Source organism: Acinetobacter sp. CS-2, assembly GCF_016599715.1.
GTDB lineage: Bacteria > Pseudomonadota > Gammaproteobacteria > Pseudomonadales > Moraxellaceae > Acinetobacter.
In genome coordinates, this window is sequence record NZ_CP067019.1 from 2,469,035 (window position 1) to 2,526,705 (window position 57,671).

General features: G+C 43.1%; 59 protein-coding genes and 2 pseudogenes (2 of these 61 running past the window's edge). 19 read left to right on the forward strand and 42 right to left on the reverse strand.

All coding sequences use genetic code 11. The annotated features are described in order from the left end of the window. Positions 1 to 626, forward strand: the 3' portion of a protein-coding gene (locus JFY49_RS12115; RefSeq protein WP_180042469.1) for an NAD(P)/FAD-dependent oxidoreductase. It extends 574 nt beyond the left edge of the window; only the last 626 of its 1,200 coding nucleotides appear in the window; its start codon lies beyond the left edge, outside the window; the stop codon is at positions 624 to 626. A gap of 13 nt (positions 627 to 639) precedes the next feature. On the opposite strand, the gene JFY49_RS12120 is transcribed toward JFY49_RS12115, so the two are convergent. The 4 genes from JFY49_RS12120 to JFY49_RS12135 all read right to left on the reverse strand — a co-directional run bounded on the left by JFY49_RS12120 (position 640) and on the right by JFY49_RS12135 (position 3,744). Next, positions 640 to 798 (reverse strand): hypothetical protein, encoded by a 159-nt coding sequence (locus tag JFY49_RS12120; RefSeq protein ID WP_180042470.1) that lies wholly within the window; start codon positions 796 to 798, stop codon positions 640 to 642. Between the two features lie 174 nt (positions 799 to 972). Next, positions 973 to 1,110, reverse strand: a complete 138-nt coding sequence (locus tag JFY49_RS12125) for a hypothetical protein (protein ID WP_180042471.1) — start codon at positions 1,108 to 1,110, stop codon at positions 973 to 975. A gap of 210 nt (positions 1,111 to 1,320) precedes the next feature. After that, positions 1,321 to 3,177: a mechanosensitive ion channel gene (locus tag JFY49_RS12130; RefSeq protein WP_200223092.1), complete on the reverse strand. Its 1,857-nt coding sequence runs from the start codon at positions 3,175 to 3,177 to the stop codon at positions 1,321 to 1,323. Positions 3,178 to 3,411: 234 nt separating this feature from the next. Next, positions 3,412 to 3,744, reverse strand: coding sequence for a hypothetical protein (locus JFY49_RS12135; protein WP_180042473.1), 333 nt, complete (start codon positions 3,742 to 3,744; stop codon positions 3,412 to 3,414). 474 nt (positions 3,745 to 4,218) lie between these two features. Between JFY49_RS12135 and JFY49_RS12140 the strand changes: the two genes are divergently transcribed. Beyond that, positions 4,219 to 4,641, forward strand: coding sequence for a hypothetical protein (locus JFY49_RS12140; protein ID WP_086196104.1), 423 nt, complete (start codon positions 4,219 to 4,221; stop codon positions 4,639 to 4,641). Between the two features lie 161 nt (positions 4,642 to 4,802). Here the strand turns inward: JFY49_RS12140 and JFY49_RS12145 are convergent, their stop codons facing one another. Continuing rightward, positions 4,803 to 5,564, reverse strand: coding sequence for a ferredoxin--NADP reductase (locus JFY49_RS12145; RefSeq protein WP_166167750.1), 762 nt, complete (start codon positions 5,562 to 5,564; stop codon positions 4,803 to 4,805). An 85-nt stretch (positions 5,565 to 5,649) separates the two neighbouring features. On the opposite strand from JFY49_RS12145, the gene gigC reads away from it, so the two are divergent. Continuing rightward, the gene (gigC, locus tag JFY49_RS12150; protein ID WP_166167753.1) at positions 5,650 to 6,528 is read left to right on the forward strand and encodes a LysR family transcriptional regulator GigC; all 879 of its coding nucleotides are present in this window, start codon (positions 5,650 to 5,652) and stop codon (positions 6,526 to 6,528) included. Positions 6,529 to 6,568: 40 nt separating this feature from the next. Here the strand turns inward: gigC and JFY49_RS12155 are convergent, their stop codons facing one another. The 16 genes from JFY49_RS12155 to ndhC all read right to left on the reverse strand — a co-directional run bounded on the left by JFY49_RS12155 (position 6,569) and on the right by ndhC (position 23,614). Further along, entirely contained in the window at positions 6,569 to 7,303 is a 735-nt protein-coding gene (locus JFY49_RS12155) for a cold shock domain-containing protein (protein WP_180042474.1), read from the reverse strand. A gap of 123 nt (positions 7,304 to 7,426) precedes the next feature. Further along, a complete protein-coding gene (locus tag JFY49_RS12160) occupies positions 7,427 to 7,720 on the reverse strand; it encodes a cold shock domain-containing protein (RefSeq protein WP_180042475.1) in 294 nt (97 codons plus the stop codon). An 83-nt stretch (positions 7,721 to 7,803) separates the two neighbouring features. Next, entirely contained in the window at positions 7,804 to 8,439 is a 636-nt protein-coding gene (upp, locus tag JFY49_RS12165; RefSeq protein WP_180042481.1) for a uracil phosphoribosyltransferase, read from the reverse strand. 122 nt (positions 8,440 to 8,561) lie between these two features. Beyond that, positions 8,562 to 10,055: an NADH-quinone oxidoreductase subunit NuoN gene (nuoN, locus tag JFY49_RS12170; protein ID WP_166167762.1), complete on the reverse strand. Its 1,494-nt coding sequence runs from the start codon at positions 10,053 to 10,055 to the stop codon at positions 8,562 to 8,564. A gap of 3 nt (positions 10,056 to 10,058) precedes the next feature. Then, positions 10,059 to 11,663, reverse strand: a complete 1,605-nt coding sequence (gene nuoM, locus JFY49_RS12175; protein ID WP_180082262.1) for an NADH-quinone oxidoreductase subunit M — start codon at positions 11,661 to 11,663, stop codon at positions 10,059 to 10,061. Positions 11,664 to 11,670: 7 nt separating this feature from the next. Continuing rightward, on the reverse strand, positions 11,671 to 13,566 hold the full coding sequence (gene nuoL / locus JFY49_RS12180; RefSeq protein WP_086196030.1) for an NADH-quinone oxidoreductase subunit L: 1,896 nt from the start codon (positions 13,564 to 13,566) through the stop codon (positions 11,671 to 11,673). Next, the gene (nuoK, locus tag JFY49_RS12185; RefSeq protein ID WP_004651041.1) at positions 13,563 to 13,871 is read right to left on the reverse strand and encodes an NADH-quinone oxidoreductase subunit NuoK; all 309 of its coding nucleotides are present in this window, start codon (positions 13,869 to 13,871) and stop codon (positions 13,563 to 13,565) included. The genes nuoL and nuoK overlap by 4 nt, the downstream gene beginning before the upstream one ends. After that, positions 13,871 to 14,389: an NADH-quinone oxidoreductase subunit J gene (gene nuoJ, locus JFY49_RS12190; RefSeq protein ID WP_171521992.1), complete on the reverse strand. Its 519-nt coding sequence runs from the start codon at positions 14,387 to 14,389 to the stop codon at positions 13,871 to 13,873. The genes nuoK and nuoJ overlap by 1 nt, the downstream gene beginning before the upstream one ends. Continuing rightward, on the reverse strand, positions 14,389 to 14,931 hold the full coding sequence (nuoI, locus tag JFY49_RS12195) for an NADH-quinone oxidoreductase subunit NuoI (RefSeq protein ID WP_086196032.1): 543 nt from the start codon (positions 14,929 to 14,931) through the stop codon (positions 14,389 to 14,391). The genes nuoJ and nuoI overlap by 1 nt, the downstream gene beginning before the upstream one ends. Before the next feature lie 18 nt (positions 14,932 to 14,949). Then, positions 14,950 to 15,966 (reverse strand): NADH-quinone oxidoreductase subunit NuoH, encoded by a 1,017-nt coding sequence (gene nuoH / locus JFY49_RS12200; protein WP_180042484.1) that lies wholly within the window; start codon positions 15,964 to 15,966, stop codon positions 14,950 to 14,952. Positions 15,967 to 15,969: 3 nt separating this feature from the next. Then, entirely contained in the window at positions 15,970 to 18,648 is a 2,679-nt protein-coding gene (gene nuoG / locus JFY49_RS12205) for an NADH-quinone oxidoreductase subunit NuoG (protein WP_180082259.1), read from the reverse strand. A gap of 11 nt (positions 18,649 to 18,659) precedes the next feature. Then, positions 18,660 to 19,988, reverse strand: coding sequence for an NADH-quinone oxidoreductase subunit NuoF (gene nuoF / locus JFY49_RS12210; protein ID WP_180082260.1), 1,329 nt, complete (start codon positions 19,986 to 19,988; stop codon positions 18,660 to 18,662). After that, positions 19,985 to 20,494, reverse strand: coding sequence for an NADH-quinone oxidoreductase subunit NuoE (nuoE, locus tag JFY49_RS12215; RefSeq protein WP_086196036.1), 510 nt, complete (start codon positions 20,492 to 20,494; stop codon positions 19,985 to 19,987). Before nuoE ends, nuoF begins: the two co-directional genes overlap by 4 nt. 14 nt (positions 20,495 to 20,508) lie before the next feature. Further along, on the reverse strand, positions 20,509 to 22,296 hold the full coding sequence (nuoC, locus tag JFY49_RS12220; RefSeq protein ID WP_086196037.1) for an NADH-quinone oxidoreductase subunit C/D: 1,788 nt from the start codon (positions 22,294 to 22,296) through the stop codon (positions 20,509 to 20,511). Positions 22,297 to 22,383: 87 nt separating this feature from the next. Then, positions 22,384 to 23,061 (reverse strand): NuoB/complex I 20 kDa subunit family protein, encoded by a 678-nt coding sequence (locus JFY49_RS12225; RefSeq protein ID WP_180082261.1) that lies wholly within the window; start codon positions 23,059 to 23,061, stop codon positions 22,384 to 22,386. A gap of 7 nt (positions 23,062 to 23,068) precedes the next feature. Then, positions 23,069 to 23,614 carry an NADH-quinone oxidoreductase subunit A gene (ndhC, locus tag JFY49_RS12230; protein WP_200223094.1) on the reverse strand — a complete coding sequence of 182 codons (546 nt, stop codon included), beginning with the start codon at positions 23,612 to 23,614 and terminating at the stop codon, positions 23,069 to 23,071. Positions 23,615 to 24,183: 569 nt separating this feature from the next. On the opposite strand from ndhC, the gene JFY49_RS12235 reads away from it, so the two are divergent. Beyond that, positions 24,184 to 24,540, forward strand: coding sequence for a hypothetical protein (locus JFY49_RS12235; protein ID WP_086196040.1), 357 nt, complete (start codon positions 24,184 to 24,186; stop codon positions 24,538 to 24,540). Between the two features lie 45 nt (positions 24,541 to 24,585). Here JFY49_RS12235 and bfmS read toward each other — a convergent pair whose 3' ends face one another. Together bfmS and bfmR are read right to left on the reverse strand one after the other, a co-directional pair. After that, complete coding sequence (gene bfmS / locus JFY49_RS12240) at positions 24,586 to 26,256, reverse strand: sensor histidine kinase BfmS (RefSeq protein WP_200223097.1); 1,671 nt, start codon at positions 26,254 to 26,256, stop codon at positions 24,586 to 24,588. 35 nt (positions 26,257 to 26,291) lie between these two features. Continuing rightward, entirely contained in the window at positions 26,292 to 27,005 is a 714-nt protein-coding gene (bfmR, locus tag JFY49_RS12245; protein WP_086196042.1) for a response regulator transcription factor BfmR, read from the reverse strand. A 586-nt stretch (positions 27,006 to 27,591) separates the two neighbouring features. Between bfmR and JFY49_RS12250 the strand changes: the two genes are divergently transcribed. The 6 genes from JFY49_RS12250 to JFY49_RS12275 all read left to right on the forward strand — a co-directional run bounded on the left by JFY49_RS12250 (position 27,592) and on the right by JFY49_RS12275 (position 33,519). Then, complete coding sequence (locus JFY49_RS12250) at positions 27,592 to 30,411, forward strand: ribonucleoside-diphosphate reductase subunit alpha (protein WP_180082523.1); 2,820 nt, start codon at positions 27,592 to 27,594, stop codon at positions 30,409 to 30,411. Between the two features lie 132 nt (positions 30,412 to 30,543). Further along, positions 30,544 to 30,723, forward strand: a complete 180-nt coding sequence (locus tag JFY49_RS12255) for a hypothetical protein (protein ID WP_166167780.1) — start codon at positions 30,544 to 30,546, stop codon at positions 30,721 to 30,723. Between the two features lie 164 nt (positions 30,724 to 30,887). Next, the gene (locus JFY49_RS12260) at positions 30,888 to 31,019 is read left to right on the forward strand and encodes a preprotein translocase subunit YajC (protein ID WP_180042488.1); all 132 of its coding nucleotides are present in this window, start codon (positions 30,888 to 30,890) and stop codon (positions 31,017 to 31,019) included. Between the two features lie 137 nt (positions 31,020 to 31,156). After that, entirely contained in the window at positions 31,157 to 32,440 is a 1,284-nt protein-coding gene (locus JFY49_RS12265; RefSeq protein ID WP_086196045.1) for a ribonucleotide-diphosphate reductase subunit beta, read from the forward strand. A gap of 68 nt (positions 32,441 to 32,508) precedes the next feature. Further along, the gene (locus JFY49_RS12270) at positions 32,509 to 32,742 is read left to right on the forward strand and encodes a DUF2188 domain-containing protein (protein WP_086196058.1); all 234 of its coding nucleotides are present in this window, start codon (positions 32,509 to 32,511) and stop codon (positions 32,740 to 32,742) included. 171 nt (positions 32,743 to 32,913) lie between these two features. Next, positions 32,914 to 33,519 (forward strand): DUF805 domain-containing protein, encoded by a 606-nt coding sequence (locus JFY49_RS12275; protein WP_180082825.1) that lies wholly within the window; start codon positions 32,914 to 32,916, stop codon positions 33,517 to 33,519. Between the two features lie 40 nt (positions 33,520 to 33,559). On the opposite strand, the gene JFY49_RS12280 is transcribed toward JFY49_RS12275, so the two are convergent. Both JFY49_RS12280 and JFY49_RS12285 read right to left on the reverse strand, forming a co-directional pair. Then, positions 33,560 to 34,361, reverse strand: a protein-coding gene (locus JFY49_RS12280; RefSeq protein WP_180082508.1) for an IS5-like element ISAba37 family transposase whose coding sequence is annotated in 2 segments (ribosomal slippage) — positions 33,560 to 34,096 and positions 34,098 to 34,361 — 801 coding nt in all. Because the reading frame shifts where the segments join, the coding sequence is not laid out codon by codon here. A gap of 80 nt (positions 34,362 to 34,441) precedes the next feature. Continuing rightward, the gene (locus JFY49_RS12285; RefSeq protein ID WP_227609464.1) at positions 34,442 to 34,810 is read right to left on the reverse strand and encodes a TM2 domain-containing protein; all 369 of its coding nucleotides are present in this window, start codon (positions 34,808 to 34,810) and stop codon (positions 34,442 to 34,444) included. Between the two features lie 73 nt (positions 34,811 to 34,883). Here JFY49_RS12285 and JFY49_RS12290 point away from each other — a divergent pair. Then, positions 34,884 to 35,814 (forward strand): annotated as a pseudogene (locus tag JFY49_RS12290) (IS5 family transposase). A gap of 400 nt (positions 35,815 to 36,214) precedes the next feature. Here JFY49_RS12290 and rutD read toward each other — a convergent pair. Beyond that, positions 36,215 to 37,027: a pyrimidine utilization protein D gene (gene rutD / locus JFY49_RS12295; RefSeq protein WP_180082842.1), complete on the reverse strand. Its 813-nt coding sequence runs from the start codon at positions 37,025 to 37,027 to the stop codon at positions 36,215 to 36,217. Positions 37,028 to 37,456: 429 nt separating this feature from the next. Here rutD and JFY49_RS12300 point away from each other — a divergent pair, with 429 nt between their 5' ends. After that, complete coding sequence (locus tag JFY49_RS12300; protein WP_200223098.1) at positions 37,457 to 38,059, forward strand: hypothetical protein; 603 nt, start codon at positions 37,457 to 37,459, stop codon at positions 38,057 to 38,059. Between the two features lie 35 nt (positions 38,060 to 38,094). On the opposite strand, the gene lysM is transcribed toward JFY49_RS12300, so the two are convergent. The 6 genes from lysM to JFY49_RS12330 form a co-directional block, all read right to left on the reverse strand. Beyond that, a complete protein-coding gene (lysM, locus tag JFY49_RS12305; protein ID WP_180042496.1) occupies positions 38,095 to 38,577 on the reverse strand; it encodes a peptidoglycan-binding protein LysM in 483 nt (160 codons plus the stop codon). A 185-nt stretch (positions 38,578 to 38,762) separates the two neighbouring features. Beyond that, positions 38,763 to 38,999: an acyl carrier protein gene (acpP, locus tag JFY49_RS12310; RefSeq protein ID WP_004651013.1), complete on the reverse strand. Its 237-nt coding sequence runs from the start codon at positions 38,997 to 38,999 to the stop codon at positions 38,763 to 38,765. An 83-nt stretch (positions 39,000 to 39,082) separates the two neighbouring features. Next, on the reverse strand, positions 39,083 to 39,817 hold the full coding sequence (gene fabG / locus JFY49_RS12315) for a 3-oxoacyl-ACP reductase FabG (protein ID WP_166171102.1): 735 nt from the start codon (positions 39,815 to 39,817) through the stop codon (positions 39,083 to 39,085). Beyond that, positions 39,814 to 40,800, reverse strand: coding sequence for an ACP S-malonyltransferase (gene fabD / locus JFY49_RS12320; protein WP_180082019.1), 987 nt, complete (start codon positions 40,798 to 40,800; stop codon positions 39,814 to 39,816). The genes fabG and fabD overlap by 4 nt, the downstream gene beginning before the upstream one ends. 205 nt (positions 40,801 to 41,005) lie before the next feature. Next, entirely contained in the window at positions 41,006 to 41,188 is a 183-nt protein-coding gene (rpmF, locus tag JFY49_RS12325; protein ID WP_004279227.1) for a 50S ribosomal protein L32, read from the reverse strand. 77 nt (positions 41,189 to 41,265) lie between these two features. Then, a complete protein-coding gene (locus JFY49_RS12330) occupies positions 41,266 to 41,823 on the reverse strand; it encodes a YceD family protein (RefSeq protein WP_086196070.1) in 558 nt (185 codons plus the stop codon). 97 nt (positions 41,824 to 41,920) lie between these two features. Between JFY49_RS12330 and JFY49_RS12335 the strand changes: the two genes are divergently transcribed. The 3 genes from JFY49_RS12335 (at position 41,921) to JFY49_RS12345 (ending at position 43,624) form a co-directional block, all read left to right on the forward strand. Then, entirely contained in the window at positions 41,921 to 42,583 is a 663-nt protein-coding gene (locus JFY49_RS12335; protein ID WP_180082017.1) for an elongation factor P hydroxylase, read from the forward strand. 86 nt (positions 42,584 to 42,669) lie between these two features. Beyond that, positions 42,670 to 43,287, forward strand: a complete 618-nt coding sequence (locus JFY49_RS12340) for an L-threonylcarbamoyladenylate synthase (protein ID WP_180042499.1) — start codon at positions 42,670 to 42,672, stop codon at positions 43,285 to 43,287. A 49-nt stretch (positions 43,288 to 43,336) separates the two neighbouring features. Further along, positions 43,337 to 43,624 (forward strand): hypothetical protein, encoded by a 288-nt coding sequence (locus JFY49_RS12345; protein ID WP_180082015.1) that lies wholly within the window; start codon positions 43,337 to 43,339, stop codon positions 43,622 to 43,624. An 11-nt stretch (positions 43,625 to 43,635) separates the two neighbouring features. Here the strand turns inward: JFY49_RS12345 and JFY49_RS12350 are convergent, their stop codons facing one another. After that, a complete protein-coding gene (locus JFY49_RS12350; RefSeq protein ID WP_180082013.1) occupies positions 43,636 to 44,352 on the reverse strand; it encodes a GNAT family N-acetyltransferase in 717 nt (238 codons plus the stop codon). A 378-nt stretch (positions 44,353 to 44,730) separates the two neighbouring features. Here JFY49_RS12350 and JFY49_RS12355 point away from each other — a divergent pair, with 378 nt between their 5' ends. From JFY49_RS12355 to rluB, 3 genes and pseudogenes are all read left to right on the forward strand, one after another. Then, positions 44,731 to 45,525, forward strand: coding sequence for a segregation and condensation protein A (locus tag JFY49_RS12355; RefSeq protein ID WP_180042502.1), 795 nt, complete (start codon positions 44,731 to 44,733; stop codon positions 45,523 to 45,525). Continuing rightward, positions 45,525 to 46,112 carry an SMC-Scp complex subunit ScpB gene (scpB, locus tag JFY49_RS12360; protein WP_180042503.1) on the forward strand — a complete coding sequence of 196 codons (588 nt, stop codon included), beginning with the start codon at positions 45,525 to 45,527 and terminating at the stop codon, positions 46,110 to 46,112. Before JFY49_RS12355 ends, scpB begins: the two co-directional genes overlap by 1 nt. 41 nt (positions 46,113 to 46,153) lie before the next feature. Beyond that, a pseudogene (gene rluB, locus JFY49_RS12365) lies at positions 46,154 to 47,008 on the forward strand (23S rRNA pseudouridine(2605) synthase RluB); the annotation flags it as partial. Between the two features lie 399 nt (positions 47,009 to 47,407). Here rluB and bioD read toward each other — a convergent pair. From bioD to JFY49_RS12390, 5 genes are all read right to left on the reverse strand, one after another. Next, positions 47,408 to 48,052, reverse strand: a complete 645-nt coding sequence (gene bioD / locus JFY49_RS12370; RefSeq protein ID WP_180082011.1) for a dethiobiotin synthase — start codon at positions 48,050 to 48,052, stop codon at positions 47,408 to 47,410. Continuing rightward, a complete protein-coding gene (bioC, locus tag JFY49_RS12375; RefSeq protein WP_180082009.1) occupies positions 48,049 to 48,819 on the reverse strand; it encodes a malonyl-ACP O-methyltransferase BioC in 771 nt (256 codons plus the stop codon). The genes bioD and bioC overlap by 4 nt, the downstream gene beginning before the upstream one ends. A gap of 9 nt (positions 48,820 to 48,828) precedes the next feature. Next, positions 48,829 to 50,016, reverse strand: a complete 1,188-nt coding sequence (locus tag JFY49_RS12380) for an 8-amino-7-oxononanoate synthase (protein WP_180082007.1) — start codon at positions 50,014 to 50,016, stop codon at positions 48,829 to 48,831. Then, positions 50,013 to 51,308, reverse strand: coding sequence for an adenosylmethionine--8-amino-7-oxononanoate transaminase (bioA, locus tag JFY49_RS12385; protein ID WP_180082005.1), 1,296 nt, complete (start codon positions 51,306 to 51,308; stop codon positions 50,013 to 50,015). The genes JFY49_RS12380 and bioA overlap by 4 nt, the downstream gene beginning before the upstream one ends. Positions 51,309 to 51,392: 84 nt before the next feature. Beyond that, positions 51,393 to 52,124, reverse strand: a complete 732-nt coding sequence (locus JFY49_RS12390) for a hydrolase (RefSeq protein ID WP_180082003.1) — start codon at positions 52,122 to 52,124, stop codon at positions 51,393 to 51,395. Positions 52,125 to 52,450: 326 nt separating this feature from the next. Here JFY49_RS12390 and JFY49_RS12395 point away from each other — a divergent pair, with 326 nt between their 5' ends. Continuing rightward, on the forward strand, positions 52,451 to 53,020 hold the full coding sequence (locus JFY49_RS12395; RefSeq protein WP_180082002.1) for a peroxiredoxin: 570 nt from the start codon (positions 52,451 to 52,453) through the stop codon (positions 53,018 to 53,020). An 82-nt stretch (positions 53,021 to 53,102) separates the two neighbouring features. On the opposite strand, the gene ftn is transcribed toward JFY49_RS12395, so the two are convergent. From ftn to JFY49_RS12415, 4 genes are all read right to left on the reverse strand, one after another. After that, positions 53,103 to 53,567, reverse strand: coding sequence for a heteropolymeric bacterioferritin subunit Ftn (gene ftn, locus JFY49_RS12400; RefSeq protein ID WP_180042510.1), 465 nt, complete (start codon positions 53,565 to 53,567; stop codon positions 53,103 to 53,105). Between the two features lie 403 nt (positions 53,568 to 53,970). Further along, positions 53,971 to 54,945: a 23S rRNA (adenine(1618)-N(6))-methyltransferase RlmF gene (gene rlmF, locus JFY49_RS12405; RefSeq protein ID WP_166171080.1), complete on the reverse strand. Its 975-nt coding sequence runs from the start codon at positions 54,943 to 54,945 to the stop codon at positions 53,971 to 53,973. Between the two features lie 169 nt (positions 54,946 to 55,114). Continuing rightward, positions 55,115 to 57,154, reverse strand: coding sequence for an NAD-dependent DNA ligase LigA (gene ligA / locus JFY49_RS12410; RefSeq protein ID WP_180042511.1), 2,040 nt, complete (start codon positions 57,152 to 57,154; stop codon positions 55,115 to 55,117). Between the two features lie 91 nt (positions 57,155 to 57,245). Continuing rightward, a protein-coding gene (locus JFY49_RS12415; RefSeq protein ID WP_200223099.1) for a cell division protein ZipA C-terminal FtsZ-binding domain-containing protein crosses the window boundary here: on the reverse strand, positions 57,246 to 57,671 show its final stretch. The gene runs 534 nt beyond the window's last position; 426 of the gene's 960 nt are visible here — the last part of the coding sequence; the start codon falls outside the window, past its right edge; its stop codon occupies positions 57,246 to 57,248.

Below are 57,671 nucleotides of genomic sequence, written 5' to 3' on the forward strand. Positions count from 1 at the left end.
GTGCAGGCTTGGTACCCTTTACTTTTTCCGACCAGTTTAAAGAAGTGACCACCCGTTTAAGCGGTAATGCGGTCGATGCCACCCTATCCAATAATTTAAACAGTTTTACTGAAGCCTTGCTGTTTACCCATCGTGGATTAAGTGGTCCAAGTTCCTTACAGCTTTCTAACTACTGGAATGTCGGTCAAAGCTTTAATATCAATTTTCTGCCTTACCTCGACTTGGTAGAATTTTTTAAAGCTAAAAAATCCAGCCAGCCTAAAGTGCTGCTACGTACCCTGTTGAATGAGCATTTGCCAAAAAGTGTGGTGCTGGAACTGCAAAATCTCATATGGGCAGAACTTGCCGATACAGCGATCGGTAATTTGAGCGACGATAAACTGGAACAGATTGCCAAACATCTACAGCATTTTGAAGTGAAACCGTCTGGAACTGAAGGCTACCGGACTGCGGAAGTGACTTTGGGTGGTGTCGATACTACTGAAGTATCATCAAAGACCATGGAAAGCAAGAAACAGAAAGGCTTGTACTTTGTCGGTGAAGTTCTGGATGTGTCAGGTCATTTAGGTGGTTTTAATTTTCAATGGGCATGGGCGTCTGCCCATGCCGCATCACAATACGTTTAACACGAAGATAATCTTATTCCAGATAATCCGTGCGTAATAAATAAACCTGTTTATTCTGCTGTATACGTGCAATGGCAAGATCCATTTTTGCAATTGTTTCAGTTACATCAGCAGGTTTATTTCCCAGTATTATTTGAGTCGCCAATTTATTTATGACTTTAACTAATAACATTACTTTTCTCCTTTTATTATTAAATTCATACATCCCAGTATGAGCGGCACATATTTCATTAATATGAATCTAAATATTTAAATTTTATGAAATAGTTAATTTATAAATAGCATAAATAAAATTTAAAAACGATTGTTTTTTAACTATTTCTCATTTTTTTATGGATTGAGCTGCTCACTCTGCCTGCTGCATCTGTTCACCTGCCTGCTTGGTTTTGGTAAGGACAAACTTATAGGCACTGATAAAGAATCCTACGGTAATGCCAGCAATGACAATGGGTGCAATAAACTTATTGGCTGATTTTTTAGTCATTTAGATCTCCTGTTACCAATTAGCGGGAAGCATTTATCCAGAATTATGACAACGCATTTTTTAACGGATTTAAAGCTTAAAGTAGAAAATCAGGTCATTTTACTGACTGCTTCTTAATAATAGACTAGCAAAAAGCATGCCCATCTGTTGTGCACAAACAAAGCCCAGCTTTGTTTGTGCATTTGTAGCGGATTTTTCTGCTTCTAGCGATTATTTTTTATCATCACTGGAGCTAGGATTATTTGGACCTTTGTCACTCTTAAGATCGACATCAGACTCTTTTTCCCCTGTGGATCCAAAAGGATTATTTACTGGCGGGTGCTTGGGATCAACACGGACAGAATCTGGAACACTCTGATCTGAATCAATTTTTTGTGCCTCTTGTGGTGCAGTGGTTAATGAGGCCGGAGTTGGGTTGGATAAATCAGGAGTCAAAACATTTTTTTGATCAGCCTCTGGAAAGTCGGGCTCTGTAAGCGGTTTGGACAAATCGGAAGATGGTGCCGCTCCCCCGTCCATTTCCAGTTCAGAAGATTTATCTACCGACGCACCAGAACCTGATCTTGAACTTTCCTGATGCGGATTAGGCTGCTTCGCCTCTTTTTTGCATTTATCAATCAAGTCGGTCAAGACACGTTGTGCTGGATCTCGCCCACCTAAACCAAAAGCCAATGCGAAGGCAACAGCGACGGCTCCCAAGGTTAAACCGAAGGCCAGATTGACGATGGAATCGGCAATACCCATTGCACGCAACCCCATAGCAATCACCAGTCCCATAATCAATATACGAACCAGATTTGCCAGCCAGCGTGAACTGACATATTCACCTCGTCCAATCACTTGGGCGACCAGATTAGCAAGCCAGAAGCCAATCATCAGAATCACTGCACCGAGCAGGATATTGGCACCGAACTGGATAAACATCGAAATCAGTGCACTGATCTGCTCAAAACCAAGCCGGTTCGCTGCTTCAGATACCGCAAACAACATGGTAAAGAACACAATCAGGTAACCAATAATTGAAGATACTTTGGTCTTGCCTAAAAAGCGTTGTGCATCCATTTTGGCAGGAATTTCATCCACGCCCGTTCCAGAGACAATGTCTACCACCAGTTTAGCCACAAAGCGCGATACCACATAAGCCAGAATAAGAATCAGAGCCGCTGCAATAATATGCGGAATGGCATTCATGATTTCGTACAACATGGCTGTGGCCGGTTGTGAAATTGCCTGAATGCCTAAAGCTTCGAAGGCAATAATTAGGGCGGTAATGATAATAATCGCAAAGACAAATGAGCCCAGTACCTGTGACAGATTAGAATTTTTAAACATCCCGATTTTCTGGGCATGTTGCTGGAGATTCAAACTGCCCACCAGACCTTCAACAATACCGCATACAATTTTTGCCAGAATATAACCAACAAATACAATCACAGCAGCAATAAAGATATTCGGCAAGAATGAAACAACTTCATTCACCATGTTCTGTACTGGAACAAGCAAGCCGGTTAAGCCTAAAATAGACAGTACAATTGGCAGGAACAATAACAAAATCAGCCAATACACAATCTCGCTAATGTTTTGGCTAATAGGACTGATGCCCACATCAGCACTTAATTTTTCGTCCAGTTCAGTTCTGTCCAACAGTTTTTGTAGCCCCATCTTGACCAGATTTGCTACAATCCAGCCAATAAAACCGACCGCAATAGCCGCCAAAAGTTGAGGAATAAATAACAGGAATTGCTGAATCATATTGCTAAATGGCCCACTCACGCTGGTGAGATTCAGCACATTAAAAGCACCTATAACGGCAATGATCATCACGATCCAAAAGACAATACGCGAAACAATGCTTTCAATATTGGCGCGATGTCCTGTCGCACCCGAAAGTCTTTGATTTGTTCCAAGCTTTTGTAAAACTTTTTTAATTCCTGCCGCAATAATAAGGGCAACAATCCAACCTATGATTAAAATGGCGATGGCAGCGAGAATAGGATGAAACTGATTCCAATAATACATCGCATCAAATTCACCCCCTCTAGGGCCTCCAGAAAAATACTCATTCATATTGTCATGTCCTCTTGTTATTACTTATTGAATTTCTATAGATGAATACTGGGTTATGTTGGCTCAGTTCACCCTAAAATGATGAAGTTAAGAACACATTAGAATTCGATTATTTTTTATTCAATACAAACCAGCATAAATACAACAAAAGCGCACATTAGATTGCAAAAAAGCCCTAATCCTTTCAAATTAGAGCTTTAAATGAATGATTTGAATCCCTACTGATTTTTGTTACTAATGCCTGTCCCCACCATTATCGGCAGCCTCACCTATTGCACTTTTTTCACCCGGTTCTGTTACAGTATCGGCATCTGTAGCGACTGCCTCATCTGTTGCCGTTGCAGTACCGGTAGTGGCGGTATTATTTGGTGTGGCAGGTTGGGCACTAGGGTCAGGATGTCCTGGAGGAGCATTTGATGATTGCGGTTTAGTATAGGCAAACATGTAAACCAGTACGGCAATGAAGAATACACCCACAAGAAGGAGGATATACACTGGCAAACGTTTTTTCTGAGATCTTTCTTCTTCACTCGTAACATGAGGCGGTTTATTAAAATCATGTGTCATGTTTTTTCCCCTTTTTTTATCTCATTCCATGTATTTATATTAACCATATTTCCTGATGAATTATGTATAAAAGCATAGTGACATGGTGAAGACTTGTAATTTTCACTTAAAAAACAGCAATTCAGAAAACAGCTGTTTAAATATTTTAAGGCAAGAAGATTGTGTCGATTCAATTTTCAGTCAGGCTATCATTCTTTTCTATAGCTCTTTTAATATTACTGCTGCTGTTGCTTTTATCGCAGTAAAGAGGACTTTTATTCCATTTTTATATCTGGAGCAAGACACTATTATTTTACTTTAAGCCCCAGCAAAATTTAACCATGCAAAAGATAGGGGTTTAAGTTGCGGTTTTTAAAATAAGAAAATTAACCGATTTTTAAACCTGTCTAAGCTTTCATGATGAAACATGCTTTAGGTGCTGAAAGGCTTAAAATGAGCTATAATTATGCACCGTTTTTCATGCTGCTTAACTTTATGGCGTATCGTCAGCAATCTGTAACGCTTGATTTGGACACTGACGTCACTCATCAATGTTGTTTGCATTACACTCGTGATGAACATCTCATTGGAATTATTGAATTTAGTAAACCAAGTTATGTGCTTAAATGGGGTGATCTGGAATATTTCCGCCGTCGTACCGAAGAATTTTCTGTGATGCCGTTTCCTGAATGCATCAATGCCATGGTGATCGACATTCGCAATATTGCCCCGTTCATAGACAATGAAGTACCCATTATTCCTTGGCGCTTACTAGAAGAAGAATGTCCGATCCGTCTGGTGGTTCCCCAAGAACGACTTGAACATTATGCCGGTATATTTGAACCTACCTGGCTGACCAGCGATGTGGAAACTGCAATTCAGGAAATCCGCGAATTTATTGATATGTTTGTCCACTAAACTACTTCAATCAAAAACCTCCTGTACGGAGGTTTTTTTATGCCTAAAGAAAGTCCCCCTTAGAAAAAGGGGGATTTAGGGGGATTCAATTTTCACGAGATAAATTATTCCTTTTAATCCCTCCTAACCTCCCTTTAAAAAGGGAGGAACTCTAAATGCGATTACCAATAATTTTCGACCGCAATATTACCTTCACCACGGCGGTTCATTTTCAAGCCACGTGCTTTTAATGCTTCTTTGGTATCTTCCACCATTTGTGGGTTACCGCAAAGCATCACATGACTGGTATCTACATTGAATTGTAGCCCTACCGCTTTTTCCAGTTCACCATTTTCAATCAATACCGGTAAACGGTCATGCAACGTTGCATCGGGATTCCGGGTAATAATCGGGACAAATTTAAAGCCCGTATGACCTTCGCCAAAGGTTTCAGCTATTTCCTGAATACGCTCGACATAAGCCAGTTCGGCTTCCGTACGCACACTATAAACCAGATTGATCTTTTGATATTTCGACCAGGTTTCAAAGTCTTGTAGCATGGAAATAAACGGTGCCAAACCTGTGCCAGTCGCGAGTAGCCACAAGTCATGCGGTAATGGGAGCTGATAACGCGCCAAGGTTAAAAAACCATAAGGAATTTTTTCCAGGTACAGCTCATCACCGATCTGTAAATGTTGCAGGTTAGATGTAAATGCACCATCTGGCACCACAATTGAAAAGAACTCCAGGGTTTCATCAAAGGGAGATGACACCACGGAATAAGCCCGAACCACCAGTTCATCGCCCACTTTTAGGCCAATACGTGCAAACTGCCCTGCAGTAAATTTAAAATGTGCAGGTCGTGTCATGGTAAAACTGAATAAGGTATTGGTCCAGCGATGTACAGATAAAACTTTTTCTAAGCTAAATTTTTCAATTGACATGATTTCAACGTGGCATGAAAGACTGTGCTCATGGTAGCATGACCATATAATTTATTAATATTTTTTAAATGTTAAGGCTCTATTCATGCGCATGACCTTACGCCAGTTGGCTGTTTTTGTAGCAGTTGCACAAGAAGGCACAGTAACCAAAGCCAGCGATGCTGTCAAACTCACGCAAAGTGCTGCAAGTATGGCTTTAGCAGATTTGGAAGATGGCTTGGGTGCACCTCTATTCGACCGTCTTGGTAAGCGTCTGCAACTCAATGATTTAGGTCGTTTTCTACTTCCTCAAGCACTAGAAATTTTAGGTCGCTGCGAAGCTTTTGAACAGGCGGCTAAAGGTGAATTACAAAGTATTGACCTGCGCCTGGGGGCAACCTTAACCATTAGCGATTACCTGATGCCAGACCTGATGGCAGACTTTTTGCAAATTCAGCCGCAAGCACATTTGCAGTTGCAAGTAGGTAACACCCGTCAGATGATTGAAGCAGTCAACCAGTTCCAGCTGGATTTAGCCTTAATTGAAGGGTCCTGTCATTTGCCACAGCTGCAGTGTATACACTGGCGCGATGATGAACTGGCGGTATGCTGTTCACCAGAGCATCCATTGGCAAAACTGGACCGCGCAATTACCGCTAAAGATTTTGACCATGTCGAATGGATTTTACGTGAAGAAGGTTCAGGGACCCGTGAGGTGTTTGACAATGCCATTTTAAAAGACCTGCCAGATGCCAATATCCGCCTCACTTTAGGCCATAATGAAGCGATTTTAAAAATTGTGGCGGGAGGTATCGGGATGTCTTGTATTTCCAAACTCGCCATTGAACCTTTACGTGAAAAAGGTCAGCTGGTCATTTTAGAAACCCCTTTCTGGCAACTGACCCGTCCTTTATTCATGCTAGTACATCGTCAGAAATATCAGGGACCTGGCCTTAAAGCCTTTATGAAATTCTGTGAAGAATAAAAAACGATTTAAAAAAAGCTCCATTTAGGCGCTTTTTTTATTACCAGCGTGAATCATTTTCACACGGTATACCGTCACCATCACCATCCATCTTATGATGTGGACAGTTTTGTACATACCACACAGCTTCTGCTCTTGAATTCATTTGACTGCAATGTTGCCGTTCATCACATTTAAATTGTGCTGTTGCTAATCTCACCCCATTTTGCTGATCAATACTGGCATTAATTTTTTCCGAGCGCGGTTTAGTGGTATTGTAAGTTTCACCTGCCAGATTACGCTGCCCCTGCTCCGACAAAACTGCTTCCGGTAAATCCCCCAGTGCTTCTCGCTGTTCTGACACAATGCGCTGTTGCTCTATAATCAACTGTTGCGCTTTCAGCTGCTCTGCCGTGCGATAATCCTGATATTGACCATAACCGATCACAGCAAGCAGTGCCAGAATGATCAAGGCAATAGCGGACAAGATTCGGCCTTTATATGAAACCTTATTATAACGTGGTGAAGCAGTTTTCTTTTTTGCACCTGCTGGTTTGGTAGCTATACTCTCCGCTGAGGCAGACTGTAGGTCCAGTCGTACAATACGGTCGGCTTTAAACTTGCCGTCATCTTCCACAATAATAAATTTTAGCTTCTCTCCGACTTTAGGTTCGATAGTGCTATTGGGCACATCTTTAATGTGAAAGAAAATATCTTTCACTTCCCCTTCCTCTACTGCAATAAATCCAAAACCGCGCTCTGCGTTATAAGTTTTGACTTTCCCCTGAACAAACATAAAACACTCTTTTTCATTTATATTTTTCATTATTATAATAAAAAAGAGGCCCAAAAGCCTCTTTTCCAATGATTGTCAAAAGCAACCCTGAACATCATCATGCTGCAATCAAAAGCAGAAGCCTCAACCTCGAAAATTCGACAACAAGGCGGATGTAATCGATTTATTATGTTCAGATACTTTCGATTTTTTTGCTTTTGCTGAGTGATCTGCAACACGTTCTATACGAACGGCCTTAAACTTGTCACCATTCTTAACAGCCGCAAATTTTACCCGTTCATTACGTTTCGGTTCGCCTTCTGCCGCAGGGAAATCTGAAATATGAAAGAAAATATCCCCTTCAGCCGAACCAATAAAACCAAAGCCTTTTTCAGGGTCATACTTTTTGATTTTACCCTGATGTAATTCATCTTTCATGCTGCTGCCCTATGCTAAAAAATGTCATGTTTACAGTATATAAAAAAAGAGGCCTGAAGCCTCTTTTAATTTGTCTTCCAGGCTCAGTCTTTTTGCACTGAACCGAAAATTTTATCGCCTGCATCGCCAAGACCCGGAACGATATAACCATTTTCGTTGAGACCGTCATCAATAGCTGCTGTGAAAATAGTCACATCCGGATGTTCTTCTTCTACTTTTTTAATACCTTCGGGTGCAGCCACTAAAACCATGACACGAATATCTTTACAACCACTTGCCTTCAATACATCAATGGCTGCGACCAATGAAGAACCGGTTGCCAACATCGGGTCGATAATCATCGCCAAACGGTTCTGTACATCGGGAACCAGTTTTTTATAGTAAGTACGTGCTTGCAAAGTTTCTTCATCACGCTCAAGACCCAGTACAGATACTTTTGCGCTTGGAATCAGGTTCAGGAAACCATCTAACATGCCAATACCGGCACGTAGAATTGGCACAACGGTAATTTTTTTACCCGCAATACGGTCTACACTCACTTTGCCATTCCAGCCATCAATTTCATGCTCACACATTGGTAAGTCTTTGGTTGCTTCATAAGTCAGAAGCATGGTCACTTCTTGCGCTAGTTCGCGGAAATTTTTTGTACTAATGTCTGCACGACGTAGCAAACCAAGTTTATGTCGAATGAGCGGATGACGGATTTCATGAATAGCCACGGGAGAGCACCTAAAAGATGAGATAAAATTTCAGCTATTATAAATGTTTTTTATATCTCTTATAAACCAAAAAGCCCCCTATGAAAGGAGGCTTTTTCGAAAAAACTTATAGTTTTTTTAGATTACTGTTGAGATAGCATGAAATGCAATGGAGATAAAATCTCCGCTTGAAGCGCCAATTTGATGATTGGATCAGGATAAACACCAATGATCAATACAGCCAATGCCGCAGCAAGCACCATAATACCACCCACTTTCTGACCCCAATGTTTGTCGGCATCAATACGTGGCGTATCTGGCGGAGTCATGTACATCACCACCATCACACGAAGGTAATAGTACAGACCAATACCTGAACCTACTACAATCATGGCAGCAAGGAACCAGTGCTGGGTTGTTACCGCAGCCATCACCACCAGGAACTTACCAATGAAGCCTGCAGTCAATGGAATACCTGCAAGAGACAACATCATGACAGTCAAGGTCGCAGTCAATACTGGACGGCGCCAGAACAAACCACGGTAATCTGCCAGACTTTGTGCTTCATCTGCATTGTTATACGGACTAGACATCAACGCGACAACACCAAATGCACCAATCGTCGTCAATACATAAGTGATTACGTATACAGATACGTTACCCAGGCTTGCATAAGTCATGCTGATTAAACCAATCAGCAAATAACCAAAGTGCGCAATTGAAGAGTAACCCAGAATACGTTTCAGGTTGACTTGACGTACTGCAAGGAAGTTACCCACCAGAATAGAAAGCACCGCAATAATCGTGATGATCGTTACGATTGAATCTACCAGGATTGCGCCTGAAGCAAGTAAATAACGTACAAACAGACCAATGGTTGCCACTTTAGCCACAGTCGCAAGGAATGTTGCGATTGGCGCTGGAGCACCTGCATACACGTCTGGCGTCCATTTATGGAATGGCGCAAGAGACAATTTAAATGCCACGGCAAAAACGATTAAGCCTAGACCTAAAATCACCATTGGCTGTTTGATGGCTTGCATCAAGGCCTGAACATTGTCATAGAAAGACAATGAACCGGTATAAGCATAGATATATGCCATGCCCATCAACAACATTGCAGAAGCAGTTGCTGAAAGAACAAGGTATTTAATACCCGCTTCTAGCGATTGTGAACGTTGGTGTGTATAAGCCAAAAGACCGTATACAGGAATCGACATTAGCTCAAGGCTAATGAAGAAAGATGCATAATGAGAACTTGCCACCATCAGCATTGCGCCCGCTACCGAGCACAGCATCAGGATATACAGTTCTTCACGGTTATCTTGATAGCTTTCAATATAAGCATGTGACAAGGTACAGCAAGCCAGTGCAGCAATCAGAATGACCAATTGGTACAGCAAGGTAAATGGGTCAAGCATAAACATGCCCATCACGTTCGCTGGTGCAAAAGCACCACCGAACATTGCAATCAGGACATAGGCTGCAGCAAGGTTCAAGCCGACTACAGAGGCTGTTGCAATTAAATTATGGTTACGTTTAATTGCAATGAGAAGCATCACTACGATCGCAGTTAAAGCCACGATCATCACAGGAGCTAATGGCATAAGCTCGGAAAATGACATTGTGAAGTTCATGGCTTATTGGATCTCCACATTTTGTTGAGATACGACCTGTTGAGTCGCATCGACAACTTCTTGAACTGGGATATAGCTGTTTGCTAACCACGCCATGCTTGAATTTGAAATATCAAGGAAGCTTTGTGGATAGATACCGAGCCATAGTAGACCAAAAGCACACACTAACAAAATAACAATCTCACGCGCATTCAAGTCTTTCAATGGGCTTGTATAATTTTGTTTTTGCTCTTCATTTGGCGTACCAAACAATGCTTTGTGAATCAGGATCAAGCCATAAAGACCTGCCAATACCAAGCTGGTCGCTGCCACAATGGTAAAGGCTGGGAATTTGTTGAATGAACCCATCAAAATCAGGAATTCACCAATAAAGTTACCTAAACCTGGAATACCGACAAGCGCAGCAATAAAGAACATCAGGAAGAAAGCAAGGTACGGGAATTGACCGCGCATACCACCCATTAAACGTAAGTCGCGCGTATGAACACGCTCGTACACTTGACCACACATAATGAACAAGGCAGCAGATGACAGGCCATGTGCCAGCATCATGATCATTAAGCCTTGGAAAGTCAGGATATTACCTGCGTAAAGTGCAAGTAATACAAAGCCCATGTGCGAAATAGAAGTATACGCCAGCAAACGTTTCATATCGGTTTGCTGGAAAGCACACCAGGCACCGTAGAACACACCGACTAAACCGAAGATGATCGCGATATCTGCAAACTGTGCAGAAGCCGCCGGGAAGAATGGCATAACAAAACGAAGCAGACCGTATGCAGCAGTCTTAATCAGGATACCTGCCAAGTCGACAGAACCGGCTGTCGGTGCTTGAGCATGCGCATCTGGTAACCAGCCGTGCAATGGGAACACTGGAAGTTTTACAGCGAAACCGATGAACATACAGATCATCAAGGCATAAGCCACTGATGGCAACTGTGCATCAAGCGTATTCGCCACACCTAACAGGTAGTTGTAATCGAAGCCGATCATGCCCGTCATCATGTATCCGTAAACCACAAGGCCTAGAATACCGATCAACATGATCAAACCTGCTACCTGGGTATAGATGAAGAACTTGGTCGCAGCATAAACGCGTGACTTACCGTCTGCTCCCTTATGACCCCATAAGGCAATCAGGAAGTAGATTGGTACCAGCATCATCTCCCAGAAGAAGAAGAACAGGAACAAGTCAATCGCAAGGAATACACCGATCACACCACCCAAAGACCATAAAAGGTTTAAGTGGAAGAAACCAACGTTCTTTTGAATCTCACCCCATGAACAGCCCACTGCAAGTACACCCAGTAATGCAGTCAAGCCAACCATAAGAAGTGAAAGACCATCCACCGCAAGGTGAATGTTAATGCCAAGGGTGGAAATCCAAGGCAGCATGAATTCGGCAGACCAAGTTGGAACTTTTGCGCCGAGTTCATAGTGATAAGTACCGGAATTCCAAAGCGCAACGGTTAAGCCCAAAGTAATGAGCATACCGAATAACGCAATGTAACGCGGTAGTTTGTCGTCGAGCTTGTCGACGATCCAGCATACAAAACCTGCAATGAACGGTACGAGGATCAGCGCGGGTAAAATCCAGTTGTTTGTGATTTCCATCTTATTTCCCCACTACCTGAATCACGATCAGGATCATCAGCAATACCACTACACCGAGTGACATACTTGATGCGTATTCACGCAATGAACCTGTTTGACGTGAGCTGGTGAAGCTATGACCACCTTTAACAATGGCAGGAAGCACTAACCACAGGCCGTCAATCGGATCACGACCTAAAATTTTCGCGATAAGCAAATATGGTTGTACAAATACGATGTTATACAACGCATCAAAACCAAGTGCATTACGGCAGATATTGGCAAGACCGGCACCCAATGAAGTACGGGCAAAACCTTTCACTGCATTATAAGCAAAGACAAATAATACAATACCTACTACAAGACCAGCCAATGCAATACCCACAGCGGTATATTCAGCACCATGTACACCTGCTTCAAGCGCTTCAGGAATAACGAAAGCTGGAATATTGGCTTTGGTTAATGCAGCTTCTACTGGTGCTTTCAAGAAGTAAGCCAAGCCAGTTGAAAGTACCGCCAAGATACCCAACGGAGCCCAATAAGTTGCACCTTTGATTTCGTGATAAGGCGTGTTTTCTTTACCAAAGAATACAACCCAGATTAAACGGAATGTATAGATTGATGTTAAGAATGCACCCGCAACACCTGTCCAGTATAAACAATTATATATAGGAAGATTTGCAATGTGGCTTTGTGCCCAAACTGCACCAAGGATGGCATCTTTCGAGAAGAAGCCGATGGTCAAGAATGGAATGGCTGCCAATGCACCACCACCAATTGCGAAGCAGGCAAACAGGAATTTGTTATGTTTGAACAAACCACCCATTTTGAAAATGTTTTGTTCGTGATGGTAAGCCAGAATCACCGCACCAGAAGACAAGAACAATAATGCCTTAAAGAATGCGTGTGAAAGCATGTGGAACAGACCCGCTTGGTATGCTTCAGCACCTACAGCCATAAACATATAACCGAGCTGACTCATGGTTGAGTAAGCCAAGATACGTTTGATGTCAGTTTGAACCAAGGCAGCAAAACCAGCCACAATCAATGTTACCGCACCAGTGATCGAGATAAACATCATCACTTCTGGTGTCATTTCAAACACCGAGAACATACGGCAGCACAGGTAAACACCAGCAGTAACCATTGTTGCAGCATGGATCAACGCAGAAACAGGTGTAGGACCTGCCATTGCATCAGCCAACCATGTTTGTAATGGAATTTGCGCAGATTTACCGGCAGCACCCAGGAACAACATTAAAGATGTCCAGATCGCAAGTGAATGGTCACCCGCTAATACTTGAGGTGCATTGGCAACGATTGTACCGATATGCAAAGTACCGAATTGTTGGAAAATCAGGAACAATGCAATCAGCAAGAATACGTCACCGATACGAGTTACAGTAAATGCCTTGATGGCTGCAAAACCATTTTCCGGGTTTTGATAGTAGTAACCAATTAGCAAGTAAGAGCAAAGACCTACGCCTTCCCAACCCAAGAACAATAACGCCAGGTTATCGCCAAGAACGAGCAGCAACATGCTGGCAACGAACAGGTTGAAGTAAGAGAAGAAACGTGCAAAGTCTTCTTCACCGCGCATGTACCATGAGGCAAAGATGTGAATCAGAAAACCTACACCGGTGATCATGCCGGTCATGAGTAATGACAGGCCGTCTAGGTGCAAGCTCATGCCTGGTGCAAAACCACCGACATTGAACCAGGTCCAAAGATGTTGAACCTGAGCTACTGAACCATTGTCTACAAAGCCCATGCCAGCAATCAGTGCAAATAAAGCAGATAAACCGACTGAACCCACACCAATAATGGCTGCCACATTTTCAGGAAGCTTATTGCGCCCCGCCGCCAAGAGGACAAAACCAATGAGCGGAAATAAAATTGTTAAATATAAATAACTCATCCGCGCATCTCACTAGCAGCATCCACATCCAAATGATGGAAGCGATGGTAGAACTGAAGGACGATCGCAAGACCAATACAAGCCTCTGCAGCTGCAAGGGTCAAGATCAGGATGAACATGATTTGTCCATCTGGCTGTAACCATGCACTACCTGCAAGAACGAACGCAAGCGCCGCTGCGTTCATCATGATTTCAAGGCTCATCAACATAAATAGTAGGTTGCGTCGCACCATTACACCGTAAAAACCCAGTGCAAAAAGAATGGTTGCAACGATTAAACCGTGTTCTAAAGGAATGTTGCCCATTATTCTTTTTCCTCTTTTGCACTTGGTTCACGTTTACCTAAGTGGAATGCTGCAACGAGGGCTGCAAGCAATAACATTGCGGCAACTTCTACCAATAGTAAGTAGTGAGTAAAGAGCGCTGTACCTACAGCTTTAGGTCCCACAACTTTAGTGCCCATCACCGGACCTGCGGTTGTGTAATCCGAACCAAGCATCCAGACAAGCACCAGGCCCATCAGGAAACTCATCAATGCTGGATATGCCCATGCAGATGAAGTCAGCCATTTACGTTCCTGTTCAACCGTATGTTGACCAAGATTTAGCATCATCACCACAAACACGAACAACACCATGATCGCGCCGGCATAAACAATAATTTCTAGTGCGCCAGCGAATGGCGCACCAACGATCATGAACATCCCTGCCACAGCAAGGAGGGACACGATCAGGCTTAATAAAGCATGCACAGGATTCGCGTTAGTCACCACACGAACCGTAGAAACAATGGCCACAAGTGCCATCAAATAAAATGGCCACATCATGGTAATAAGCTCCGTACGTCAACTGGTGCACTTTCACGTTGTGCCTGACCTTTATCTTTACCTGCCACTGCCATACCGGTTACACGGTAGAAGTTGTAGTCAGGATATTTACCAGGACCTGAAATGAGCAGGTTCTCTTTTTCGTAGACCAAGTCTTGACGAACGTATTCACTTAACTCGAAATCTGGTGTCATTTGAATCGCTGTCGTTGGACACGCTTCTTCACACATACCGCAGAAAATACAACGCGAGAAGTTGATACGGAAAAACTCCGGATACCAGCGACCATCTTCTTTTTCTGCTTTCTGTAAAGAAATACAGCCAACCGGACAGGCAACCGCACACAGGTTACATGCCACGCAGCGTTCTTCACCATCTGGGTCACGTGTCAATACAATACGACCACGGAAACGCGGCGGAACAATTTGTTCAGCTGGCACTTCTGGATAAAGAATAGTGTCACGTTTACGTGTCACGTGGCTGAATACCATCCACAATGAACGTACGATTGACCCGAATCCAGCTAGAATTTTATACATTTTGTACTCCCTGCTGTCCTAGGCCTGATTCATCAGAATCACAGCACCAGTCACCAACAAGTTGACCAACGCCAATGGCAAACAAATTTTCCAACCAAAGTTCATCACCTGATCGTAACGTGGACGCATTAACGAACCACGAGCCAAGACAAACATCATCACAAAGAATGCTGTTTTGATAATGAACCAGAATACTGGTGGAATAAATGGAATTTCTAGGTTAAATGGTGCTAACCAACCGCCAAAGAATAAAGTGACGATCAATGCTGAAATAAGAACTACGTTGACATATTCCGCAACGAAGAACATACCCCATTTCATACCGCCGTATTCGACGTGATAACCTTCCGCCAATTCTTGCTCAGCTTCCGGTTGGTCAAATGGATGACGGTGCGTTACCGCAACACCTGCAACAATAAAGATAATGAAACCTAGGAATTGTGGAATCACAAACCATACATCGCGTTGTGCTTCAACAATTTCACGCATGTTGAATGAACCGGCAATTGCCACCACACCCATCAGCGAGATCCCCAGGAACACTTCATAAGAAATGGTTTGAGCTGCAGAACGCAGACCACCCAATAACGCATATTTGTTATTTGAAGACCAGCCACCGAATAGCACGGCATATACTGCGATACCAGCCATTGCCATAAAGAACAACAGGCCGATGCTCATATCTGCTACGCCCATTGTCGGACTTACAGGAATCACCATGAACGAAAGTACCGCAGTTGCCATGGCAACTGCAGGTGCTAAACGGAAAGTCAGCTTATCGGCAAACTTAGGCGTCCAGTCTTCCTTGAACATGATTTTCAGCATGTCGGCAACGATCTGGAACATCCCCCCGGGACCAACACGGTTTGGACCGTAACGGTCTTGCCATAACGCAAGTAAACGGCGTTCGATGAATGACATCAACGCAGCGACAAGCACCACTACAAGCAAGATCACAATCGCTTGAATCACAGAATAAGCGATTGGCCAGTTCTCAGCCCATAGCGGTGTTTGACGTATAATTTCTTGACTCATGAATTACACTCCTACCGCGACGGATACAGGCTCTGCAAGTGAAACCGTTGGTGCAAGACCAACTGGATAACCGATATAACCTGTCGGTAAATATTCGATCACTTGAACTGGAAGGCTAATTGTCGCCTCACCTGCTTGCACAGTAATTTTTTGACCATCTTGAACGTTTAGACGCGCAGCATCCTGTTCACCTACTGCAAACATGGCTTCAGGAATACGTGATTCCATGGCCGGAGTTTTCACCGTAAATTCACCAGAAGCGAAGATATGATGCATTGGCACTAAACGGAAGCTTTCAGCATTTGCAAGTACTGCTGCTGGAGCAACGAAAGTACGTGCAGGGCGTTTAGCCAAACGATCAAATAAACGGATACCCGAATCGCCACCTTTTAGGTGACCACCCACGTGATCCTGGAATTTGTTCCAGGCTTGTGGAGAGTTCCAACCTGCAGACCATGCAAATGGAACCAGTGAAGATGGGGTTTCATTACCCACATAACCTTCCATAGAGAACGTTAATGCAGAATCGACATCGATTGGCTGTTTAGGTTCATGAACAGACAATGGTGCACGCATAGAGGTACGACCAGAGTAACGACGCGGTTCACGCGCAATCTTCAAGCCATGGACACGGTAACCTGCATCTGGTGCTACATCCTGAATGGCTTCAAGTGCCGGAACATTTTTCACTACAGATTCGATCACGTCATCCAGCAAGGTCCAGGAAATCGCTTTGCCTTTTACACCGGTTTCAATGGCATGTAACCAGCGCCAAGATTCTTTGATTGCAAGTTCCGGTTTGTAGTAGCTTGGGTCATACACCTGGTAGAAACGTTGTGCACGGCCTTCTTGAGATACCACAGTACCATCACCTTCCGCGAAGCTTGCAGCAGAAAGCACGATATCTGCTTTCTTCACAGTTTCGGTTTCAGAGTGATCAAGAACAATCACGTCTTTGCCTGCAAGTGCAGCGTTGACTTGAGCAGCAGGTAAACGACGGTAAAGGTCATTTTCCACAATGATAACAGTGTCATAGTCTTGCGCAAATGCTTGCTCAAGGCTGTTACCACCGAAGATTGCAAGACCCATTGAGTTCACTTCAGGAACAGTCAAGGTCAAACCAGCATTACCCAGGTTCTGTGCCACTTGTGCAGCAGCTTCCATGATGGCAGCATCTTGTAAGCTGGTACCAGAGATGATCAATGGTTTCTTCGCCGCTTTTAAAGTGTCAGCAATGGTTTGAGCAAATGCTTTGGCATCGTCATCTAAACCAGTAACCGCTTCACCTGCAACTGCCGCAGCAACCGCAAAGCCTAAACGTGCAATATCGTTTGGAGAAGCAACCACTTCGCCAGTCGCGACGTCAGCTAAACGCGTTTGAGTCGCAGCAAGAATGTAGATTGGGGATTTTGCATCCTGACCAATACGTTGTACCGGTTCAGCCAACCATTCTTGGGTGCGGCGTTCTGCTGCCATTTCTTTGGCTTTGTTTTTCGCAGCTTGGCGAACAGATAAAGCCATACGTGGCGCAGTTTGGGTTAAATCTTCACCCAAGATGAGCACTGCATCATAACTTTCGATTTCACGCATGGTCGGGTTATAAACACCCTCGGTTTGCATGATCGATGCAGCCAATTCAACCAGGTTTTGCTCTTTTTGAGCCATACCAGTTGAGTAGTTGTCTTGACCAACAAGCTCACGCAATGCGAAGTTCGTTTCAAGCGATGCACGTGGTGAACCAATACCCAGAACTTTTTTGCCCTGAATCTTTTCAATCACGGTATCCAGTGCTGTATCCACTGAAACAGTCGTTACGTTTGCACCATCACGGAATTGTGGCTGACGTGGACGGTCTGCACGGTTCACATAACCGGTACCGAAACGGCCTTTGTCACACAGGAAGTATTGGTTTACATCGCCGTTGAAACGGTTTTCAACACGACGAAGTTCGCCATAACGTTCACCCGGAGAGATGTTACAGCCTGAAGAACAGCCTTGGCATACGCTTGGCGCATACTGCATGTCCCACTTACGATTATAACGTTCAGAGTGAGTTTTGTCGGTGAACACACCTGTTGGACATACTTCAGTCAGGTTACCCGAGAATTCAGATTCTAAAGTGCCTGATTCTGGACGACCAAAGTACACACGTGATGCATTGGCATACACGCCAAAGTCAGTACCGCCCGCATAGTCTTTGTAGTAACGTACACAACGGTAACACGCGATACAACGGTTCATCTCGTGTGCAATAAACGAACCAAGTTCCTGGTTGTAATGCGTACGTTTGGTGAAACGGTAACGACGGCGGTCGTGCTGAGTCATCACAGTCATATCTTGTAAATGACAGTGACCACCTTCTTCACAGACTGGACAGTCGTGTGGATGGTTGGTCATCAAGAATTCAACAACAGATGCACGGAAATCTTTTGCTTCTTTGTCTTCAATCGAGATGTAGGTATTGTCAGCTGCTGGCGTCATACATGACATGACTAAACGACCACGCGTATCTTCAGGATTCGCGTATTGAGTCACGGCACATTGACGGCAAGAACCGACAGAACCTAAGGATGGATGCCAACAAAAGTACGGGATATCAATGCCCAAAGATAAACATGCTTGTAGCAGGTTTTCTGAGCCATTGACTTCGTACGATTTGCCATCGACATGAATTGTAGCCATAGTCGAATTCCTTAAGCTTGTTCTACGGAGCTAACTTGAGCGGCAGCATTTACGACTTTCGCTTCAAATTCGCCACGGAAATGTTTGAGTGCGCCCATAAGCGGTTCCATTGCACCTGGAGCATGGGCACAGAAAGTCTTACCAATCCAAAGCTTACGAGTCAGTTCTTGTAAGTGATCGATATCTTCTTTCTTGCCTGTACCATCTTCCAGTGCTTTAAGCGCTTTTACCGCCCAAGGTAAACCGTCACGGCAAGGTGTACACCAGCCACATGATTCACGCGCAAAGAATTCTTCCAAATTACGAGTCGCAGACACCATACATTGAGTTTCGTCTACCACCATCAGCAAACACGTACCTAAACGTGAACCCGCTTTCATGATGCTTTCTGCATCCATCGGCAGGTCAATGTGCTCTGCTGCCAGGAAGTCAGTCGATGCACCACCTGGTAACCACGCTTTCAGTTTAAGACCGTCACGCATACCACCGGCATGCTCTTCAATCACTTCGCGTGCAGTGGTACCGAATGGAAGTTCCCAAAGACCTGGGAATTTCACCTTACCCGATGCACCGTAGATTTTGGTACCTGGATCTTTTGATTTACCTTCAGATAAACCCACATACCATTCTGGACCACGTAACATAATCGCAGGTAAGTTGTTGTAGGTCTCTACGTTGTTGACAATCGTAGGGCGACCCCAAGCACCTGCAACTTGCGGGAATGGCGGTTTGGTACGCGGATTGGCACGGCGACCTTCAAGCGAGTTAATCAATGCAGTTTCTTCACCGCAGATATAACGACCTGCACCGGTATGCACATGCATTTCGAAGTTCCAGCCAGAACCCAGGATATTTTCACCCAGGTAACCTTTGGCACGAATTTGCTCTAATGCTTCATTCAAGTATTGAGCAGCTTCGATGTATTCACCACGGATGAAGATATAACCTTGCGTTGCTTCAAGGGTATAGCCTGCAATCAGCATACCTTCGATCAATTGATGTGGAAGTTTTTCCATCAACAAACGGTCTTTAAAGGTACCCGGTTCCATTTCATCGGCATTACAGATCAGGTAACGAGGGCCGCCATCATTTGGCGCCATCAATGACCATTTAATCCCTGCCGGGAAACCTGCACCACCACGACCTTTTACAGTCGCAGCTTTAATGACTTCAAGCACTTCTTTCGGTTGCATGCCAAGGGCTTTTTTAAAGCCGGCATAACCTTCCAACGCTTCGTAATCATCTGCACTACGAACGTGTTCCTGTTTGCTCAAACGCCATGTTAATGGGTGAGTTTCTGGGTTACCGTCGCCATAAATTGGTTTTGGTTCAGTATTCATACATACTTCTCCAATAACTGTTTAATTGAAGTTACTTCAACCAAACCGTGCGTGTCTTGATCAATCATCAGGGTTGGACCTTTGTCACAGTTACCCAGACAGCAGATTGGCAATAAAGTGAAACGACCATCAGCGGTGGTTTGACCAAACTGAATCCCCAATTCACGCTGGAACGCTTCTGCCAGAGTTTCCGCACCCATCAAGAAACATGCGATTGAATCACATAATAAAATTACGTGACGACCGACCGGTTGACGGTAAATACGGTTATAGAAAGTCGCAACACCTTCAAGATCTGCAACACTCATGCTAAGCATTTGAGCAATTGCATTCATTTGTGCATCGTCTACCCAACCATTACGGCGTTGTACACACTTCAGCGCATCTAAACATGCAGCACGCGGGTACGGGTAGTGACCCATGTGATGTTCAATTTCATGGATTTCTTCCGAAGTTAAAATCCCTTCAACATTCACACGTGGCTTTTTATCAGTCAAAATCATCATAATGCGTTTACCCCTTAGCGATCCACGTCAGCCATTACGACGTCAATTGTCGCTAAATAAATGATCAAGTCAGATACAAGACTGCCATTAATCACGGAAGGCATTTGCTGTAAGTGCGTGAAAGTCGGTGTACGGATACGGGTACGGTAACTCATGGTTGACTTGTCTGAAGTCAAATAATAGTTAGACGCACCTTTTACCACTTCCGCCATTACAGATGCTTCACCTGCAGGCATTACAGGACCCCATGACACGCTTAAGAAGTGCGTAATCAAGGTTTCGATATCTTGTAGTGTCTTGTCTTTCGGTGGTGGAACAGCCAGTGGATGGTCTGCTTTGTACGCACCAGACGGCATGTTATCTAGACATTGCTTGATGATTTTCAGTGACTGTTCGATTTCACGGAAGTGAACCAGAACACGTGCATAAGCATCGCCTTCGTACTCAACCGGCACATCGAAATCATAGTTTTCATAACCGCTATAAGGACGGTATTTACGTACATCGAAGTCAATCCCTGTTGCACGTAGACCTGTACCGGTTACACCCCAAGCCAATGCTGATTTTGCATCGTACTGAGCAACATTACGGGTACGACCGATAAACACCGAGTTTTTCAATGCTGCTGTGTAGTACTCGTTCATACGCTTCGGCATCCAGTCCAGGATTTCGCGAATGAGGTGTTGCCAGTTGTTTGGAAGATCGTGTGCAGTACCGCCAATACGGAACCACGCCGGGTGCATACGGTAACCAGTAATTGCTTCGATGGCGTCATAGATTTTTTGACGGTCAGCGAACATATAGAATACTGGTGTCATACCGCCGGCATCCTGAATTGCAGTACCGATATACAACAAGTGGTTATTGATACGGAACAATTCGGACATCATGACACGGATACATTGCGCACGGTCAGGAACAGTGATTCCCGCCAGTTGCTCCACACCCATTACATAAGGCATGTTTTGCGCACAACCACCCAGGTAGTCAACACGGTCGGTATACGGAATGAATGAATGCCAGGTTTGACGTTCAGCCATCTTTTCCACACCACGGTGGTGATAACCGATATCAGGCACACAGTCTTTTACTTCTTCGCCGTCCAGCTGCAAGATCACACGGAACGCACCGTGCGCAGATGGATGGTTAGGCCCCAGGTTCAGGAACATGAAGTCTTCATCGGCGTTACCGCGTTTTAGACCCCAGTCTTCAGGAACAAAACGAAGGTGCTCCTGTTCAAAGTCCTGCTTGGCCTGGTTCTGCATATACGGTGTATATTCAGTGGCACGTGCAGAATATTCTTTACGCAGCGGGTGACCTTCCCAGTATGTCGGCAACAAGATACGACGGAGCATTGGATGCCCTTCGAAGTTGATACCAAACATATCGTAAGCTTCACGTTCGTACCAGTTGGCATTTGGCCAAATGTTGGTTGCTGTTGGAATATTGAGATCACTCTCATTCAAGGCAACTTTAATACGAATATCCGTATTACGCTCTAGCGACAACAAGTGATAGAACACAGTGAAGTCTGACGCAGGCAAACCGTCACGGTGAGTACGTAAACGCTCATCTACCGCAGACAAATCGAACAGCATCACGTAAGGACGTTCTACTTTCCGCAAGAACATTAAGACTTCTTGCACACGTGCGCGCTCAACCCAGACTGTTGGAAAGTCTTCAAAAGTCGTTTGCACAAAGAAGTTCTCACCAAATTTGGTTTTGAGCTCTTCTATAATTGCAAATGCTGGGCGTGAATCAACAGGCGTTGATTCTGGCATAGCAATGTCAGTTTCAGCCATTGGCTTGGCTTCCTATTCAATACAAATTCAGTCAACCTGAACGACAATTACACCCAGACCGGGTGCATCAATATTTTGTCGCTCGGATTATTTAATTTCATCCATAGAGCGTAAGTTTTTCACGGCAATACGTTCAGCATTCTTACGGTCACGTTCTGGCTGCATCTTTGGCTTATACACTGGCTGAAGATCCTCACCAATAACCGCTGAAAGTGGACGGCGCTCTAATTGAATTTGGTCTTGTAACAACATTAATGCTTGCAATAATGCTTCAGGACGTGGCGGACAGCCCGGGATGTACACATCGACAGGGATGATTTTATCCACACCTTGTACAACCGAATAAATGTCGTACATACCGCCAGAGTTTGCACAAGCACCCATTGAAATCACCCATTTAGGCTCTAACATTTGCTCATATAAACGCTGGATTACAGGTGCCATTTTCACGAAGCAGGTCCCTGCAACGATCATTAAGTCCGCCTGACGTGGTGAAGCACGAATAACCTCGGCACCGAAACGCGACATATCATGCACACCCGTCAAAGTGGTTGCATATTCTACGTAACAGCAAGATGTACCAAAGTTAAAGGGCCATACAGAGTTTTTACGGCCCCAGTTTACAGCTGTATGCATTACATCCTCTAAACGAGTCATGAACACATTTTTATTCACTTCTTCTTCAAGCGGATCAGTAACGATTTGACGCTCTTGAAGTGGATATTGATCAGCATTCGGATTCGCACGGGTTAATGTATATTTCATTCCCGGGTTACTCCTTAGTAGATGATGTAGTCGCAGATTTTTTCACACGACCAGATGATTGAGCTGGAATTTGACCTGTAGGATCAACAACCAACTCTTCAATAGAATTGAAGCGTGTAATATCGGCAAGGTTCATATTTACTGAACCCACTTTCGATTTCATCACTGCCGCTTTGAGACGATCGGTTGGTGCCCAGTTTAATGCGCCTACAGCAATCGCATAAATCAAAGCAATCAATAAATCGACTACAAAAATTACAACAGTGGTAAAACCGAACCAACCTACTTCACGAACTGATGTAGCCCATGCGTAGAGATACAATGCTTCTAGGTCAAATACCACAAAGAAAATAGCAACCAAGTAGAATTTCGCAGATAAGCGGATGCGTGCTCCACCAGCACCTACCACACCTGACTCAAATTGCTCTTGCTTTGCACGGCCCCATGATTTACCCCCAAGGAGTAAAGGAACTGTGAGCATAAAGACACAAAGAAATGTAACGCCGATCACGAAGGCAATAATTGCCCAATCGTATGGAGTAATGGCACTCATGCGGGGATAACTCCTGGCAGGCCTAATTTATTAACAAAGAATGTATGTATTGGCCTTCAAATACACCAAACACAAAATTAATCCCGTCAATTGTACCTGATTTATGATTTCACTTGCTAGCTCATAAGCCTTAGTCTTTTGGATGATTTTTTCAGCATTATCGCTTTTAATTTACATCTATTCCTTTACACAACACCTTCATCGTTTTATTTAATAAAAACAGTTATTTTTATTAAATTTTCTCACATTAAGATTTTATGAGGAAATATTGCTCACTTATTTTGCAATCCAGAAATACAATTATTGTTGAATATTCTTTCGATTCTAAAAGTTCAGTTTATTTTGAGTATTTATTTAAAAAATGACAGGAATCAGAAAAATTGATTAAATTTTCCTTCCTATCATCACGGTATTAAAAATACCGCCTTTCTTTGCTTTAGAAATTACCTCATATCTTTTACATAAGCTGCTTTATTCTTGTGGTTTTTTTGCAACACTTTGACATGCGTTTAACAGTTTGTGATATTGATATTTAAAATTCAAAAAGCGAATAGACAGGAGAAACTATAATGACATTAAAATATGCCCATGAATCTGAATATTTCTTCTTTGCACAACTGTTAGTTCATCATGTGGAAAGATACATCGAGAAACACCCAGATGCTCAGGATGCCATTTTTGACCTGCGTGATATCTATGACCTTTTCCGCCAAGACTTTGCTGCAACCACCACCAATCTCGAAGCTATTTTAAACGTTGCAGATGAATACAAGGTCGAAACATTAAATGGGGACCAGAAATTGATTAGCCATTATGCCATAGATCCCAAAAACAATTCTTTGCTACTAGATCTTAATGCCGATGCACTCGCTAGCTTAAAACAGGGAAAAAGCCTGATTGAACCAGATGCCACCAGTCATGAATAAGACTAAAAAGCACCGCATTCGGTGCTTTTTAGTGTTCCCTATTCTTTAAAATTCTGTCTGTATGACACCATCAGCCTTAAGGACACCGGTTTTCTTTTTTGCTTTATTAAACCGCTGTACCGGCCACGACATGGTGAAACGAGCCCCGCCTAAAATCGGGCTTTGATCCACCTCAATTTTCCCACCAAACCAGTAAGCAATACGGCTCACAATGGACAAACCTAGACCATAGCCCCCTGAAGCACGGGTACGGCTGTCATCCAGACGGGCAAAAGCTTCAAAAATGCGCTGCCGCTCTTCCTCAGGAATACCGGCACCATCATCCTCTACCTGAACATAAGCCTGCCCCGCGTCATTGATACCACCACTGACAAGCACTTTATGATCACAGTAGCGAACCGCATTGCCAACCAGATTTTGTACTACACGATGCAAGTAACGCCGCTCGGCATCGACCACCACACTAATAGGTGGTGCTTTGAGTTCAATTTCTTTTTGAGTTTTAAGTGCCTCGGTTTCAATCACCACCTGATCCAGCACTTCAAACAGCACGATTTTTTCAAAATCTAAAGAAGGTGTGCCCTGCTCCAGTTTTGCATAGGTCATGATTTCATCAATCAAGGTATTGAGCGCTTCAATATCTTTATCAATCTGTTCAACCTGTTGTAGGCGATACTCATAGTCATCTTCTTCGGCCAACATTTCCATACCAAAACGGATACGTGCTACAGGTGTTCGCAGTTCATGCGAAACTGCACGCATCAGCTCACGCTGTGCTTCAATCAAACGCTGAATATGATCGGACATGCTGTTGTAATTGGTCGCCAGACTGGCCATTTCATCGGTACCATCGACTGGTAAACGCAAGGTCATGTCACCCGATTTCATGCGATGCAAGGCGTAATTCACTTCACGTAAACGACGCTGCATCGGCACCAGCAATCCATACACCCCAAGACTTAATACAAACAGACTCAGCAAGGTAATGCCTGCAGCCAACTGGAAAGGCATCCAGTTAAATAAAGGTACAGGCCCTAAAACCAGCACCTCGGAAGGTGAGCTGGGCATAGGAGAAACGATCGAGATGGTGGTACCCCGAACCGAGGCATTGTCACGGTACAAAATAATACTGTGATCCAAGCGAAGCCGGCCGATTTGTTCAGAATCAAGCGGTAGGTTTTGCACTTTTTCAATGGCAATCGGATAAGAAAAATTCGATTGAATTTTGGCGAGATACTCTTTTTCTTGCCCAGGGTAATACACCAGATAATCCAGAATGAAAATAGGTAAGGCTTTCATCTGGCGCTCGCCTATTTTATTCACTTTTACATACAGCAAATGCTGAGGATCATCTTTCAGACCAATAATGATATAAGCAATGGAGTTTTCTGCATCATAACGAACGGCTGCTTTACGCTCTTCAATCCGTTTTCTCTCGGTACGCGATAAATCCACCTTAGCCGCATCAACATAATAGATCGGAAGCTCCAGCAAATCGGAAGCATCAGAAATCCAGTCTTTTTTCTGCTGTTCATTCGGCTGTCGGGCAATCCCTTCACTAATGATATAAGAAATACCATCGGTCAACGACTCACGATATTCTTGCGCACGCTGATAATTGATGATTTGTACCAGTAGATAGCCAAATAAGGCAACCAAGGCCACTAAAATCACTAATCCTGCATAAATGCGCAAGAATATACTGTGTTTAAACACGTAGTTGTCCTATAAAATTAGCGAGCGGGCAGAGATTAAAGACCTGTTTCTTTAACGAACAGATAACCTTTACTGCGTACCGTTTTAATACGTTTTGGATTTTCAGGATCATCGCCAATTTTTGGACGGATACGTGAGATACGTACGTCAATTGAACGATCCTGACCGTCATATTCAATACCGCGCAGACGCTCAAAAATGTCTTCACGGGAAAGAATGCGACCCGCATTTGAAGCCAACAACCATAACAGGTCGTATTCCGCGCTGGTAAAGTCAACCAGCTCACCATTCAAGGTCACTGATCGTCCACCATTATCGATTACCAGATCATCAAATTCTATGCGTTGAGCCACTTCATCTTCAGGAGCCTTGTCGGTACGGCGCAGCAAGGCACGAATACGGGCAAGTAATACACGCGGTTGAACCGGTTTTGCGACATAGTCATCTGCCCCCATTTCCAGGCCTAAAACCTGGTCCATGTCTTCAGTACGTGCTGTCAGCATTAAAATTGGCTGATGATAATGTGGACGTACTTCACGACAAATGGTCAAACCATCCGCACCCGGTAACATGACATCAAGTACCACCAAATCTGGCTGTTCAGCGATGATACGGCGGATTGCACGATTACCGTCAGGTTCTACCCCAACTTCCAATCCGTTACGGATAAGGTATTCTTGAGTCAAACGCGCAAGACGTTCATCGTCTTCAACAATTAAAATTTTAGGTAACTTTTCTTCTTGGCTCATAAAATGCCCCTTTATATGGATTAAGCTATCCTTAAAAATCCGTTGGATAGGCTTTAATATCTTCAGCAATATACACACGTTTACATTGTAAACAAGATGCTGTTCACCAAACTGATACATCAAAGTAGCATTTTGTTATATTTTTTTTAAACATTGAATTTATTGAATTTTTCATATTTTAGTAATTTTCAGGCTATTTATAGAAATATTTAGCGACAAAATGTCTATTTTTTAAACCGTCTGTCTGTTTGCACAGTTTCTGACTAGTTAGATAGCTTCTTTTAAGTTATCCACAATGTTATCTATAAGCACATTTTTTTAGCTTTGTTATGCTATGCCTTGCCTGATAAGGCTTATAGAAAAATCAATAAAAATAGCAATATTTTTACAGAGATTAATGCATGTACTAAGAAAAATATTTAGCAAAATGTCAATATTGATCTACCCTAAATTTTCCCGTATCTTGTGTTCAATTAATTTTAAAACCACTAGGTCTTGTGTTTATTCCTCAAATACTGTGGCATAAAATTTGCCCGGTTCAAATGGTCCATAAACATAAAAATAGATGACAATGGAGCTATGCTAAATGAGCGTAATCACTTCAACTCCTGGTCAACTTCAGGTGATTAAACGCACCGGTGATGTTGCCACTTTTGACGCAGAAAAAATTTCTGTAGCGATTGGTAAAGCTTTTTTGGCTGTAGAAGGCCAGCAAAGTGTAGATTCTAGCCGTATTCATGATCGTATCGAGCAACTGACTGAAATGGTGATGAATACGTTTAACCGTCGTTTACCGTCAGGCGGCACAATTCATATTGAAGAAATTCAAGACCAGGTTGAACTTGCGCTGATGCGTACTGGTGAACAAAAAGTTGCACGTGCGTATGTCATCTACCGCGAACAACGCTCTGAAGCACGCAAACAGACTGGCGCTCATCACCATCCGACTTTACAAGTGACTACTGCGAATGGTCAGCTTAAACCGCTTGACCTGGGCGCACTAGAAGCACATGTGGCAAAAGCAGCTGAAGGCCTGGAAGGTATTGACGTTAAAGCCATTGTCGATGAAACCGTAAAAAACCTCTATAACGGCGTAAAAGAATCTGACATCGCTACAACGATGATGATGGCGACACGTACCCGTATTGAACAAGAACCAAATTATACCTATGTGACTGCACGTTTACTTCGTGACAATCTGGTTGCTACAGGTTTAGAGTTCTTGGGCCTATCTACAGATACCAATGAAGGCGATGCTTTAGAGACTTTCCTTAAGAAAGGGATCGAGCTTGATCTTCTGTCACCAGAATTATTGAATTTTAACCTTGCGAAACTGGCAGCGGCGATTCAACCAGAACGCTCAAACCAGTTCACCTACTTAGGTCTGCAAACCTTATTTGACCGTTACTTCATTCATTCAAATGGCATCCGTTTTGAATTACCGCAATTGTTCTTTATGCGCGTTTCAATGGGGCTGTCGTTAAATGAAGAAAACCGTGAAGAGCGTGCCATCGAATTCTATAACTTATTGTCTAGCTTCGACTACATGGCCTCTACGCCGACCCTGTTCAACTCTGGTACTTTACGTCCACAGTTGTCGAGCTGCTACTTAACCACGATTGCCGATGATCTTTACAACATTTATGGCGCAATGCGTGATAATGCCATGCTGTCTAAATGGGCTGGCGGTTTAGGTAATGACTGGACACCTGTTCGTGCATTGAACTCATATATCAAAGGCACCAACGGTAAATCACAAGGTGTCGTACCTTTCCTTAAAGTGGCCAACGATACTGCCGTTGCGGTAAACCAGGGTGGTAAACGTAAAGGTGCGGTATGTGCATACTTAGAAACCTGGCACCTGGATATCGAAGAGTTCCTTGAACTGCGTAAGAATACCGGTGATGACCGTCGCCGTACCCATGACATGAACACAGCAAACTGGGTTCCGGACCTGTTCATGCAACGTGTATTTGAAGATGCTGAATGGACATTGTTCACGCCATCTGAAACACCAGATCTTCACGATTTAACCGGTCAAGCATTTGCAGAACGCTATGCTTATTACGAAAGCATTGCCAAAGAAACCGACATGCTGCACAAGAAAGTGCGTGCCAAAGACTTGTGGCGCAAAATGCTTTCTATGCTGTTTGAAACAGGTCACCCTTGGATCACATTCAAAGACGTATGTAACTTGCGTTCACCACAGCAACACGTGGGCGTAGTGCATTCATCAAACTTATGTACTGAGATCACTCTGAACACCAACCAGGATGAAATCGCGGTATGTAACCTGGGTTCAATCAACCTGGTACAGCACGTTCAAGGTGGTGTATTAGACCGTGAAAAATTGGCGCGCACTGTAAAAACCGCGGTTCGTATGCTCGATAACGTGATTGACATCAACTACTACGCGGTTCCGCAAGCGAAAAATTCAAACCTGAAACACCGTCCAGTCGGTATGGGTATCATGGGCTTCCAAGATGCTTTATATGAAATGAAACTGGCATATGGTTCTGACGAAGCTGTAGATTTCGCTGACGAATCTATGGAAGTAATCAGCTACTACGCTATTCAAACCTCTAGCGACTTGGCTGTTGAACGTGGTACTTACGAAACATTTAAAGGATCACTTTGGGATCAAGGCATCCTTCCTATTGATTCTTTAGACATCGTGGCGAAATCACGCCCAGAACGCATGTTTGAAGTAGACCGTACACAACGTTTAGACTGGGACACTTTACGTGCCAAAGTTCAAAAAGACGGTATGCGTAACTCGAACGTAATGGCGATTGCACCTACTGCGACTATTTCGAACATCTGTGGCGTATCTCAGTCGATCGAACCGACTTTCCAAAACCTGTATGTGAAATCAAACCTTTCTGGTGAATTCACAGTGATCAACCCGTACCTGGTACGTGCGTTAAAAGATCGCGGTCTTTGGGATTCAGTGATGGTCAACGACCTGAAACACTTTGAAGGTTCGGTACAAAAGATTTCTCGTATTCCTGAAGAGCTTAAAGCGATTTTCGCAACTGCATTTGAAGTTGAGCCACGCTGGATTGTGGATGCTGCATCACGCCGTCAAAAATGGATTGATCAGGCTCAGTCGCTTAACCTTTACATCTCTGGTGCAAACGGTAAGAAACTTGACCTGACTTACAAAATGGCATGGTTACGTGGTCTTAAGACAACTTATTACCTCCGTGCATTAGGTGCAACTTCTGCCGAGAAATCAACTATTAACACTGGCGCATTGAATGCCGTTAAACCGGCCACTGTTGCAGCACCTGTTACTGCTGCGGTAGCGCCTGAAGTGAAAGCTGAAGAAGATGGTTTTGCTCAAGCAGCACCAGTGCCAATGGCATGTTCAATTGACAACCCTGATTGTGAGGCTTGTCAATAAGTTAACTAACTTAGGAATCAACCGAGATTTATCTCTTCATTGCGACTTTAGCAATGGTTGATTCTTATGAGTGGTTAGCATAAGAACTCACTCTTGCTACTTCGTAATGATTGATTCCTTTTAGGAGCGAACATGTCGAAGAAGTTAAAAGATTTTAGAAAGAAAGTACGTGTAGTTTTTGAAGAAGCAGAAAAATTTATTTGTCGCCTATTAGTAATATATTTCTTATTAGGTGGCAGTGCTGGACATTCTTCAGATACTAACCAAGCTAAAGAAAGTGAAATCCAAGCAATTGCTCAGGCAGTTGCCTAACGAGAAGAGTTAAATTAATTGAACTCTTCTCAAAATCCCCCTAAATCCCCCTTTTCCAAAGGGGGACTTCCGTGGAAGCAAAAGAATTCACGGAAAACCCCTCCTTTATTAAAGGAGGGGTTTGGGGAGGATTTAATATTTAACAATAAAGGAAATAAACCACCATGCTCCATATGACCCATAACTACATGTTAGGACTTGCAGTACTGGTGTTTGCCTTTATTTTCTTTTACACGCCTATGGTTTATGCGTTTTTAGCCATTCGTAAACAGCAGCGTAAGCAAAATAAGTCGTGAGGATATCTGTCCTATCGAACAAGATTAGAGCAGTGATCGGCAAAACTTAATTTTGCTTACACAATTTAAGCGTATAGTAGACATCTTCGTTTGTGAGATGTCAGATAACGGATATAAGCAACGAAGAGAGAATTGATATGTCTATCCTAAGTTGGGACGATTTCGAAGATGATTCGCAAAAACCGGCTGCACCTGAACACAAGTCTGCGCCCGTCGAACCGCAAAAAGCGGCTCATACACAGGTGGTATCTGATGCACACAACGCACCGTCGCATGTGGCAACTGCACAACCCCTTAGAGCCACTCAAAACCGAGGATCAAATCCAACCGATTCATTGGCAAGAGCATCTTCTTCCCTAGAGAACCTTGATGTTGCTCCAGGTCTGGAAGAGCTTGAAATGGGCGCTCAGCGTGTACAGGTTGATGATAAAGCCATGATCAACTGTCGTGCTGACCTGAACCAACTGGTTCCATTCAAATACGAATGGGCTTGGCAAAAGTATCTGGACGGTTGTGCCAACCACTGGATGCCGCAAGAAGTCAACATGAACCACGACATCGCGCTTTGGAAGTCTGAAAATGGCTTAACTGAAGATGAGCGTACCATCGTGATGCGTTCACTTGGTTTCTTCTCGACTGCCGATTCACTGGTTGCAAACAACCTGGTACTGGCGATTTACCGTCACATCACCAACCCTGAATGCCGTCAGTACATCTTGCGTCAAGCATTTGAAGAAGCGATTCATACTCACGCTTATCAGTACTGTATCGAGTCATTAGGTATGGATGAAGGCGAAGTCTTCAACATGTACCGCGAAGTACCGTCCGTTGCGCGTAAAGCCGCTTGGGGCCTGAAATATACCCAGTCTTTAAGTGACCCTACGTTCAAAACTGGCACACCTGAAAATGACCAGATTTTGCTTCGCAACCTGATCGCGTTCTACTGTGTTCTTGAAGGTATTTTCTTCTACTGTGGTTTCAGCCAGATTCTGTCTATGGGCCGTCGTAACAAGATGAACGGTGTTGCCGAGCAATTCCAGTACATTTTACGTGATGAGTCTATGCACCTGAACTTCGGTATCGATATGATCAACCAGATCAAGATCGAAAACCCAGGTTTATGGACCACTGAGTTCCAGGAAGAAATCATCCAGATGATTCTTGAAGGCACCATGCTTGAAATCGAATACGCACGTGACACCATGCCACGCGGTGTACTTGGCATGAATGCTGCGATGATGGAAGAATACCTGAAGTTCATCTGTAACCGTCGTTTAGCGCAACTTGGTTTGCCTGAACAATTCGCTGGTGTGAATAACCCATTCCAGTGGATGTCGGAAATGATGGACTTGCGTAAAGAGAAGAATTTCTTCGAGACGCGTGTTACGGACTATCAGACCGGCGGTGCGTTAAGCTGGTAAGAAATATAAAAAGCGGAGTCATTAGGTTCCGCTTTTTTTTATACGAATAAAAATAATGGTGAATAAAAATGAGTAAAGGTAAAAATCAACATGTCGTCCCACATTCTAATGGATGGGCTGTGAAAGGTGCCGGCAATAGCAAAGCAACTAAAGTAACATCTACCCAAGCTGAAGCAATTAAAATTGCTGAAAGCATTGCTCGTAATCAAGGGTCTGACACAAAAATTCATGGTACAAATGGACAAATACGTTCCGGTAACAGTTATGGTAATGATCCTTATCCACCGAAAGATACAAAATAATCCGATTCTAGATCCCGCTTCAATAGCGGGATTTTTTATCAAAAGATAAATATATTATAAAAAACAATATAAATACATAGACTTAATAATAATTAATTAGTTTAATTTTTAAACCATTCTGCTATGATGATACTAAATTTATAACGCATACTACAAAAATAGAGGCTAATAATGAAAGGAACAATTCTGGATTTTTCAATCCAAAGCAATACAGGCATTATCAGTGGTGATGACCAGAACCGCTATAATTTTACTGGTGCGGAATGGCGAGGACAGCGCCCGCCTTCACCTGGTGAACATGTCGATTTTGCGGTTGACAATGCCGGTAATGCCTCGCAGATCTATATTGCCCTCAACCGCAACAGCACCGTTCAGAACCTGTCTGAACAACTGGATAGAATTTCAAACCAGAATCAATCTGAAGAACAATTTAATATGATTGACTGGTTTGTAAAATGTCTGAAAAATTATGTCACCTTTGATGGACGTGCACGCCGTAAGGAATTTTGGTTTTTTATGCTGGTTTCTTTCATTTTGGGCATTATTGTACAAATGATTGATGCCATACTCGGTACCGACAAAATGCTGAATGGACTATTAAATTTGGCATTATTCCTGCCAAGTCTAGCCGTAGGTGCCCGCCGTTTACATGACACAAATCGATCAGGTTGGTGGCAACTTCTTGTGCTGACCATTATTGGTATTATTCCTCTCATTATCTGGTGGGCTTCAGATACAAAACGGGAAAACAATCAGTGGGGACAACCTGCTAAATAAACAGATCAAAAAGGGTGATATCGCCCTTTTCTCTTAGAACCTATCCAGAATATTTTCTATGCAAAAGTAGCCTTAAAAAGGCTAAATTAATGAACTGAAGGCTCGTATTTAGGTGCTTTTCACAGTTTTTCCAGAGCCTTCTGCATTTTTCTAACCAAGCAAATGATCTTTCCACAACCCAGCGTTGTGGAATGACTGCAAATTTATGTAATTCACTTCGTTTAGCAACTTCAACTCGGGCTCTGATTAAATTCTTAACAGCCAAATAAAAGGGTTCGCCTGTATAACCACCATCAACAAGTACAACCTCTACATTTTGTAAGGTATCTCTATGTATAGTTATGGCATCTAATGCACCTTGGCGATCCGTTTTATCTGCTGTCGTAACCAATATTCCATGCGGGAGACCTTGAGTATCAACAATAATATGTCTTTTAATGCCTGAAACTTTTTTACCAGCGTCATAGCCTTTATCACGTGCAGTATCTGTGTTTTTTACACTTTGTGAATCAATGATGATAAAGCTCGTTTGTTCTTTCCGTCCATTGCTGATACGGGCCTCGCCAACCACATTTTTTTAAAGCTTGCTCAAGTATGCTAGGTTCAGTTTCTGATGGTTTTTTATTCCAAATCGAGAAGTAATAATGCACAGTGCTTTTAGCTGGGAAGTCTCGAGGAAGCATACTCCATTGGCATCCACTTTTTAAAATATAGAGTAAGGCGCAAAATATTTCATAGACATCAACGACTCTTGGACGTGTTTGTTTTCTTCCGCTCAATAGTAACGGTTCAATTTCTTTAAAGGCTTCTCGACTAATGTCGCTGGGATATGGTTTTCTCATTGAATAATTTTAACAAATTCTTTTTTTAAGTGCTAAAAAAGAATGAAATTAATACTGGATAGGCTCTTATCTGAAATTCATCAACCATATTTTCGGGCAAAATCTTCATCTGAAGTACACAAATAAATAATGAACTCAATGAAAGCGACAAATGCAGGAATGAAGGTCCAGCAGAAAATCAGATAAACAATGCCCCAGCCAATTTGCGCCAAATAAAATTTATGAATACCAAAGCCACCGAGGAAAAAAGCTAACACTGCAGCCACAATCCTGTTTTTCTCGCCCACCTGATTGGTAAATGTAGAGGCTGAACTCAGGACATAAATGTCGTTGGCCTGACCGGTTCCATCCACAGTAAAATCGACTTTCTGACCTCTGGCAGGTGAAATCTGCCCACGCCAGCTTGCCCCAGTAAAGTGATAGCGGTTTTGGTCATCACCACTAATCACTCCACTATTACTTTGAATAGGCTTTGTTGCACAAACCTATCTGTAAAGGCTTTTTCAGCGATATAATTTTCAAATGAAGAAGCCTACACACAAAATCTACCGCACAACCAATTGGCCCGCATATAACCGAGCACTCATGAGTCGCGGAAATATTGCCCTTTGGTTTGATCCTGCTACGCAATGGTATGCGCCATCAAAAGGCAAACAAGGGCGAAATCAAACCTACTCCGACGCAGCCATCCAATGCTGCTTAATGATTAAATCCTTATTCCGTCTGTCTTTACGTATGGTTACTGGCTTTGTGCAAAGTCTGATTAAACTTTGCGGCTGAGCAGCCCCGAATATCAGTGATATTCGTACACCACGCTTTGTAGAAGACAAAAGCATATTGATATTGTAATCAGCTACCAAAAAAGTAGCGATGGGCTGCATCTACTCATGGACTCTACAGGCATGAAGTTTCTAGGTGAGGGCGAATGGAAACGCAAGAAACATGGACCTGAATATCGTCGCCAATGGCGTAAACTTCATATTGGTATAGATGCTAAAACCCTACAAATACGAGCAGTTCAGCTTACAACCAATAATGTCAGTGATTCACAGGTGCTTGGTGATTTACTTAATCAGATTCCACAAGATGAGCGGATTGACTCTGTTTATACCGATGGGGCTTATGACACCAAGCAATGCCGTCAGGTCATTGCAGATCGGCAAGCGCATGCGGTGATTCCACCTAGAAAAAATGGAAAGATACAAAGAGTAGCTCGCTAGAGCGAAATGAATTACTTCGAACAATTAAACGTTTAGGCAGGACACTATGGAAAAAATGGTCAGGCTATCATCGGCGAAGTTTGGTTGAAACTAAGATGCATTGCATCAAATTATTAGGAGATAAACTCAGTGCAAGGAGTTTTGATAGCCAAGTGAATGAGATCCATGCACGTGTAGCAGTCCTTAACAGATTTACGGAATTAGGTCGACCACTTACCCAAGTTACGCCTTAAATTTGGCTCAATTAGGGGCGCTTTGCATTTCAAATCTTTGTGCAACAAAGCCCATTTGGTTATAAATACACTTCAGGTAATTAACCTGTTTTTTCATAAAAATTATTTAGCAAATGCTATACCAAATAATTTTAATCATTAATTATCAAATATTTATAATTATTTTATTTTAACAAATAGTAAAATAAACAGTTAAATAAATGCACCTTTATTAGCCATCATGGCTCCAAAAAAATGCATGGTTTGAAAAAACCGTCAAATTCAATTTGCCTTATATTCAAGCTGTCTTTAATAAAATGGATAAAAAACCCGTGATTTTAAACAATCACGGTGAGCTAGGAGGATAAGAAATTATCGAGAAATCCGTTGCAAATTTTATTAACAAGCCAGTTTCATTTACTCAAGACGTTACTTGCAAAAAGTGTTTATGCAAAAATTCAAGCATGGTTTTATTCAGTAATTCAGGCTCGGTTTGCGTGGAAGCATGGGCTCCAGTTGCAAGAATACTTAAACATCCATGTCCAAGCCGCTGCTTTAAATCACTCGACTTGTGTACAGGAACCAAAAAGTCATCCTGATTGGCAATCAAATGCAACTGACTGTGTTGCAAGGCCTGTATATGCTGCTCATTAATTTTAAATTGTTGTGCTACCTGAATTCGCTTGAGTACATTTTGCGGCGGCGGAAAATCCGCGAGTTGAATATCCTCCAAAGTCTTTAAATGCTGATGATGTTTTGAAATCCAGCTCGGTGGATATAAAAACAGTCCCTGCGCCCTGACATAAGCATCAGAACCCGCTGACTTTAATAGAAGAGTCCGTGCTTCAAAGCATTTTTGCGTATGTGGGTCGAGTTCGTCCCAGCAATTGATACAGGTCAGGCTGAGCACTCTCAGCTCAGATGAATTGAGCAATAACGCTAGCTCTGCACCAATAAAACTGCCAATTGCATGTCCCACAAAATGAAAATGCCGAATTTTTTCTTGCCTGATAATTTGCAGTAACTGCTGGGCCAGATGGATAATGTTGTAATCATCAGGCAAAATTGCTGAATCCGCATGACAGCCCTCCTGATCATACGTCAAAATATGAAAATATCGCGTGAATGCATCAATTTGAGGGCGCCAGAAACTGCCATGCCCGCCCAAACCGGAAGAAAAAATTAAAAAATCGGCGGCTGAATTTTCTGTGCACAAATGAATTTTATAGTTCATTTTTTACCATTTATTCAAATAATTTAAAAAATAAACAGCAAGTTTTATGCCTGAAAAATCACATCAATTCAGCCTGTCTGATTCTTGGAAACCTTGGCTTGCAAGGCTCATAGAAAAAGTAAAATTTTATGCAAAATAAACAAAAGAATAATTTGGCTCTAAACACTGAATAACAGGATTTACTTTCATACTCAAATCTACAACAAAAATAGATAAACCCAAGAAAACTCAAACACTTAAAATAGATAAACACAAAAATAGATACCAGAAAATAACTTGCTAAAACAAGGATTAAGAATTTAAACACAACTTAATTGGAGGAAAATTTATAGCATTCATAATGCAACACCTGTTTCCCCATACAGCAGTCATTATGAAAAAAATAGCCATCATGGCCCTATCTCTACTTTGCTTGAAAGGTGATGATGAATGGACATACCTACTGAATATCCGCTATTTCAATGCCATTATCTGCCCCGTTATTTAATTGGGTTAATCTTTATTCCTGCTATATTTATTGTTTTAGCGCAGCACTCGCTCAGTAACTTCAATATGATTAAAGATTTCAGTAGCCTGATTCAATACTTATTGCATCAATCCATGCCGGGTTGGTTGATGCTGGCACTCTTCATCATGCTGACATTGATTGCAATCAATATGAAATTGGTCATCACCCGCCAAAGCATATCCATACAAAGTTTTGGCATAAAGTTAAGCAATCTGGTACAGCGCAACAGGCTTTTAAAGACCCAGCTTTATTCCTCTCACAGCTCAAGGTATCGCACATATAAGCCCTTCGCAGCAAAAGCATTCAGCCAAGAACAACAGTGGAAAGTGAGTAGTCTCGGCTTTATTTTAAAACCTGAATTTCGCAAGCAATACAAAATGACACATATTGATCTTAATATGTTCGATAAAGACAACCGAAAAAAACTGATTCAGATTTTGGCGCAACACTATGATTTAGACCCTAAATTTTTTTTAGGTAGAGCACAACTTGCCAGACAGAAATTACAGCACAAGCTTCGATAAAAAAGCGCTCTCGGCGCTCTTTTATCAGGTTCTACTTAAGTCGGGATACGCAGTACCTGCCCGGGAAAAATATCATCAGCATCTTTTAACAAGGGACGGTTAGCCTCAAATATTTTGTTGTATCGATTGGCGTCACCATAATATTCTTTTGAAATCTTGGACAAGGTATCACCCGATTTAACTGTATAGAATTTACTTTCCGGAGCAGGTGTTACCACGGTCATTTGGTCATCTACTTTAGCCACATGATCGACATTCCCTACAGCCAGGACAATTTTTTCGCGGTCGGCCTGATTTTGTACCTGCCCTTTAATGGTCGCCAGATCGCTGCTGCTGTTATAACTCACCGATAAACCGGTCACTGGCAAGCCTAAAGCTTTAATATGCCCCAGAAGCTTGTTTGCGATTTCTTGTGCAGAAGGTTCTGCTGGAGGAGTTGAAGCGACCGGAGCTGGCTGAGGTTCTGCTGGTGCCGTATTTTTTTTACCAATACCTTTTACAAAATCAAAAAGACCCATTGTATTTCTCCATCATTATTATTTATGCAATTTGAAATAGCGTCTTTTTTTATACATAAAATTAATTCAAAGAAAGGTTGTCTTTGGTCCAGCAACAGTAAAGATATGTAATTATCATTTTGATGAGTAAATAAAAAAGCCACCTAAAGGTGGCTTTTTTATATTCAGCAGAGCTGAAACAACAATTAACCTAGTTTCTTAGAAACATAGTCAATAGCTGATTGAACAGTTGTGATTTCGTTAGAATCTTCATCAGGGATAGTGATGTCAAAATCATTTTCGAAAGACATAACAAGCTCAACTAAGTCCAAAGAGTCAGCACCTAAGTCATCCATAAAAGATGCTTCGTTTTTGATTTCTTCAGCTTTAAGACCAAGTTGTTCTGCAACCGCTTGTTTGATACGTAGTTCGATATCGCTCACAGGAATTCTCCTCATTGCTTGTGGCGTTTTTAATGCCGTTAGTTTAATTGAATATCTTATTTTTGCAAAGTTTATACTTGAGCTTAGCTCATGTATAAACCGCCATTTACATGTAAAACAGTACCAGTGATATAGCTTGCTTTATCGCTTGCTAAAAAACTCACGGCATTTGCGATATCTTGTGGATCACCTAAACGGTTTAATGCCACTTGATCACTCATTTTTTTACGAATGTCTTCGCTTAATTGATCCGTCATTTCTGTTGCAATAAAGCCAGGTGCCACAGCATTCACGGTAATTTGGCGGCTGCCCATTTCTTTTGCAAGACTTCGACCAAACGCTTCGATGCCTGCTTTGGCAGCAGAATAGTTGGCCTGCCCCGGGTTTGCAAAGTGTGCTACAACAGAACTGATATTAATAATGCGGCCAAAACGTGCTTTAGTCATGCCCTTTAAGACACGCTTAGACAGACGGTATACTGCCTTCAAATGAATATTGAGAATATCGTCCCAATCATCTTCAGACATACGCAGTAACAAATTATCTTTGGTAATGCCAGCATTATTCACTAATACAAGAACTGGACCATATTTTTGTTCAATATCTGTAACTAGTGCATCAATGGCTGCCGCATCACGTACATCCAGTACTGCACCCGCACCATTTTCAGCAAAACTTGCAGATAATTTTTCTGCGCCCGCTTCTGAAGTGGCGGTTCCCACTACAAAATAACCGTCTTGAATCAATTGCTGAGCGATGGCTGCACCAATCCCTCTGCTCGCGCCTGTCACTAATGCGACTTTGCGTTCCTGTGTCATGCAATTTTTCCTTCAGCCACTAAAATGGCGTTTAGCGCATCTTCCATACGACTGTTACTGTCGACTGGGAATGCTTTTTCGATATTTGGTAAACGCTTCGCAAGATTAGCCAATACATTACCTGGACCACATTCAACCACATACTGCACTCCTTGATCTTGAAGGAACTGCATGGTCTTGGTCCATTGCACAGATTGATACAATTGTGCAGTCAATGCCTGACGTAATCCTGCTACATCTGTCGCGATTTCCGCGTTGACATTTTGTATTACAGGAAGGCTAGGCAGCTCAATGGCAGTATGTTCCAAAGCTTGTGCAAATTTGTCAGCAGCGGGTTTCATCAGTGAACAGTGCGATGGAACAGAAACAGGTAAAGCAATGGCTTTACCGCCATTTTCTTTTGCCAGCTCCATAACCGCTTCGACCAGGGTCTTATCACCTGCAATCACCACTTGGCCCTGAGCATTATAGTTGGCAGCTTCTACTGAACCACGCCCATGAATATTGACCTGCTCGCATAGTTCAATCACTTTGGCATCATCCAGACCCAGAATAGCCGCCATTGCACCTTGACCCTGCGGTACTGCATCTTGCATCAATTTGCCACGCAAATTCACCAGCTTAACCGCATCACCCAGTGACATCGCTCCGGCAGCAACCAATGCGCTGTATTCACCCAGTGAGTGTCCTGCAAGATATTTTGGCGCCACTCCACCCAACTCTAGCCACACACGCCAAAGTGCAATACTTGCGGTGAGCAGTACAGGCTGGGTAAATTCAGTCTGATTTAAACCTTCGCCGCTTTGTGCAATGTGCCAGAGATCAAAACCCACGGCTGCCGATGCTTCTGCAAAAGTTTCTGTCACGCTACTAAACTGTTCAGCCAATTCTGCGAGCATACCGACTTTTTGTGAGCCTTGACCCGGAAATACAAATGCTGTTTTCGTTGCTTGAGCAACTTGCTCGAGTTGTTTAGCAGACATAAAAAAATCCTGTAATGAAGTGATATTGTTATTCAACAATCGGTTAAATAACCAACATACACTTATGTAAGCTTATTTACGGAACGGAATTTAACACTTAATTTTTGTTTTGGTAATTGCCAAATACAACAAAAAGACGCCATAAAAAAAGGGAGCTTAACGCTCCCATTTTTTCTACTAAGCTTGACGCTTAATACATCATCAATTATTCAGCAGATGCTTTAGCGAATAATTGGCGACCACGGTAGATACCATCTTTAGATACGTGGTGACGACGGTGAGTCTCGCCAGTAGCTTGGTCTACAGTTAATGCATTCTCGGTTAAAGCGTCATGTGAACGGCGCATGTCACGGCGAGAGCGACTTTTACGGTTTTGCTGAACGGCCATGATGGCTCCTTACAAAGATCGAAAAAATGGATCAGAACAAATTCAGTTGTCTTATACTTAACAGTATAACACAAAAATTAGTTAAGTTTACCCTTCAAACTTGCCAAAACACCAAACGGGTTATCCCGTTTTTCTTCGACAATGTCATCAATGGCAGGTTGATGCTTATGCTCACAAACGTCATGCTTAGGAGACAAAGGCAACAACAATAACAATTCATCTTCTATCAGAGAAAGTAAATCAGCCGTCGCAGGCGCATCATAGCTGCCTTTTGTCGTTGCTTCACTCTCACCTAAGACGATGAAATCAGCATCCTCATCCAAGCGCTCTATCAGTGATTCATCATCCACAAGCGCTAAATGAAAGTCTGAAACGAGAGAAATTTCAACAGGATTCAGACAACGCTGACATTCCATTGGTACTTTCGTTTCAACATGACCATCTAACCATACGATACGATGATACGCATCCATTGATAGCTTACAGTCTATGTTAATCAATTGATCATCAATTGATCCAACAGCTTCACGGGAAATACGAACAAAGCGAGACAATGGCAGTGTACCTGACCATGTAAAGCCCTGTTCAGCCCATTTAAACGGCTCAATCTGTGCCGGAAAGGTATTTGCTGACATAATTAAGGCGGCAATTCTACAAATTCATCGGTACTCTGTCAAAGATTAAGATACAATTTTGTACTTATTTAGACAGATCAATTGGGTAATACAAGTCATGCATCAGTTGCAGCCGCAACCTGAAGTCACCACTTCATTACAGTTAACTACTTATTCAACCTCAAGTTCTGCTGTTTCTATCGACCCTGTGCAACGCTCACCCTGGGCCAGTTTGCAAACTGAAGTTCAACAAGTTGATTGGCTTATACTACACTTTAATCACTGGTTTTCCCACTTAAATGTGTGTTTGGTCAAAGGCGATTTTGAACCTGAATATTTTCCGGCAACCGAAGATGCGCCTGCCCGCATTCAATTTGCCCATGGTTTCTTTAATAGTGCCTTGCATGAAATCAGTCACTGGACTATTGCGGGTGAGCAAAGACGCTTGCTCCCCGACCTGGGTTACTGGTATGCCCCAGATGGTCGCACGGCAGAACAGCAGGCTTTATTTGAGCAGGTCGAAATCAAGCCTCAAGCGATTGAATGGATGTTTGCACAAGCTTTTGGTCGTAAATTCCGTGTATCTCTGGATAACCTGACTGGTGACGGCGGTGACGGCAGCACCTTTAAAGATAATGTCTTTGCTCAAGTACAACGTTATTTTTCCGGTGAAGCCAAGTTGCCACGTGATGCTGCACATTTTATTGCCTGTATCTGTGCCTGTACCCGGGGTGGCAAAACATTACAAAGTGACGAGTTTCAACGTGACATGCTGGATTAATTTACACAAAATCATCAAAGCCTGATTGCAAGACTTTGTAAATTCAACAGATAATGACTAATAGTAAGTCGGGGGAGAAAATAAATATGCTGCATTTAAGAATACATCCTGATAATCCTCAACCACGTTTGATCAGCCAGGCAGTAGAACGTATTCGTGCCGGTGATGTGGTGGTTTACCCGACCGATGCGGCCTATGCCATTGGCTGCCAGATCGGCAATAAAAATGCCATGGAACGGATTGCGCAGATTCGTGGTCTCGGTCTAAAGCATCAATATGCCATTCTTTGTTGTGACTTATCCGACATTGCCACCTATGCCAAAGTCGACAATGCCATGTATCGTCTGCTGAAAAACAATACCCCGGCAATCACCACTTTTATTCTGCCGGCGACCAGTGAAGTGCCTAAACGCTTGATGCACCCGAAAAAGAAAACCATTGGTTTACGCGTACCAAGCAACCGTGTGTGCCAAATGTTGCTTAAGGAATTGGGTGAGCCATTGTTAACCAGCACCCTGATTCTTCCCGGTCAGGATGAACCTTTAGATGACCCTTATGACATTGAGCAACAACTGGAAAAGCGTATTGATGTATTTATTGATAGCGGATTCGGCACCTTAAGCACCACCAGTGTTGTAGATTTATCCGGTGACAATCCTGAAGTGATCCGTCGTGGTGTAGGTGATGTCAGCGCTTTTGAATAAGCACGGTTAAGATTAAAGGGAATGTTCAGGATCAAGGAGTAGTGCGAGAATGGATCTGTTTTATGTGCTGCTCAACTATCATGATTTTGAGGTAAATAGCCGCATTTATGCGGAAATGCCCTGGACACTTGAGTCTAAAGTGAAAATTATGAAGGCAGATGCTGAGCAACCCCCTTCTGCGATGATCGACAACACCTATGCATTTTTCCTGGAAGTTGCCGTTATTCACAAATTATCCAGCCTCGATCAAACTCAAAATTTATGCATCCGAGACAGTGCGCAACAGATCATCGAATTTGCGCTCAAGTTATCGACATCCACCGCAACAGATCATTAAACACAGTAAAGTTAAAGAACATCACGCAAGCGCATTTTTTGTTGCCCATTCTGATCAAAATTATCTACCCTTAACCAGGCCCGATAGGCTTTTTCCAGTTCAGGCCACTCTTGATCCAGAATTGAAAACCAGGCGGTATTGCGGTTACGACCTTTGGTAATACGGTCTTGGCGAAAAGTACCTTCATAATGAAAGCCAAAGCGCAAAGCTGCGCGTTTAGAGGGCAGATTTAAGTCATCACACTTCCATTCCACACGGCGAAAGCCCTGCTCAAAACAAGCTTTTAATAATAAATAGATGACTTCTGTCGATGCTGTAGACTGTTTCAGTTGATGTGAAAAATAAACATTGCCGATTTCAATAACATGATCGGCAGAACGCTGGTTCAGCAAGCCTACCCATCCTACAATTGCATGATTGGCTTCAACCAGATAATGGATTGAATTTTTGAACTTAAAGTTATTTTCAAGAGCAGTTTGCAATTCCGCTGCATTTTCAAAACCCGAATAAGGTAAATAAGTCCAGCAGCTGCGATCAACCTCACCATTTACACATTGCCAAACTTGCTTCAACTGATCTTCACTAATGGTTGCTGAAGATAAGACATGCAGGGTGGCATATTTGCCATAGAGGGTATCGGCTAAAAAATGGGTCGGCAAAGGATGAGATACGGGAACTCCAATAAACTGCCCATATTCATTTTCTTGTACTTTTTCATGATCTTTCATGACATCGGGGATCTCTTTTTTTATTGGCATTCATATTGCCGAAAATTTTGCTTTATTCTATATTCAGAATCTTCTTTTATTCTATTCACAATATGAGGCCTAATGCTATGCCCCATTTTTTCATAAAAATCTAAAATCTAATCGGTTCGGTCAAAAAAATTAAAACCATACTCCCCTATGCATTTCACATCATCAAGCCAGTTAAAAACCTTACTGAATTTCAGGTTTTTTTGTATTTGTTGACTTAACTAATTTATTTGAAGTCAAATTTCCATTACACTAGCGCTTACTAATTTACGTGCTTTTTCTTTCGATGCGAGATCGAGGCAAAAGCATCATCCTGCATGCCTTTGAAAATTCGCGTGGCCTAAAACTGCAATGAATCAACCTATCCATAATCCTATGGAGCCAAGCTCACATATCCGTGTTATGGATGAGTGGCAAGATACGATTCCAGAGGATTTATATATTCCTCCTGCTGCATTTGAAATTCTGCTAGAGCATTTCGAAGGTCCACTCGACTTCCTGATTTACCTGATTCAAAAAAACGGTTTCGACTTATTACAACTAGATATCGCTCCGATTGCCGCGCAGTATCTATCTTATATGGATGCCATGAAGTCGCTGAATATTGAGCTGACGGCAGATTATATGGTGATGGCTGCCTTGTTGGCCGACTTGAAATCACGACTGCTATTGCCAAAACCGAGCACAAGTGTTGTCGTTGAAAAAGATCCCAAACAGCAACTGATTGACCGGCTGGAAACCTATTTACGGGTCAAACAGGCGGCGGAACGTTTAGGACACATGTCTGTTCTGGAACGCGATACCTTCCCGGCCAATATTAGTCTGGGTCAGGTAGTGCAAATCAATGAAGGCTATGATGTCAGCCAGTTACGTGATGCGCTGTTTTGCGTATTCAATCGCCCAGAACCTGTCACCCATCAAATTCAGCAAGAACCAGTGTTGCTTGAAGAACGCATTGCCTTTATTGAAAGCCGTTTACAGTCCGGTGAAGTGCTGCATTTTGAAGCCCTGCTTAAACCCAGCCAGGGGCGCATGGGCATGGTGGTTACATTTATGGCCATTTTAGAACTCACACGGCAACAAAAAGTAGCTATTATTGCCAGCGGTATTGAAGCACCACTTGCAATTCAAGGAGTAGCTGCATAATGGATCATCAAGCAACATCTCTATCTGTTGCCGAGAATCAACATGAAGTGCTGATGCAACTGGAAGCCATTATTTTTGCAAGTGAAACAGCTGTTTCGCTTGCACGTTTGAAAGAAGCGTTCCAAAATCAATATAATAAACAGGAATTGCGTCAGTTGTTACAACAGCTCGCCATGCTACAACATGGTAGATCGATTGAACTGGTAGAAACCGCACAAGGGTTCCGTTTCCAGGTTCGGGCTAAATATCGCAATATCATTACCCAGGTGTGGCCGGAACGACCAACTCGTTTATCACCCACCCTGCTCGAAACCCTTGCTGTGATTGCTTATCACCAACCAGTAACCCGGGCAGATATTGAACAGATTCGTGGAGTTTCAAACAATAGTCAGATCTTAAGATCATTGTTTGACTGGAACTGGATTAAAGAATCCGGCTTCAGAGAACTACCGGGAAGACCTGCGTTGTTAGTTACAACGCCACAATTTTTAAATGCTTTTGGTCTGACATCTTTAGGCCAATTGCCTCCCCTGCAGGATGCCAAGGAAGCTTTTATGACGCTCGATGCTCACGCAGCGAAGTCGTAGATAGGTGAACTGTTGATGATAATTTCTAAGGTTATGCTGTCATGAGTGAAAAATTACAAAAGGTGCTTGCACGCGTAGGTTTGGGTTCTCGCCGTTATATGGAAGAAGTCATTGCCGCTGGTCGTGTCAGTATCAATGGACGCGTTGCCCAAGTGGGTGAACGCATTGAACCAGGTGATGAGCTTCGCATCGATGGTCGTAAAGTCCAATTCCAGATTGAAGACGAAATCCGTCGTCGCGTTCTGATTTACTACAAACCCGAAGGTGAAATTTGCTCACGCAATGATCCTGAACAACGTCCTACCGTATTTGAACAGTTACCTGCAATTGCCAATGACCGCTGGGTGATGGTCGGCCGTCTGGATATTAACTCAACCGGTCTTTTACTGTTCACAAATGATGGTGAATTAGCCAACCGTTTAATGCATCCATCAAATGAAATTGAACGTGAATATGCGGTTCGTGTGATGGGCGAAGTGACACCACAAATCAAAAACAACATGCTTCAAGGCGTGGTTTTAGATGATGGTCCGGCGAAATTCGAATCCTTCTCTGAAATTGGTGGTGACGGCATCAACCGTTGGTATCAGGTGGTGGTTAAAGAAGGTCGTAACCGCGAAGTGCGTCGTATTTTTGAATCACAAGGTCTAAAAGTCAGCCGCCTGCTGCGTACCCGTTATGGTACCGTGATTTTACCGCGTGAGCTTCGTACCGGCCGCTGGATGGAGCTGGATAAAGCCGATATCGACAACCTGACCAAATCTGTAGAGTTGAAGCCACGTCAAGGTACAGGCCTGTTTGGTATGGCAAAACGCCGTACCGAACGTATGCAAGAAAAACCAATGGCAGCACGTCGTGGCGGTTATTTGCGTCAGCAACGCCGTGATAGCGAAGAAGGTGAAAACCAAAGCCCAATGGGCTATGCACAGCGTGATCGTCGTGAAAACCAGAATGGTCATGCACAACGTCGTGACAATACTGGCAATCTTTATGCACGTCGTGACGGCAATAATGGCAGCGGTTTTGCCCAACGCGGTGAACGTCGTCAAGATGGCAATCCAAACACTTACGCTCAACGTGAACCACGTCAAGGCAACAGCTATGCACAGCGTGAAAACCGCCCTGAAAACTTTGGCAATCAAGCGACATATGGCCAGCGTGAACGTCGTGATGAAAATGCACCACGTAAACCATTTGGCAACAAAAGCTTTAAGAAGTTTTAATTTTTAAAACTTTCCTTTAAAAAGCCACTCAATAGAGTGGCTTTTTTTATATCCTTCTCTTTTAAGCAAGAGTTAGGATAAAACAGGAATATCAATCCACTGTGCATTCGGGAAATGTATCGCCAGATAGCTTTTCAAATAATCCGAAGTATCTCTGGAAATCAGCTGGTCCTGTGATTCGTCATTCAGGTTATAGGCCAAAGCATAAAGTTCCAGACCACGACTTTTCAAGACTTCCAGACTGAGCAAGGTATGATTGATACTACCCAAACGACCAGAACTAACCAGAATGACAGGGAATTTCTGTTCAGCAATATAGTCAATCGTTAACAGTTCTGTGGTTAAGGGCACCATTAAACCGCCTGCACCTTCCAGCAACACTACTTCATATTTTTCAGTTAATTGCCGGGTCGCATCGGCAATTTTCTGGAAGTCGATTTCACGGTCATCAATTTTAGTCGCCAAATGCGGTGAAGCCGGATAAGTAAAAATTTCCGGCATGGTGAGTTTGCTTTCATCTTCCGGAAACCAGCCCATCTGCATCATTTTACGGTGCTGTTCAATATCTTCAGAAATATCAGTATTGCCGGTTTGCACCAGTTTCTGGGTGATGGTTTTCTTGCCCTGCTCATTCCATAACTTCGCCAGATAGCCTGTGGTATAGGTCTTGCCAATACCAGTATCGATGCCACTGATAAAATAAACGGGGGATGTCATGGCTTACTCCGTGCAATGCAATAAATAGGATGATAGCTCAGCTGATAATGGTGCTGACCAGATTGATCCAGCTCCGAAAATTGCTGATAGTCCTGATAAAACTGCTGTAAAGACTGTTTGGTCCAACGATGCTGTGCGGCGGTTGCAGTTACCCCGGTGGCCTTTAAATGCTGCAGCACCGCTTTAGGATGGGAAAAAGTTAAGGTTTCCATGTTTTCGGAAAGATGCAGAATTTCAAAACCCTGTTTAAGCAGCTTGTGCTGAATCTCATCAAGAGTCAGATAATTCAGCCCTTGCCCAGTCAGAGCCTTAATTTCTTGCAAATTCTGCTGACCAAAAGTGGAAAAACACAAATAGCCGTTTTCGATAAGCGCCGCTGCACTTTTTTTAAAGACCGAATCGATATCGCCCACCCATTGCAAAGCCGAACTGGAAGCGATCAGGTCAAGGGACTGCGGAAAATCTAGTTGTTCCACATCGCCAATCAGCCACTCCAAATTTTCCTTAGCTTGAAAATGCTGCTGAACTTCAAGATACAGGTCATTTAAAAACACATGCTTTATTTCCAAATTTTGCATCAGCAAATGGCTTAAATTGCCTGAGCCACAGCCGATTTCAAAAACACGGTTCAAGCTGGTACTGGGCAAATATTGCTGCATCAATTGCAGCAGCTGTTGGCAAATCTGTTTTTGCACGATGGCATGTGCGGCATAGCTTTGTCCTGCCTTGGCAAAACGCTGTGCAACTTGAGACTTATCAATATTCACGGCAACAACTCACAGCAACGCCACCAGCTGCTCAAGGTCAGCCTGATTGACTTGAGAAGTCAGTGAAATACGCAATCTTGAACTGTGTTTCGGTACTGTAGGTGGACGCACCGGCATGATATAAAATCCGGCCTGTTGTAGCTGCCGGGCTTTTTCCACCGTCTTTTGTGACTCGCCAATAATTACCGGCACAATATGTGAAGTCGAAGGACAATCAAAACCTTTGGCCTGTACCGACTGTTGCAGATTTTGACTGATCTGTTGCAGATGCTGACGTTGCTGTTGTAAGCCTAAAACTTTCTGGAAAATAAAATCAGTCCACGCCATACACATGGGTGGCTGTGCGGTACTGAAAATCAGCGGACGCATGGAATTAATCAGATATTCACGAATGATCGGATGGCAAATCAGATAACCACCGACCGATGCCAGTGCTTTCCCGAAAGTCCCAACCAGCAGATCAATCTCATCAATCACCGCATACTGTTCTGCACAGCCCAAGCCTTGCTCGCCGCGCACACCAATGGCATGTGCTTCATCAACATACAGCATCACTTTAGCAAATTGTTGTTTGATACGAACCAGTTCAGCCAGATCGGTTTCGTCGCCATCCATGCTGAAAATGGATTCCGTGACCACAATAATGCGCTCAAAAGCCTCATCTGTATGGTATTGCTGTAAAAGCTGTTGCAGATGATTCAGGTCATTGTGCCGATAACGCACATATTTTGCAGAGGATAAACGGATACCGTCAATCATGCTGGCATGCACCAGTTTGTCGGCCAGAATCAGGGTCTTACTGTCGCTTAAAGCTGGCAGAATCCCGATATTCATGTGATAGCCACTGTTGAATAACAGCGCAGCTCGTCCATGAAAAGCCTGACTTAAACTGGCTTCCAGCTGTTCATATTCAGGAAAATTTCCGGTTAAAAGCCTTGAAGAAGATGAACTCATGACACGAAGTTCATTCGGTGTTTCGTCAAAAAACTGTTCACGCAAAGTTAAGTCTGCTGCCAATCCCAAATAATCATTGGAAGACAGGTTAAGCATCGAATGACACTGGATTTCAATCATTCGGCCTTGCTGGACATTAGAGGTAAATTGCCGCAAATTGCCCTGCTGTTTGAGTTCATCCAGTTTGCTTGCATAATCATTTAACAAAGGGGCATTTAACAGCTGGTTATTTAACAATTTCATGCGGATACCTCTTGCATCTGCTCCACCACATTCACTAATTGTTCCAGCAATATATTCAATTGTTGTTCAGTAATCACATACGGCGGCATCACATAGACCAGTTTACCAAATGGACGTATCCAGATGCCTCGCTTAACAAACTGTTGTTGCAGGCTTTTCATATCCACATTAAATGTCAGCTCCACCACACCAATCGCGCCCAGCACCCGCACATCCTGCACATAATCCAGTGCTGATAGGGGTTGCAGATGGTGTTGCAACTGTTGCTCGATGCGCTGAATATTGGCTTGCCAGTCCTGAGCCAATAAAACCTCGGTACTTTTCACAGCCACCGCACAGGCCAGCGGATTGGCCATAAAGGTCGGGCCATGCATAAATACGCCTGCCTCACCACGGCTAATGGTTTCAGCTACACGCTTGCTGGTTAAGGTAGCCGAAAGTGTCATATAACCACCAGTCAAGCCTTTGCCGATGCACATGATATCCGGCTCAACGCCGGCATGTTCCCAGGCAAACAATTTGCCAGTACGACCAAAACCAGTGGCAATTTCATCAAAAATCAGCAGCACTTTATATTGTTCACACAGCAATTTGGCTTGACGCAAATATTCAGGATGATAAAAACGCATCCCGCCCGCACCCTGCACAATCGGTTCCAGAATTAAAGCAGCAATGCTGGCATGGTGCTGTTTTAAGACCTGTTCCAATTCTGCAATATCATCCTGATTCCATTCATCATCAAAGCCGACCTGTGGGGCTGCAACAAAGAAACGGTTAGGTAAACTGGAACCAAAAATCTGATGCATGCCTGTGACCGGATCACAAACTGACATGGCATTCCAGGTATCGCCATGATAGCCAGAACGCGGGGTGACAAAATTGGTTTTCTGACTTTCACCTTGTGCAGTCCAAAACTGCACCGCCATTTTTAATGCCACTTCTACCGCAACAGATCCAGAGTCAGCATAGAAAATTTTATCCAGACTGGGCGGGGTAATTTTTAACAACAGTCTGCCAAGTTCAATCGCAGGATCATGAGTCAAACCACCAAACATGATATGCGACATCTTGTGTAATTGATCCGTCACGGCCTGATTCAGTTCAGGATGGTTATAGCCATGGATGGCACACCACCAAGAAGACATGCCATCAATCAGTTGCCGTCCATCTTCCAGCTCGATAATGGCACCATGCGCCTGTTTTACCTTAAAGGTCGGCAATGGATCGGTCATGGAGGTATAAGGATGCCAGATATGCGCAAGATCAAAGTCCTGGTCGTTTAATTCGGTCATCCCTTACTCCTGCAGACGCTTGAAAATCAATTTTTCATGATCTTAAACCTGCATGAACTAAAAATAAATTGCGAGATAAACCAGTTATCCGCTTGTTTGTTCTATTTTCTTTAAAAATTGGCAGATTTTGCCAGTTATTAGTTCAGCTTCAAATAAAGGAAAGCCATGTGACCCGCTGATCAGCTCTGTTTCCAGAAACTTTGCATTGAATTTATGAAAATTTCTTTGAACTTTGTAGCTAACTAAAAAATCCTGTTTTGCAAACACATGATATTGATGACCTGGGTAATCCCTCAAGATATCGACATTATTTAAATACTCAAGGCATAATAATCCTTGTCTTAAAGTTTCAATCGATTGTGCCTGAATCAAACTTTGTAAAGTGATGAAGTCAGCTTTGGTGGTTACTGTGCCTTGACACACCATATAGCCAAACTTTTTTAAAGTGGAAATTGCATCTTGTTCAAATGATTGTTTGAACTGCTGAAAGGTCGGCTGATCCATTGCCATTGGCCATGTATCGTTTGCTACGAAACAGGGGTTGGAACCCAAAGTAATCAATACTTTTTCCTGTCCATGCTGCTTTTGAACCTGATCGACCAATACTGTAGCCAACTGCCCCCCCAAAGACCAACCGGCAATCACATCAAACTGATGCGCCAGTTCCACTTTCTGCTGTAGAACCTGTTCATCTAAAGCATTAAAAATGTTGCAAAGTTCAACCTCATATCCTTGCGCCGCCAAAGCCTGTTTTAATGGATCAAGCAGTTGGGTTCCACCGCCCCAGCCCGTGATGAGTAAAATACGTTGATTCAAGGTAAGCTCTAAAAAAACTAAATCATTTGAACAGTATAAAACCTCTGTCTCAATTCTCGCAGCAGCATTTCAAAATTCATTCATAATCCACTATCGTGAATGGCGACAAGGGAGTCGTTGTTGCTGAAGGATGATATGAATCTTACCTTTGACCGACAGCGGGGTTTTGTTACTTTTGATCCATCAAAGGTAAATATGCAAACACAGGTAATTTTTAAAGAATTTCGTTCATAATAAAATTTGAAATCATTACAAACCTACACTGCAACGTCTCATCAGCAAATCTGCTAAGATTAATGCAAACATTAATTATAAAAGTATACGTCATGAAAACTTCAAAACTGCTGCAAATCAGCTTGATATCCATATCAGCATTCAACGCTTTCACGGTTCCTGCCTATGCCGAAAATTCGATCTTCGCTTCTCAGAAAAACACTGAGAAACAATGGGTCGGAAAAGCGGCACCTGCATTTAAATTGCAGGATCAAAATGGTCAATGGCATTCCTTGAACCAGTACAAAGGCAAATGGGTGGTGTTATATTTCTATCCTAAAGACAACTCTCCTGGCTGTACCGAGGAAGCCAATCAATTTAAAGCGCTCTATCCACAATTTTTAAAAAGCAATGCCGTGGTTTTGGGGGTGAGTCTGGATGATGTCAAATCCCATCAAAAATTTTCAGAAAAATTAGGTTTAACTTTTCCTCTTTTGGCAGATCACAAACACCAGTTATCGAATCAATTGGGTATTGTGCGTAATCTGGGCATTATCCAAATTGCCAAACGGGAAAGCTTTCTGATTGATCCTCAAGGCACCATTGTTTACCACTATAGCAGTGTGAATACGCAAACTCATGCGGCTCAGGTCCTGGCGGATATACGGAAATTTTCTCAATAGCACGTCATTGCCCATCTCAATCATAAATTTAAACAAATATAAAGCCCGACTCAGGTCAGGCTTTATATTTCAACATTTAAACTTACATTTGCGATTGAATATAGTTTTGCAAACCAATCAATTCAATCAGACGAATCTGTTTTTCCAACCAGTATGTATGATCTTCTTCCGTATCCGACATTTGCTGACGAAGCATATCACGGCTCACATAATCACCTTTCTCTTCACACAATTTCACGCCTTGTGCCAATTTTTCACGTACATGATATTCGAGTTTTAAATCTGCTTTTAAACAGGTCACCACATCTTCACCGGTTTCGATGTCATCACGGTTCATATTCGGTGTACCTTCCAAAAACAATACACGGCGAATAATGGCATCCGCATGCTGTGCTTCTTCCTGCATTTCATGATCAATACGTTCAAAGATTTTGGTCAGCCCCCAATCTTCATACATACGAGAGTGGATCAGGTATTGGTCGCGAGCAGCCAGTTCGCCACCGATCAACATATTTAAATAATCTACGACTTCTGGATTACCACGCATTTTTATAACTCCCTACCTTTATGGGCTTATTATGGAGAAAATCATCTGTATTTGCAAAATAAAATTTCCATAAATATATGATTTTTAAACAATTAAAATGAGAAGTACTTACATTTACAGTTTTAGTTGAATAAATTCCCATTTATAAAACAATGTCTTGCACTCAGTACTCAGCTTAGATGAACAAGATCAAAGTACTTTTATAATGTATTGGTTTTTTGTAACTAGATTCAAAATCATTGTGGCATATATTCATTGAACTATATGCGTATCAAATCAGAAACGCTGAGTGCATCGGCATCAGGTTATTATATATAAGCAAAATTGAGCTTGTTCATTGGTATAAGCAGGCCAAATCTTAGTCATGCACCGACAAGCTCACTCATCCTCAGCGAAAATAGGCTTAAGCTGAAGTCCAACGTGCATTTCTCCATGCTTGTTGTTGCTTTAAATCTAAAAAAGTCCAAGCGACAAAACGACTTTCTTTTTGCCCCTGCGTCATTTTAATGGTTTTCACATCCACTGCTCCGCTCTTACGCAACGCATTTAAAAGCACAGGCAATGTTGTTTTCTTGGAAACCAGTGTGCTAAACCAAAGACATTGCTCAGCAAACTGTATGCTCTCTTGTACCATTTGGCAGACAAAGCGTTCTTCACCACCGTCACACCAGAGTTCATTTTTTTGACCACCAAAGTTTAACACCACCTTCGTCCGATCAACCGGCTTGCCAAGTTTTCTTAATTTTTGAGTTGCTGTGGCATTTGCTTCATCTTGCGAGGCATGAAATGGCGGGTTACACATCGTCAAATCAAAATGATCTGTGGGTTTAATCACACCTTTGAAAATATTGCTTGAGTTCTTCTGCAATCGAATCTGAATCCCTTTACGCAAATTTGGATTCGCCTCCACAATGAATTGAGCACTTTTAAAGGATGTAGAATGAATGTCTGAGCCGACAAATTTCCAGCCATAGCTACGATGACCAATGATCGGGTAAATACAGTTTGCTCCCACCCCAATATCCAACACTTGAACGGCATGCCCTGTTGGAATCTGACCTTTATTATTGGCACTCAACAAGTCAGCCAAATAGTGGATATAGTCAGCTCTACCCGGAATAGGCGGACAAAGAAAATCTTGAGGAATATCCCAATATTGAATGCCATAAAAATGTTTCAGCAATGCTTTATTGAGCATTTTCACAGCCTGTGGATCAGAAAAATCGACTGAAAGATCGTTATATTTATTTGGGCTAACAAAAGGTGCAAGTTCCGGACAAGTCTGCATTAACTGAGGAAAATCGTAACGACTGCGATGCAGATTTCGTGCATGTAATTGCGATTTTTGTTGCGGAAAAGTTTTCTTTGCTTGCGCCATGTGTATGCCAATAATCAACGGGAGAACAGAATCATCTGATAAGACAGGCTCAATACCTGTCAATAGATCGATATTGTACGTGAATTCAGCTCATCATGACGATCCCAACCCAATCAAGCCATAAAAAAGACATCCGAGGATGTCTTTTTTAATTCATGCTTAAGATCGATTAAGCAGGAAGTTGACCATGCTCTTTCATCAAAGCAATAAACTGCTCTTCGTTGATCACAGCGACACCGAGTTTTTCTGCCTTATCCAGCTTGGAACCGGCTTTCTCACCAGCAACGACACATTTGGTTTTACTGGATACACTGCCGCTGACGCGTGCGCCTAAGGCTTGGAGTAACTGTGTTGCCTCATCCCGTCCCATACTACTGAGCGTACCCGTCACCACCCAGCTTTCGCCATTTAGTGGCTGACGTGTCGGGGCGACTGGAGCATCCCAGTGAATTCCCGCTTCGAGCAAACGCTTGACCACTTCCAGATTATGCGGCGCCTGAAAGAAATCGACAATCCATTCAGCAGTAATATCCCCAACATCCGGGGTTTTCTTCAAGGCTTCAATATCGGCATTTTGCAGTGCTTCAAAAGTCTGGAAAGTATTGGCTAGCATACGTGCAGTGGTTTCTCCCACGCCGCGGATTCCCAAAGCATAAATGAAGGAAGCCAGTGTGGTTTTCTTGCTGTTTTCAATTGCATCAAACAGGTTTTGTACCGATTTTTCACCCATTTTATCAATGTTTAAGAGCTGCTCACGATGTTCGTGCAAGCAGTAAATATCCGCCACATTTTTGAGCAGGTCGAGATGGAGTAAACATTCCACCCAGCGATCGCCTAGACCTTCAATATCCATGGCCTTACGCGAAACAAAGTGGCGAATGGCTTCAATTCGCTGGGCTGCGCAGTACAAACCGCCAGAACAGCGTGCCAATGCCTCACCTTCAGGCATCACCACCGGCGAATCACAAACAGGACAATTTTCCGGTAAATGAACCTCTACTGCCTCATCCGGGCGGAATTCCGGCCAGACTTTTTCCACTTTCGGAATCACGTCACCGCTACGGTATACGCTGACGGTATCGCCAATTCGGACATCCAAACGGTGGATTTCGCCAATATTATGCAGGGTGACATTGGACACTGTGACCCCACCGACAGCGACAGGGTTTAAACGTGCAACCGGGGTTAAAGTTCCGGTACGCCCCACTTGCCAGTCAATATTTTCTACCGTGGTTAAAGCCGCTACCGCCGGGAACTTATAGGCGGTTGCCCAACGGGGTTCCCGGCTTAAAAATCCGAGCTGTCTTTGCTGTTTTAAATCATCGACCTTGATGACCAGACCATCAATTTCAACACTTAAATCGGCACGTTCTGCATTGATTTTTTCATAGGCTTTTTGTACATCCTGAATCGTGTCACAAATAAAATGACTTTCCCCGATGGTAAAACCAAACTGGGTGAGCCACTCCAGACTGGCATACATGGTGGTCTGGCCATGATGAGGTTCGCACTGTGCTATACCATAAGCATAAAAGGCCAGTGGACGTGAGGCTGCAACATTTGGATCGAGCTGGCGCAGACTGCCTGCCGCTGCATTACGCGGGTTGGCAAAGGTCTTTTCACCTTTGGCTTCATTTTCGGCATTCAGCTTTTCAAAACCTGCTTTAGGAATCAGCACTTCACCACGCACTTCAAGCAGTGTCGGTACCTGAGCCTGTGCAGAGCTTAGCACTTTCGGCAGGTTACGGATGGTTTTGACATTATGAGTAATGTCTTCACCGGTTTCACCATCGCCACGAGTGACGCCACGAACCAGCACACCATTTTCATACCACAGGGAAATGGCCAGGCCATCGAACTTTAATTCGACATCGTATTGGATCTTCTGATTGGGTAAACGTTCTTCAATACGGCGGGCAAAGGCAAACAGTTCTTCCTGGTTAAAGACATTACCCAATGACAGCATCGGTACGGCATGGGTCACGCTGGCAAATTTAGTAAGCGCTTTGCCACCCACTTTATTGGTCGGAGTATCCGCCTGTACATATTCGGGATATTGTTCTTCTAAAACCTTGAGCTGATGAAAGAGCTGATCATATTCACTATCTTCAATGCTGGGTTGATCCATTACATAATAGGCATGGTTATGCTTGGCTAAAATTTGAATCAATTGACGCATTTGCGCTTTGATAGTTGAATCTTCGGTCATATCTACCCCATAAAAAAGGGCGGTCTATTTCCGCCCTTCATAACTATTTGATCTACCCGCTATTATAGAAATCGAGTCCATCAGTTTCAAACTAAACTTCTGTACTTTGACCTGCACGGTAATCAATCGCGAAATGACGCCATTGTTCACGTAATTGCGGCGTAAATTCCTGATTGTTCTGGTCATACACGGTGCCGTCAATTTCACGGGCAATCAGACGCGAAATGCTGTCCATAGTATCAAAGGCATTCTGTACATCACTGTGTGGCAATGCCAGGAAGAAAGCCAAGCCTTTCACCTGTTCAGTCGACAAGGTTTCCAGATCAAAACCGGCTGCACCTTCGTCAGTAATCTGCAACACAGAAAAAAGTAACTTGCTGCCGTCTTCAGTATAACGATGGAAACAGGCCATTTCACCAAAACGCAGGCCATATTTAAGCAAGACTTTTAAGGTTTTTTCCCCGGAAAGCACCCGGCGTTCTGGATAAATATTTAGAGCAATAAACTCGGCTGCGGT

Bases quoted from the DNA above. Each gene is read 5' to 3' on its own strand.
- bioA (WP_180082005.1), bottom strand. From the start codon at position 51,308: ATGACCGAATTAAACGACCAGGACTTTGATCTTGCGCATATCTGGCAT.
- scpB (WP_180042503.1), top strand. From the start codon at position 45,525: ATGGATCATCAAGCAACATCTCTATCTGTTGCCGAGAATCAACATGAA.
- nuoF (WP_180082260.1), bottom strand. From the start codon at position 19,988: ATGAATACTGAACCAAAACCAATTTATGGCGACGGTAACCCAGAAACT.
- JFY49_RS12140 (WP_086196104.1), top strand. From the start codon at position 4,219: ATGGCGTATCGTCAGCAATCTGTAACGCTTGATTTGGACACTGACGTC.
- JFY49_RS12255 (WP_166167780.1), top strand. From the start codon at position 30,544: ATGTCGAAGAAGTTAAAAGATTTTAGAAAGAAAGTACGTGTAGTTTTT.
- JFY49_RS12225 (WP_180082261.1), bottom strand. From the start codon at position 23,061: ATGAAATATACATTAACCCGTGCGAATCCGAATGCTGATCAATATCCA.
- nuoE (WP_086196036.1), bottom strand. From the start codon at position 20,494: ATGATGATTTTGACTGATAAAAAGCCACGTGTGAATGTTGAAGGGATT.
- JFY49_RS12265 (WP_086196045.1), top strand. From the start codon at position 31,157: ATGTCTATCCTAAGTTGGGACGATTTCGAAGATGATTCGCAAAAACCG.
- rlmF (WP_166171080.1), bottom strand. From the start codon at position 54,945: ATGGCGCAAGCAAAGAAAACTTTTCCGCAACAAAAATCGCAATTACAT.
- JFY49_RS12300 (WP_200223098.1), top strand. From the start codon at position 37,457: ATGGACATACCTACTGAATATCCGCTATTTCAATGCCATTATCTGCCC.
- JFY49_RS12135 (WP_180042473.1), bottom strand. From the start codon at position 3,744: ATGACACATGATTTTAATAAACCGCCTCATGTTACGAGTGAAGAAGAA.
- JFY49_RS12340 (WP_180042499.1), top strand. From the start codon at position 42,670: ATGCTGCATTTAAGAATACATCCTGATAATCCTCAACCACGTTTGATC.
- rpmF (WP_004279227.1), bottom strand. From the start codon at position 41,188: ATGGCCGTTCAGCAAAACCGTAAAAGTCGCTCTCGCCGTGACATGCGC.
- JFY49_RS12330 (WP_086196070.1), bottom strand. From the start codon at position 41,823: ATGTCAGCAAATACCTTTCCGGCACAGATTGAGCCGTTTAAATGGGCT.
- JFY49_RS12250 (WP_180082523.1), top strand. From the start codon at position 27,592: ATGAGCGTAATCACTTCAACTCCTGGTCAACTTCAGGTGATTAAACGC.
- JFY49_RS12270 (WP_086196058.1), top strand. From the start codon at position 32,509: ATGAGTAAAGGTAAAAATCAACATGTCGTCCCACATTCTAATGGATGG.
- JFY49_RS12235 (WP_086196040.1), top strand. From the start codon at position 24,184: ATGACATTAAAATATGCCCATGAATCTGAATATTTCTTCTTTGCACAA.
- bfmR (WP_086196042.1), bottom strand. From the start codon at position 27,005: ATGAGCCAAGAAGAAAAGTTACCTAAAATTTTAATTGTTGAAGACGAT.
- JFY49_RS12260 (WP_180042488.1), top strand. From the start codon at position 30,888: ATGCTCCATATGACCCATAACTACATGTTAGGACTTGCAGTACTGGTG.
- JFY49_RS12355 (WP_180042502.1), top strand. From the start codon at position 44,731: ATGAATCAACCTATCCATAATCCTATGGAGCCAAGCTCACATATCCGT.
- fabD (WP_180082019.1), bottom strand. From the start codon at position 40,800: ATGTCTGCTAAACAACTCGAGCAAGTTGCTCAAGCAACGAAAACAGCA.
- nuoJ (WP_171521992.1), bottom strand. From the start codon at position 14,389: ATGTGGCCATTTTATTTGATGGCACTTGTGGCCATTGTTTCTACGGTT.
- nuoI (WP_086196032.1), bottom strand. From the start codon at position 14,931: ATGTATAAAATTCTAGCTGGATTCGGGTCAATCGTACGTTCATTGTGG.
- nuoL (WP_086196030.1), bottom strand. From the start codon at position 13,566: ATGAGTTATTTATATTTAACAATTTTATTTCCGCTCATTGGTTTTGTC.
- JFY49_RS12155 (WP_180042474.1), bottom strand. From the start codon at position 7,303: ATGTTTGTTCAGGGGAAAGTCAAAACTTATAACGCAGAGCGCGGTTTT.
- JFY49_RS12145 (WP_166167750.1), bottom strand. From the start codon at position 5,564: ATGTCAATTGAAAAATTTAGCTTAGAAAAAGTTTTATCTGTACATCGC.
- JFY49_RS12380 (WP_180082007.1), bottom strand. From the start codon at position 50,016: ATGAAATTGTTAAATAACCAGCTGTTAAATGCCCCTTTGTTAAATGAT.
- nuoN (WP_166167762.1), bottom strand. From the start codon at position 10,055: ATGAACTTCACAATGTCATTTTCCGAGCTTATGCCATTAGCTCCTGTG.
- JFY49_RS12130 (WP_200223092.1), bottom strand. From the start codon at position 3,177: ATGAATGAGTATTTTTCTGGAGGCCCTAGAGGGGGTGAATTTGATGCG.
- nuoG (WP_180082259.1), bottom strand. From the start codon at position 18,648: ATGGCTACAATTCATGTCGATGGCAAATCGTACGAAGTCAATGGCTCA.
- nuoC (WP_086196037.1), bottom strand. From the start codon at position 22,296: ATGGCTGAAACTGACATTGCTATGCCAGAATCAACGCCTGTTGATTCA.
- JFY49_RS12160 (WP_180042475.1), bottom strand. From the start codon at position 7,720: ATGAAAGATGAATTACATCAGGGTAAAATCAAAAAGTATGACCCTGAA.
- nuoK (WP_004651041.1), bottom strand. From the start codon at position 13,871: ATGGGCAACATTCCTTTAGAACACGGTTTAATCGTTGCAACCATTCTT.
- JFY49_RS12395 (WP_180082002.1), top strand. From the start codon at position 52,451: ATGAAAACTTCAAAACTGCTGCAAATCAGCTTGATATCCATATCAGCA.
- ligA (WP_180042511.1), bottom strand. From the start codon at position 57,154: ATGACCGAAGATTCAACTATCAAAGCGCAAATGCGTCAATTGATTCAA.
- JFY49_RS12335 (WP_180082017.1), top strand. From the start codon at position 41,921: ATGCATCAGTTGCAGCCGCAACCTGAAGTCACCACTTCATTACAGTTA.
- JFY49_RS12120 (WP_180042470.1), bottom strand. From the start codon at position 798: ATGTTATTAGTTAAAGTCATAAATAAATTGGCGACTCAAATAATACTG.
- JFY49_RS12350 (WP_180082013.1), bottom strand. From the start codon at position 44,352: ATGAAAGATCATGAAAAAGTACAAGAAAATGAATATGGGCAGTTTATT.
- ftn (WP_180042510.1), bottom strand. From the start codon at position 53,567: ATGCGTGGTAATCCAGAAGTCGTAGATTATTTAAATATGTTGATCGGT.
- gigC (WP_166167753.1), top strand. From the start codon at position 5,650: ATGCGCATGACCTTACGCCAGTTGGCTGTTTTTGTAGCAGTTGCACAA.
- JFY49_RS12345 (WP_180082015.1), top strand. From the start codon at position 43,337: ATGGATCTGTTTTATGTGCTGCTCAACTATCATGATTTTGAGGTAAAT.
- rutD (WP_180082842.1), bottom strand. From the start codon at position 37,027: ATGAACTATAAAATTCATTTGTGCACAGAAAATTCAGCCGCCGATTTT.
- bioD (WP_180082011.1), bottom strand. From the start codon at position 48,052: ATGACATCCCCCGTTTATTTTATCAGTGGCATCGATACTGGTATTGGC.
- ndhC (WP_200223094.1), bottom strand. From the start codon at position 23,614: ATGAGTGCCATTACTCCATACGATTGGGCAATTATTGCCTTCGTGATC.
- lysM (WP_180042496.1), bottom strand. From the start codon at position 38,577: ATGGGTCTTTTTGATTTTGTAAAAGGTATTGGTAAAAAAAATACGGCA.
- JFY49_RS12275 (WP_180082825.1), top strand. From the start codon at position 32,914: ATGAAAGGAACAATTCTGGATTTTTCAATCCAAAGCAATACAGGCATT.
- JFY49_RS12125 (WP_180042471.1), bottom strand. From the start codon at position 1,110: ATGACTAAAAAATCAGCCAATAAGTTTATTGCACCCATTGTCATTGCT.
- fabG (WP_166171102.1), bottom strand. From the start codon at position 39,817: ATGACACAGGAACGCAAAGTCGCATTAGTGACAGGCGCGAGCAGAGGG.
- nuoH (WP_180042484.1), bottom strand. From the start codon at position 15,966: ATGAGTCAAGAAATTATACGTCAAACACCGCTATGGGCTGAGAACTGG.